Source organism: Verrucosispora sp. WMMD573 (genome assembly GCF_027497175.1).
Classification (GTDB): Bacteria; Actinomycetota; Actinomycetes; order Mycobacteriales; family Micromonosporaceae; genus Micromonospora.
This window is the reverse complement of sequence record NZ_CP114901.1, coordinates 6,150,306-6,207,976: the sequence shown is the minus strand read 5'-3', so window position 1 is coordinate 6,207,976 and position 57,671 is coordinate 6,150,306. Positions and strand designations below refer to the sequence as shown.

Genomic DNA, 57,671 nt, shown 5'->3' with positions numbered 1-57,671 from the left:
CTTCGGCATCGCGCCCGGATCTACGCCTGCGGCCCGCGTCGCGACCTGGGCCGGCGGTTCGGCCCGCCCCGCGACTCGGGCCGGGCCGCGACCGCCGCAGCGGGCATTGTCACAGCGTCGGGCGCTGCTGCCCGGCCAGCTGATTTGCGAGGATGACGACCATGGCATACGACCCGAGCACCCTGCCCGACGTTTCCGGGCTCACCATCGGCATCATCGGTGGCACCGGCGACCAGGGCCGAGGGCTCGCCTACCGGTTCGCCCGGGCGGGCCTGGCGGTGCTGATCGGTTCCCGCTCCGCGCAGCGGGCGACCGAGTCGGCCGCCGAGATCGCCGCGCTGCCCGGCGTGCCGGCCGGTGGCAGCGTCACCGGTGCCGACAACGACGAGGTGGCCCGACGCAGTGACGTGGTGATCATCGCGGTGCCCTGGGACGGGCACGCCGCCACGGTCGGCGCGCTCGCCGAACCGCTCTCCGGCAAGATCGTCGTGGACTGCGTCAACCCACTCGGCTTCGACAAGCAGGGCCCGTACGCGCTGCCGGTGCCGGAGGGCAGCGCCGTCCAGCAGGCCGCCGCGCTGTTGCCCGATTCCCGGGTGTGCGCCGCATTCAACCACGTCAGCGCTCCGCTGCTGGCCGACCCGGAGATCGACCGCATCGACCTGGACGTGCTGATCTGCACCGAGGAACGAGAGCTGGTCGGCATCGTCGGCGCGCTCGCCGCTCACATCCCGGGCATGCGGGGCATCTACGCCGGACGACTGCGCAATGCGCACCAGATCGAGGCGTTCACCGCCAACCTGATCGCCATCAACAAGCGCTACAAGGCGCATGCGGGCGTCCGCGTCACCGACCTCTGAGCGCGTTCCGGTCCACCGGGTCCTGGTCGTCCGCCCCGCAGGTCACCAGGAGCAGCCGGATCCGATCCTCAGGGCGTCCGGTGGTCAGAAGTTGACGTTGACGCCGGCCGACTTGCAGGCCGTGCTGAGGGCAGCGCCGGCCTTCTCGAAGCCCGGGTTGTCCGCGGCCGTCGCTGGGTCCGTGGCGTTGGCGGCCTTGCCGGCCTCCGCGCCGAACTGTTCCAACGCGGCAACCACGTTGCTGTCGGTGGCGCCGGTGGCGGCCACCCGGGTCACCTCGTTCTGCAACCCGGACAGGATCTTCTGAAACAGCGCCGGCGACGGCTCGCTACCGGAACTCACCGCGGCGACGAGATTCTCCTTCATCTTGTCGCTTGCCTGCTTCGCCGACTGGCAGAGCTGCTTGTCCCCCACCACGTCCGCCGCGTCAGCGGTCGGCGGCGCCGGGGTGGGCGAGGGGGCGCTGGTGGTGGCGGTGACGGACGGCACGGCGGTCGCCGGCGAAGTTCCAGCCGTCGGAGCCGCCTCCTCGCCACCGCAGGCGGCCAACGCCAGCAGTGAGGCGCAGGCCAGGACAGAGAAGGAAGCACGAACTCGATTCACGAGCGGGAACCGTAGCGGCTTTCGGGAAATCTCGCTCACCTATCCGGCGTCGAAGGCGCGGCACCCACCAGTCGCCGAGCAGTTGGCTGAGCACCAGCACCACCATGCTGCTCAGGAGTGCGGCCAGGACGCCGAGAGCAAAGCCCAGGCTGCCGTGGCTCCGCTGGCGCGGGCCGGCGGGCGGGGAGGCGGCGCGCGCCCAGGGGTGCTCCCGGGCCAACCACCACAAGAGCCCGAGCCCGAACGGTACGAGGCAGACCAGCCAGAACCAGAACCACCGCGCCCCCAGCACCGGAGCGGGTCCGGTCAGTAGTACGGCGATGATGACCACGGCGGCGGCGAGGCCAGTTCCAGCGACGAGGTTCCCGAGTGGCTGGAGCGCCGCCGGCCAGGTCGATGCCGAGCAGGCCCGCGTTGTCGCCGACCTAGCGGCCACGGTTCGAGGTGAGGCGAGGCGGCCCGCGCCCGTTCACCCGGGCAACGGCGCCACGACGCACATCCAGGCGAACGCACCCGCCCTGACCGTCCGGGCCGGGTCAGCCAGTGGACATGGCCGGTGCCGGGTCGGCCGGTGGTCGTCGCCCGGGTCGGCCTTTGACCCAGGCGGACGGTCAGAAGGTGTGTTCGGCGGCGGGGAACTGGCCGGAGCGGACCTCGTCGGCGAAGCGGCGGGTGGCCTCGTCGAGCGTGTCGGCCAGGGCGGCGTAGCGCTTCACGAAACGTGGCGCCTTGCCGGTGCGCAGGCCCGCCATGTCCTGCCAGACGAGCACCTGGGCGTCGGTGTCCGGGCCGGCGCCGATGCCCACGGTGGGGATCGGCAGCTCGGCGGTGACCCGCTTGGCCACCTCACCGGGCACCATTTCGAGCACCACCGCGAAGGCACCAGCCGCAGCGACCGCCCGCGCGTCGGCCAGTACCTCGTCGGCGGTGTCGCCGCGGCCCTGTACCCGGTATCCGCCGATGGTGTGCTCACGCTGGGGGGTGAAGCCGATGTGCGCCATCACCGGGATGCCCGCACCGACGATCGCCTCGATCTGCGCGGCGCAGCGCTGGCCGCCCTCCAGTTTCACCGCGTGACAGCCGCCCTCCTTCATGAACCGGACGGCGGTACGCAGCGCCTGGGTCGGGCCCTCCTCGTACGAGCCGAATGGCAGGTCACCGACGACGAGGGTCTGCCGGGTGGCCCGGACGACCGCCCGTACCAGCGGCAGCAGTTCCTCGGCGGTCACCGGCAGGGTCGTCTCGTAGCCGTACACGTTGTTCGCCGCCGAGTCGCCCACCAGCAGCACCGGGATTCCGGCGGCGTCGAAGATCGAGGCCGTGTACTGGTCGTACGAGGTGAGCATCGACCATCTCTCGCCGCGCTCCTTGGCGGCGAGCAGGTCGCGGGTACGGACGCGACGGGTGGCCGGGCCGCCGTAGAGGGCGGTCACCTCGGCCGGAGTGGATTCCACGATGTTCTCCTTCCTCGAGGCCGCGTACGCGGTCCCCGGGTTCTGCCGCGATCGTCCCACCGCGCGGGCGGTCGGCGGCAGGGCGCAGTGGAGGATGTCACTCCGGTCCAGCGTCACGGGGCGGCCGTGCGCACCACCGGACCGCCCGGAAGCCGGTCAGCCGTTCTCGCGCCACCGGTTGGTGATCGGTAGCCGCCGGTCCCGTCCGAACGCCTTCATGGAGATCTTCGTACCCGGTGCGGACTGGCGGCGCTTGTACTCGGCGGTATCCACCAACCGCAGCACCTTGTCCACCACGGCCGGGTCGTGACCGTCGGCGATCAGCCCCTCCCGGCCCAGGTCACCGTCGATGTAGCCGATCAGGATCGGGTCGAGCACGTCGTAGTCGGGCAGCGAGTCGCTGTCGAGCTGCCCCGGGCTCAGCTCGGCGCTCGGCGGCTTGCCGATCGAGTTCTCCGGGATAGGTGGGGTCACGCCCAGCTGGGTGGCCTCGGTGTTGCGCCACTTGGCCAGCCGCCAGACCAGGGTCTTCCACACGTCCTTGATCGGGTTGAAACCGCCGACCGAGTCGCCGTACAGGGTCGAGTAACCGACCGCCAGCTCGCTCTTGTTGCCGGTGGTCAGCACCAGGTGGCCCTCCTGGTTCGACAACGCCATCAGGATGACGCCGCGTACCCGGGCCTGGAGGTTCTCCACCGCGACCCCGGACAGCGACACGTTCGCCAGGAAGGTGTCCACCATCGGCTGGATCGGCTCCACCCGGTAGTCCAGGCCGGTCCGCTTGGCCAGGTCGGCGGCGTCGGAGCGGCTGTGCTCCGAGGAGTGCTGGCTGGGCAGAGAGACCCCGACCACCCGGTCGCCGCCGAGGGCGTCCACCGCGATGGCCGCCACCACCGCCGAGTCGATGCCCCCGGACAGCCCGAGCACCACCGAGGGAAAGCGGTTCTTCTCGACGTAGTCCCGCAGGCCGAGCACCAGCGCCTGCCACACCTCGGCCTCGTCGGCCACCGGCTCGATGATGCCGCCGGTCGCCGCCGGGCCCGTCGGCGAGGGCGGGATCCCCTCGACGGTACGCCGCACCACCCGCAGCCCGTCGGCCAGCTGCTCGCCGTCCGCGACCTCGCCGGCACCTGTGGCGGCGGGCAGGTCGACGTCGTGCACGAGCAGGTGCGTGACGAACTGCGGTGCCCGGGTCAGCACCGTCCCGTCCGCCGCGACGATCATCGAGTCGCCCTCGAAGACCAGCTCGTCCTGACCACCGATCATGTTGACGTACGCGATGGTGGCCCCGGCCTCGGCGGCCCGCCGGCGGACCAGCGGCATTCGCAGGTCGTCCTTGTTCAGCTCGTACGGCGAGCCGTTGATGTTGACCACCAGCCCCACCCCAGCCCGGCGGGCGGCAGCGAACGGGCCGCCGGCCTGCCACAGGTCCTCGCAGATGGTCAGCGCCACGTCCACCCCGCCGAGCCGGACCACGGTGAGCATGTCGCCGGGCACGAAGTAGCGGTCCTCGTCGAAGACGCCGTAGTTGGGCAGGTGGTGCTTGAAGTAGGTGGCAACCACCTCACCCCGGTGCAGCAGCGCGGCGGCGTTACGCGTCCCCCGACCCGGCTCGGCGTCCGCGCTCACCTGCGGCGGGCCGTCGGCGTCCAGGTAGCCCACCACGACCGGCAGGTCACCCAGGCCGTCGGCGTCCAGATCGGCGGCGAGCTGGCCGAGCGCCGCCTGGGAGGCGGCCACGAAGGACCGCCGGAAGACCAGATCCTCCACCGGGTAGCCGGTCAACATCATCTCGGGGAACAGGACCAGTTGGGCACCGGAGTCGGCGGCCCGGCGGGTCCAGGCGCGGACGAGACCGGCGTTGCCGGTGAGGTCACCGACACTGGGGTTGACCTGGCACAGGGCGAGACGCAGGGTGGGCATGTCCTCATCTTGCCCCAGCGGTACGGCCTCGACACGTCGGCGTGGAGCAGTCCGACCGGGGTCCGACCGCCGGTCGGGACGGGACAGGACGTAACGGCCGCGGTTCGGTTAACGTCTGCGTAATCGGGTCGGTGGAGACTGGTCGGTCAGGTCGGGCAGAGTCCGACCCAAGGCGGACATAGTGTGTCGCGGAAGGTTGGGGAAGTGGACCGTCAGCAGGAGTTCGTCCTCCGTACGCTGGAAGAGCGGGACATCCGTTTCGTCCGGCTGTGGTTCACCGACGTGCTCGGCACGCTCAAGAGCGTGTCGGTCGCCCCCGCCGAACTGGAGGCCGCCTTCGAGGAGGGCATCGGTTTCGACGGCTCCGCCATCGAGGGCTTCGCCCGGGTCTTCGAGTCGGACATGGTCGCCATGCCGGACCCGACCACCTTCCAGGTCTTCCCGTTCGAGGGCGGGGTCAGCGGCGAGAGCGCCCGGATGTTCTGCGACATCCTGCTGCCCGACGGCGGTCCGTCCTGGGCCGATCCCCGCCATGTGCTGCGTCGGGCGTTGTCCCGGGCGGCGGAGAAGGGCTTCACCTTCTACACCCACCCGGAAATCGAGTTCTTCCTGCTGGAGAACGGGCCGATGGACGGCGCCGTGCCGGTGCCGGTGGACACCGGCGGGTACTTCGAGCACACCACCCACGCCGTGGCGCGGGACTTCCGCCGCCAGGCGGTGCTGTCGCTGGAGCGGATCGGCATCTCGGTGGAGTTCAGCCACCACGAGGTCGCCCCCGGCCAGCAGGAGATCGACCTGCGCTACGCCGACGCGCTGACCACCGCCGACAACATCATGACCTTCCGGCACGTGGTCAAGGAGGTGGCGCTCTCCACCGGCGTGCAGGCCACCTTCATGCCCAAGCCGTTCACCGACCAACCGGGCAGCGGGATGCACACCCACCTGTCGCTGTTCGAGGGGGAACGCAACGCGTTCCACGACGCCAGCGACCCGATGAAGCTGTCCAAGGTGGCCCGGGCGTTCATCGCCGGGCTGCTGGCCCACGCCCGGGAGTACACCGCGGTCACCAACCAGTGGGTCAACTCGTACAAGCGGCTGTTCCCGCAGGCGTTGCCGGACCGGGTCACCGAGAGCCCCGCGTACGTCTGCTGGGGGCACCTGAACCGCTCCGCGCTGGTCCGGGTCCCGGCGTACGGCAAGCCGAACTCGGCCCGGGTTGAGATCCGCTCGCCCGACTCGGCCGCCAACCCGTACCTCGCCTTCGCGGTGCTGCTCGGCGCCGGGATGAAGGGCATCGAGGAGGGGTACGAGCTGCCGCCCGGCGCCGAGGACGACGTGTGGGCACTGACCAGCGCCGAGCGGCGGGCGATGGGGTACGAACAGCTGCCGGAGAACCTGTCCGAGGCGATCGACGTGATGGCGGGTTCGGAACTGGTCGCCGAGGTGCTCGGCGAGCACGTCTTCGACTTCTTCCTGCGCAACAAGCGGGCCGAGTGGGAGCAGTACCGCCGCGAGGTCACGCCCTACGAGCGCCAGCACTACCTGTCGCTGTAGCCGCCGCTGTGGCGGGCCTGCCCGACGTTCTAGCCGCTGCTCCGGGCAGGTCCGCCGGCACCGGCCCGCCGCCGGGCTGCCGGGCGTTGCCCGGTGCCGCTATCGTCTCGATCACCGTGCCGGCACCCGCCGGCCGGAGACTCGTCGGGAGGCAGTCGGTGCTGGAGGATCTGCTCAGCGGAGCCTGGCAGAGCGTGGTGTTCGGGGTCGTCGGTGTTGGCCTGATGGCCGCCGGCTTCGTCCTGGTCGACCTGCTCACCCCGGGCAAACTGCGGGACCTGATCTGGGTACGCCGCAACGCCAACGCCGGGCTGCTGCTCGCCGCGAATCAGCTCGGCGTCGCCGGCATCGTCTTCACCGCGATCCTGACCAGCTACAGCGACTTCGCCAAGGGGCTGGCCTCGACGGTGATCTTCGGGCTGATCGGTCTGGGCATCATGGCGCTGGCCTTCTTCGTGCTGGACCTGATCACCCCGGGCAAGCTCGGCGAGGTCATCTGCGCCGACGAGCCGCACCCGGTGGCCCGGGTCAGCGCCGCCAGCCACTTCGGCGCCGCGCTGATCGTCTGCGCCTGTATCGCCTGACCGCACCCGGTCCGCCCGCCCACGACCCGGTTCCCGGGCCCGCGCCGCCGGCGGTCGCCGGATGCGGCAAGTCGGGCCTTCCCGGGCTCCCGGATACCGCGACCTGCCGCATGTCGTGGGCCGGTCGTGGCGGTGGGTTGGGTACAGCCGCGTGGGCGGCCCCGCAGGAGTGGAGCGGGGCCGCCCACGCGGCGTGGTACGTCAGCCCGGGCCGGCGGATGAGCCGGGACCGCTCGGCACGCGGTGCGCGTGCGTGAGGCCGGCCGGGGTGTCACTTGCCGGCGGTGTCGCCCTCGCCGCCACGAGCGCCGGGGCCGCCCCAGCCGCCGAACACCCCGGCCTCGACGGCGGCGGTGATGGCGTCGGCCTGCTCCTGGGTGAGCTTGCCGTCCTCGACCGCCTGCGCGAGCCGCTCGGCCAGCGCCTCCTGGCGCTCCTCGGCCGACGGCGGCGTCCGCCGCTCGCCCTCGCCGCCGTCGCCGCCCATGCGGCCCTCGCCGCGGCCCGTGAGGCCCCGGCGGCCCTCACCGTCCGGCCGGCCCTGCGGCTGGTGCTGCTCGCGGAGCTTCTCCAGCGCCTCGGTCACCTTCTCGGTGGGCACGCCCAACTCCTCGGCCAGCGCCTCGGTGAACTGCGCGTGCCGAGCGGCCCGCTGTTCCTGCCGGTCGCCCTGCGGCTCGCTGCTCGCGCTGGCGCTCGGGGTGGCCTTGTCGTCGGCGAGCGCCACGGTGGGAGCGGCGATCCCCACGCCGAGCACGCCCGCCGCGGCCAGGCCGGCCAGCAGGTGCCTTGTCGAAATCGTGCGAGACATCGGTCCTCCAACTCGTCGGTGATGCGATGACGTCACCGACAGTGACGAACCCGGCTGGGCGGGAACCATGGCGAAGCTGTCAGCGAGCTGGCAATCCGGGCCAGCATTCCGGACGTGTCCGACAAAGAGTCACCGGACGGCGGCGACCACGCTGAGAGTGCCGGCGTCGGCGTCGAGGGTCGCCCGGGTACCGACGGGGACGGTGAGCTGCCCGGGGCCGTGACCGATCGGCAGACCACCCAGCACCGGTACGCCCAGGTCGCCGAGGCGCTCGACGAGCACGTCGGCCACCGTGGTGTCCCAGCCGTCCGCGCAGTCGGTGAACTGCCCCACCGCCACCCCGGCCAACCCGTCCAGCACGCCGGCCCGGCGGAGCTGGGTCAGCATCCGGTCGACCTTGTACGGCGGTTCCTGCACGTCCTCCAGCAACAGCACCGCGCCGGTCAGGTCGGGCATGTCCGGGGTGCCGAGCGAGGCCACGACCAGGCAGAGGTTGCCGCCCAACAGCCGGCCGGTGGCCCGCCCCCCGACGCGTACGCCGAAGGTCTCCTCGCCCTCGACGGCGCGTACGGTGACCGGCTCGGTGCTGGTCATCGCCGCGTGCAGGGACTCGGCCGAGGCCACCGGGGTGCGCTCGTCGCGCCAGGCCGCCCCGGGACCGTGCACCCCCGCCAACCGGGCGCCCCGCCAGAGCGCCAGGTGCAGCGCGGTGATGTCGGAGAATCCGGCCACCACCTTCGGGTCACGGCGTACCGCCGCCATGTCGATCGCGTCCACCACCCGCTGCGCCCCGTATCCGCCCCGGGTGCAGATCACCCCACGCACCTGCGGATCGGCGAACGCGGTGTCGAGGTCGGCCGCCCGTAGCGCGTCCGCGCCCGCCAGGTAGCCCTGCCGGGCGTAGGCGTTGGGCGCGAGCACCGGCCGCAGTCCCCAGCCGGTGAGCAGCTCCACGCCCCGGGCCACCCGTTCCGGGCGGGTCGGTCCGGACGGCGACACCAGCATCACCGTGTCGCCGGGACGCAGGGCGGGTGGGCGGACGACGTCGTCGGGCGTGCTGCGGTCGGACACAGCGGCAGAGCCTACTGTGGTGGCCAGCGAAACCTTTCGACGTTGCCGGACACCGCGCCGATCCCTCGCGCCGGCCCGGTCGGCCGGACCGGATAGCCTCGACGATGTGGCAACCGCGTTGGTGATCGAAAACGACCCGACCGACGACCCGCGCCGGCTGGGGGAGTGGCTGACCGAGGCCGGGCTGGAGCTGGCGGTGGTCCGCCCGCACGCGGGCGAGGCCGTTCCCGCCGACCTGGAGGGATACGCCGCCCTGGTGGTGCTCGGCGGTGATCAGCAGGCCTACCCGCTTGTCGACGGGGTGCCGGCGGCCGCCTGGTTCCCGGCGGTGGAGAAGCTGCTCCGTAAGGCGGTGCGGCACCGGCTGCCGACCCTGGGCGTCTGCCTCGGTGCGCAGCTGCTCGCCACCGCCCACGCCGGCACGGTCGTGCGCAGCCCGTCCGGGCCGGAGGTCGGGCCCGCAGTGGTCGGCCGGCGTGACGCGGCCGAGTCCGACCCGCTCTTCCGGTACGTGCCGCTGATCCCCGACGTGTTGCAGTGGCACGCCGACGAGATCACCGAGCTGCCCGCCGGCGCCACCCTGCTGGCCGCCTCCACCCGCTATCCGCACCAGGCGTTCCGCCTCGGCGACCGGGCCTGGGGGTTGCAGTTCCACATCGAGTGCGACACCGCGATGATCACCGAATGGGCCACCGAGTCGGCGCTGCTGGCCGAGCTGGGCTACGACCCGCAGCTGGTGATCTCCGCGTGCGATGCGGTGATGGCCGACGTCGAGGAGGTCTGGCAGCCGTTCGCGGCACGGTTCGCCGCACTCGCCCTCGGCGAGCTGGACGAGGGGTCCCGGCGCAGCCTGCCCCTGCTCGGGCACTGATGGGCCGGCCGACCAGCGCCACGGGCCGGCTCGCCCGCTACGGCTTCGGCGTCACCGACGACGACGCGGGGGCCCGCGCCGCGGATCTGCTCGGACCGGACGGTCTCGACCTGTGGCGTGCGCAGACGCAGGAACCCACCGGCGAGCAGGCCCAGGAGTTGCTCACCGCGCTGTCCCGGGCCGCCGACCCGGATCTGGCGCTGCGTCAGCTGCACCGACTGATCGAGGCGGAGCACCGAGCGACGGCTGGCCCGAACGGCGCCGTCGGCCCGGGCGCGGCGGTGCGGCAGCGGGGTGCCGGGCCCGGCCGCGTCACGGCGACCGCCACCGCCCAGGGCGGCTCCACCGGGAGCGGGGGTGCCGGTGGCGCCGGGAGCGAGGGTACGGCCGGGAGCGAGGGGGCCGCCGGCAACGGCGGCAGCACCGGACGTGACCGTGCCGCCGGGAGTCAGGGCACCACTGCGGCCGGCGGCGGCATCGGAGCGGGCTCGGCCCTGCTCGCCGCGCTGCACGACGATCCGGGGCTGCGTCGTCGGCTGTTCGCCGTGCTGGGCGCCTCCTCGGCGCTCGGGGACCACCTGGTGGCCAACCCCGACCAGTGGCTGGTGCTGCGTACCGAACCGGACGGCCTCGCCCCGACCGCCGACGGCCGGCTCGACAGGTCCGGCGAGGGCAACCCCGTAGCGGTGCTGCGGCGGGCGTACCGGCTGGCGTTGCTGCGGGTCGCGGCGGCCGATCTGACCGGCGGGCGCGGCCTGGAACAGACCATGGCCGCGCTCTCGGCGCTTGCCGACGCCACGCTGTCGGCCGCGTACCAGATCGCCGTGGCGGAGCTGCCCGAGGGCACCCGGGAACCGCGACTGAGCGTGGTCGCGATGGGCAAGTGCGGCGGCGGCGAGCTGAACTACGTCTCCGACGTCGATGTGATCTTCGTGGCGGCCGAGGACGACGATCTGACCGCCGCCACCACCGTGGCCACTCGGCTGATCCACATCTGCGGGCTGGTCGCCTGGCCGGTCGACGCGGCCCTGCGCCCCGAGGGCAACCGGGGACCGTTGGTGCGGACCCTCGCGAGCCATCTGGCCTACTACCGACGCTGGGCCCGAACCTGGGAGTTCCAGGCGCTGCTCAAGGCCCGTCCGGCCGCCGGTGACCTGGCGCTCGGCCAGGAGTGGATCGACGCGTTGGCACCGCTGCTCTGGCAGGCGGCCGAACGCCCTGAGGCGGTCGAGGACGTCCGGGCGATGCGGCGCAAGATCATTGATCACATTCCGCCGAAGGAACTGGAACGCGAGATCAAACGTGGCCCCGGCGGGCTGCGCGACATCGAGTTCGCCGTGCAGTTGTTGCAACTGGTGCACGGCCGAGGCGACGAGACGTTGCGGGCACCCGGCACCATCCCCGCCCTGCGCGCGCTGGTCACCGGCGGCTACGTCGGCCGCGCCGACGGCGAGGCGCTGCTGCGCGGCTACCGGTTCCTGCGCAGCGTCGAGCACCGGCTGCAACTCCAGGGCCTGCGGCGTACCCACACGGTGCCGACCGAACCCGGCGCGTTGCGTTGGCTCGCCACCGCGCTCGGCTACACCGCCGGACCCGGGCGCAGCGCCGTCGAGGAGTTCCGCGCCGAGTGGGTCACCCACGCCTCGGAGGTACGCCGACTGCACGCCAAACTGCTCTACCGGCCGTTGCTGGAGTCGGTGGCCCGGGTACCGGCCGACGGGCTGCGACTGACCCCGCAGGCGGCCCGCAACCGCCTGGAGATCCTCGGCTTCGCCGACCCGGCCGGGGCGCTGCGTCACCTCCAGGCCCTCACCGGCGGAGTGAGCCGTACCGCCGCCATCCAACGCACCCTGCTGCCGGTGCTGCTCAGCGAGTTCGCCGACGCCCCCGAGCCGGACCGGGGCCTGCTCAACTACCGCCAGGTCTCCGACTCCCTCGGCAGCACCCCCTGGTACCTGCGGCTGCTGCGCGACTCCGGGCCGGTGGCCCGCCGGCTGGCCCGGGTGCTCTCCTCCTCCCGGTACGTCGCGGACCTGCTGACCCGCGAGCCGGAGGCGCTGCGCCTGCTGGCCGAGGAGAGCGAGCTGAGTCCGCGCCCGCGCGAGGTCCTCTTCGACGGTTTCACCGCCGCCGCGGCCCGGCACTCCGACCCGGTCGAGGCGACCCGGGCGGTACGCGCGCTGCGCCGCCGCGAACTGCTCCGCCTCGCCTGCGCCGACGTGCTCAGCCGGGCCGGTTCGCTGGCCCCGGCCCGTCCCGACGGCGGCCGGACCACGCCCGCCCTGTCCGACATCACCGCGGTCGGCACCGCGCTCTCCGACGTCACCGATGCGACCCTCGCCGCCGCGCTACGGACCGCCCGGGCCGCCCAGCCGGCCATGCCGGGACTCACCTTCGCGGTGATCGGGATGGGTCGGCTCGGCGGGTACGAGTCGAACTATCTCTCCGACGCCGACGTGCTCTTCGTCTACGACCCGCCGGAAGGGGTAAGCGAGAGCGCTGCAAGTGCCGCCGCGCACGCCATCGCCGAGGAGCTACGGCGGCTGCTCGGCATGCCCGCACCCGACCCACCGCTCGGCGTCGACGCCGACCTGCGTCCCGAGGGCCGGCAGGGGCCGCTGGTCCGCAGTCTCGCCGCCTACCAGCAGTACTACGCCCGCTGGTCGCGGGTGTGGGAGGCGCAGGCGCTGCTGCGCGCCCGCTGCGTCTGCGGCGACGCCGAACTGGGCACCCGGTTCGAGCAGATGGTCGACCCGATCCGGTACCCGGCCGAGGGGCTGACCCGGGAGCAGGTCATCGAGATCCGCCGGATCAAGGTGCGGGTGGAGACCGAGCGGCTGCCCCGGGGCGCCGACCCGGCCACCCACACCAAACTGGGCCGGGGCGGCCTGGCCGACGTGGAGTGGGCGGTGCAGCTGCTCCAACTGCGCCACGCCGGCGCGTACCCGCAGCTGCGCGGCACGCGTACCCTCGACGCGCTCGCCGCCGCCCGGGAAGCCGGCCTGGTCGATCCGGCGGACGCCGAGGCGATGGCGGCTGGCTGGACGCTCGCCGCGCTGGTCCGCAACGCGCTGATGCTGGTCCGGGGCCGCGCCGGCGACCAACTGCCCCGGCACGGCGTGGAACTGGCCGGCGTGGTCCGGCTGCTCGGCCGCGACGACCCGGGCGAGTTCCTCGACGAGTACCTGCGCACCGGCCGCCGTTCCCGCTCGGCCACCGAACGCGTCCTGGAGATGTGACGCCGACGTCCCGGTGACCCGCCACCCGGGCCGGTCACTGATCGTGGTACGACTGCTCGGTGCCGACATCGACCCACGCTTCCCTCCCGGAAGGGGAGGCCGCCGAAGCTGCGTCGGGTGCCGGTGCACCCGGGCCGGCGTACCCCGTTCTGGGTTCGCTGCTGGTGTCGCTGCTGCTGGCGGTCGCGTTCCTGCTGGCCCGGCCCATGGGGACCGACCTCTCCGCGCAGGTGGCCCGCGCGGGTTTCGCCGGGCGCAACGGTCTCGCCCCGCTCGACTTCTCCTGGTACGGCGGGGTCAACCAGTTCGGCTACAGCCTCTACACCCAGATGCTCGGTGCGCTTGTCGGGGTGCGTCCGGTCGGTGCGGTCGCGGCGGTCGTCTCCGCCGTGGCACTGGCCTGGCTGCTGGTGCTGACCGGCGCTCGCCGTCCGCTGCTCGGCGGCCTGCTGGGTGCGATCGTCCTGGTGGGGAACCTGGCCAGTGGTCGGATCACCTTCGCCGTCGGCCTGATGTGGGCGCTGCTCGCGCTCTGCCTGGTGGCGTGGCCCCGGGGGACGCGTTGGTGGCGGCTGGCGGCGGCCGGTGCGGCGGCGGTGCTCGCGACGGCTGCCAGCCCGGTGGCCGGCCTCTTCCTCGGCCTCGCCGGCGGTGCCCTGTTGGTCCTCGACGTCTGGCGGGACCGGCGACCCGGAACCGCCGCGCTGGTTCTGTGCCTCGCGCCGCTGGTGACGGTGGCGCCGATGGCGGCGCTCTTCGGTAACGGGGGGCGGCAACCGTTCAGCGCCGAATCACTGCGGATCAACCTCGCCCTTGCCGTGGTGGTGCTCGCGCTCGTACCGGTCCGGGCACTGCGGGTCGGTGCCGCGCTCACCGCGCTGCTCCTGGTCGCGGCCTACCACCTGCCCAGCCCGATCGGTTCGAACGCGTTGCGCCTGCCGATGCTCTTCGCCCTGCCGATCGTCGCGGCGTACGTCGGACTGGGCCGGCGCTGGCTGGCCGCGCTGCTCGTCGCGTTGTTCTGGTGGCAGTCCCCGGTGATGACCAACGACATCGCCCGGCGTGGGGCGGCGCCGGCGTACGCCGCCTTCCACGAACCTCTGCTGAACGACCTGGAGCGGCGGGGACCGGTGGGCCGGATCGAGGTGGTGCCGCTGCGGGACCACTGGGAGAGCGCCTTCGTGGCCGCCGCCGTACCACTGGCCCGGGGCTGGGAGCGGCAGGTCGACGTGGGACGTAACCCGCTCTTCTACGACGGCAGCCTCGATGCCGGCCGGTACGGCGAATGGCTGCGCCGCAACGCCGTCAGCTACGTCGCCATCGCGCCGGACGCGGCCCTCGACCGGTACGGCCAGGACGAGGCGACGCTCGTGCTGGCCGGTCAGCCGTACCTGCGGGAGGTCGGCCGCCCCGGGCAGTGGCGCCTGTACCAGGTGCTCGATCCGGCACCACTCGTCTCCCCTCCGGCTCAACTCGTCACCTCCGACGACGCGGGGGTGCGATTCACCGTCGACGCCCCCGCCGATGTGCTCGTCCGGGTCCGGTGGTCCCGTTGGCTGTCGTTGTCCGCGGGAGACGGGTGCCTGAGCGCCACCCCGGACGAATGGGTCACGGTACGGGCCCGAACCGCGGGAACCTTCGAGGTCACGAGCAGCCTGCGGCCCGCCGGCCACTGCCCGCCCGGCTGACGGCGGGCGCTCCACGGCCGGCGGTGAGCGCTCCACCTTGCCGGTTGCCTCGCCGAGGTGGACTCGGCGGGGCAGCGTCCGGCCGGCGGCGGGTTCCACGGCCGGCGGTGAGCGGCCGCCGGCGCGTGGTTGCCGCGTGATGCCCACCTCGGTAGCGCGCCGTACGGTACTGGCAGCATGTCCGACGTGCCCCATCACCTCGTGCGCTGGACCGGACTGGCCGGATCGATCATGCTCGCCGTGGCGGCGTTCCTCGGCGGCGCCCTGCCCGACGGCGATCTGCGACCCAACCCGGTCAAGATCTGGCTGGGGCCGAACGGGCCGCTGATCATCGGGCTGTGGCTGGTCGGCACCGCGGCCATGGCGGTGGCCTGGTGGACGCTGCGGGACCGGGTGCCGTCGGCCCGGTGGGCGTTGGTCACCGCCGGGCTGTGGGCGCTGCCGTTCCTGCTCACCCCGCCGCTGGGCAGCCGGGACGCCTACGCGTACGCCTGCCAGGGGGCAAGCTACGCGGGCGGCATCAGCCCGTACGAGTACGGCGTCTCGACGCTGCCCTGCCCGTGGCTGGACACCATGTCGTACATCTGGCGGGACACCCCGGCGCCGTACGGGCCGCTGTTCGTGGTGCTCTCCGGTGCGGTGGTCGCGGCGACGGGTTCTCTGATCGGCAGCATCGCGCTGTTCCGGGTGCTCGCGGTGGCCGGCGTGGTGCTGACGGCGGCCTGCCTGCCGGTGCTGGCCCGCCGCTGTGGCGTGCCGGTCGGCCGGACCCTCTGGCTCGCCCTGGCCAGCCCGCTGGTCGGGGTGCACCTGATCTCCGGCGTACACAACGACGCACTGATGGTCGGGCTGTTGGTGGCCGGTCTGGCCGTGGTGGTCAGTCGCCCCGGACGGCCCTGGCCGCTGCTGGCCGGCGGCGTCGTCCTCGGCCTGGCCGCCGGCATCAAGGTCACCGCGCTGGTGGTGGTGCCGTTCGCGGCGCTCGCCGCGATCACCGGCGGCTACTCGCTGCGCGCGCTGCTGCGCCACGGTACGCCGGTGGTCGGCGGTACCGTGGCCACGCTGTTCGGGACGACCCTCGCCGCCGGGCTCGACCTCGGCTGGATCACCGGGCTGTCGCACGGCAACGAGGTGGTCGCCTGGACATCGCCGCCGACCGCCGTCGGGCAGACCGTCGGCTACCTGGTGCTGCCGTTCGGCCTGCACATCGACACGCTGCCGGTGACCCGGGGCATCGCGGTGCTGGTGCTGGCGGCGTTGCTGGTGTGGCTGTGGTTCCGGGCCCGGCACCGGGAACCGCTCTGGCACGCCGCGCTGGCGTTGACCGCGACGGTCGCGCTCGCCCCGCTGTTCCACCCCTGGTACTGGTTCTGGCCGCTGGCGCTGCTCGCCGCCACCGCGCGGCGCACCTGGTGGTTCAGCGCGGTGACCGTCTACGCCGCGTTTCTGGTGCTGGCCGACGGCACCGGCCTGCCCCGCTACACCAAGACGGTTGGTGCGCCGCTGATGACGCTGTTCGTGATCGTGGTGGCGCTCCGGTTGGTACGGTCGGCGAAGGAGGCCCGGGCGGCGGCCCGTCAACCGGTGCCTGCCGATTAGGCCGTGTCTCCCGGAGGCACCCCCTGGACCAGTTCCGGCGAGGCGTCCCTGGACCCCGCACCTGAGGAGAGGTACCGCCGGTGTCCGATCCCGGCGCCCGTCCCCATCCCGAGCCCCGCTCCGCGTCCGGCGACGGCAGTGATCCGGGTCTCCGGCCCGATCCGGGCCCCGCGTGCGACCGGGAACTCGGGCGGGATCGGGGACTCGGGCGGGATCGGGGACTCGGGCGGGATCCCGATGCCCGGGCGGTGGGCACGCGGGACCGGGTCGCCCGGTACGTCGGGCTGGTGGGGGCGCTGCTGCTGGCGGTCGTCGGGTACCTCGGCGGCGCGTTGCCCGATGCCACCACCGCCCCCGACGGCGGTCCGCTGACCGTCGCGTTGTGGCTGCTCGGCACGATCGCCATGGTGGGCGCCTGGTGGGCACTGCGCGACGGTGCCCCGTCGACCAGGTGGGCGTACGTCACCGCTGGGTGGTGGACGTTGCCGTTGCTGGTCACCGCCCCGCTGGGCAGCCGGGACGTCTACTCGTACGCCTGCCAGGGCTGGATCTACGCCGGCGGTGGTGATCCGTACGCCACCGGGGTGGCCGCGGCCGGCTGCCCCTGGGTCGAGGCGGTCGCGCCGGTCTGGCGGGACACCCCGGCCCCGTACGGGCCGGTCTTCGTGTTGCTAGCCGCGCTGGCCGTGGTGCTCGGCGGTGGGCTGCTCGGTGGTGGGCTGCTCGGCACGGTGCTGCTGCTGCGGCTGCTGGCGCTCGCGGGCGTACTGGCGGCGGCGGCCTGCCTGCCCGGCCTGGCCCGGGCAGCCGGCGTGCCGCCTCGGCGGGCGACCTGGCTGCTGCTGGCCTGCCCGCTGGTCGGCGTGCACCTGGTGGCCGGGGCGCACAACGACGCGGTGATGCTCGGCCTGCTCCTGCCGGCCCTGCTGCTGCTGTTCGCCCGTCCGGGCCGGCTCGGATCGTTGCGTTCGGTCGGTGTGCTGCTGGTGGCCGGGGTGCTGATCGGACTGGCGGTGTCGGTGAAGGCGACCGCCGTGGTGGTGCTGCCGTTCGCGGCGTTGGCCGCCGTGCGGGGCCGGCCCGTCGTGCGCACGCTGCTGCGCGACGGTGGCCTGCTGACCATCGGTGCCGTCGGCGGGCTGCTGGTCCCCTCGCTGCTGACCGGTCTCGGGCTCGGCTGGCTCGGTGGGCTGGGCCGCAGCGGCGACACCGTGCAGTGGACCTCGCCGCCGACCGCCATCGGCATGCTCGTCGACTACGTCGGCGAACTTTTCGGCCACCACCCCGACGCCGTCCCGCTGACCCGCGTAGCCGCCCTGCTCCTCCTGGCAGCCCTGCTCCCCCTCCTCTGGCTCCGCACCCTCTCCACCCTCCACCCCCCACCTCCACCCGGCTCCGATGGGTTGATCATGAAGTTGTTGCCCTTGGTAAGCGCTTACCGGGGCAATAACCTCATGATCAGCCCGGCTGGGGGTTGGGTGGGGGGTTGGGCGGGGGGTTGGGGTGGGGGTTGGGGTGGGGTGGGGTTGGGGGGTGCGGGGGTGGGGTTGGTGGCCACTGTGGTGCTCGCACCGGTGTTTCATCCCTGGTACGCGACCTGGCCGCTGGCGGTGCTCGCGGTGGTGGCGACCCGGACCGCCTGGTTCGTGGCGCCGTGTGCGTTGGCGTCGTTCCTCGCCCTGCCGGACGGCACCAACGTGGCCCGGCTGACCAAGGCCCCGGGTGCGATTGTGATGACGACACTGGTCCTAGCCGCGCTCCTCTGGTCCCTCTCCCGCCGCCGACCCCGGCGATCGACCCCACCCTGACCGGCGGCACTGCCCATTAACTCCTCAGACGAGTCGTAACTGATCCGCCCATCTGCCCTCTCCTGGGGCGCGCGGTTGCGCGGCCGTAGCGTGGCAGTGAAGCCGCTCGACACGCCGGTGCGAAGACTGCTGCACTGCCACAGTCGCTCGGCCTGCCGAGCGGGTCCTCAGTGCGGGCTCTTCGCGTCGGGGTGGCGGGGCCGGGTCGGCGGTGGCGGGGCCGGGTCGGCGGTGGTGGGGCCGGGTCGGCGGTGGTGGGGCCGGGTCGGCGGTGGCGGGGCCGGTCAGCGGCGGGTGCCGCAGGTGGGGCAGGGCTCGCCGGGGTTGCTGCGGCCGATGCGACGGCGCAGGGCGACGGCGGCTGGCAGCAGGGCCGGCCCGAGCAACCCGACGGTGAGAGCGGCACCGACAAGCGTCGGGTAGGTCGGGCGCGGGGCGCCGCCGAGGCCGTCCACCGCCCCGGCCAGGATGTGCACGCTGAGCAGCCCGACCGGGGTGAGCAGGGCGACCACCGCCCAGCCACCCCGCCAGTCCCGCCGCATGGCCAACCCGACGGCGAGCAGCACCGCAACCCCCAGCAACACCGCCCCGGTCGCCGGTAGCAACTGTTCGGCGCTCCACCGGTACGCGTCCCAGTAGAAGCCATGCCCGAACACGTAGCCACCCGCTGCTGCCACGATCGGCAGAGCCCGAGCCGGCAACGGCAGGTGACCGTCGACCGCGAGCGCCAGCACACCGAGGGCGGCCTGTGGCACCAGCACCAGCAGCGGAGGTCTGGGCAGGCCCGCGAGCGGGCTCGCCAGGAGAACCGCCACGGTCGCCACCACCGCCACCGCGATGGCGACCCAAGTCGGTCGGCCCGGTGCCACGAGCACGAGGACCGCCGCCACCAGCCACGCCAGCCACGCGACGATGCCGGTCGACACGAACGGGTCGAGCACCGGCACGCCCGCCTCGGCAGGCGGTGGGCTCTGCTCGACGATCGTCCAGAAGCCGGCAAGGAAGGCGGCGGTGGTCAGCGCGAGCAGCGCCGCGAGGCGTACCCCGGGAATCAGGTCGGTGGCGCCGGCGGCCCGCAGCCGCTGGCGGAGGCCACCCCGCACGAGGTCGGCGGCGTCCGCGAGGGAGGGCCAGCGCCGTCGCGGTTCCGCCAGGTCGAGGTACGTCCCGACGATCTCGTCGCCCCGGTCGTGGCGGTAGTCCGGCGGGTACGCCCGCAGCAGATGCCGGTATCGGCGCTCCAGCTTGCTCATGCCATACCTCCGGCGGTACGCGGTGCGAGCGGGCGCACCGCACGGGCGCGCAGCCTGGCGGTGGCCGCCTCGACGTTGCGCCGTAGCCGTTCGGTCTCGACGGCCAGCGTGGCGTCACCGGTGGGGGAGAGGCGGTAGTAGCGGCGTAACCGCCCGTCGACGGTCTCCTCCCGGTCCAGTTCGACCAGGCCGGCATCGGTGAGCCGGTCCAGCGCGCCGTAGAGGGTGCCGGGGCGTAGCGAGAGCCGCCCGTCGGAGAGGGCCGCGACCTCGCCGATGATCGCGTAGCCGTGCATCGGCTCGCGGGCGAGCGCGGTCAGGATGAGGAAGGTGGGTTCGCGTAGCGGAGTGTCCACGCCCTCAATATATCGGACGCGAAGGTATCGGTTTGCCGAAACGCCGCGGGCCGGCTCCGCGTGGTGCGGAGCCGGCCCGGACGGCGCTGAGTGAGATCAGCAGTCGAAGTACATCGCGAACTCGTGCGGGGTCGGGCGCAGACGCACCGGGTCGACCTCGTTGGCCCGCTTCCAGTCGATCCAGGTGGAGATCAGGTCTGGGGTGAAGACGCCACCGTCGAGCAGGTAGTCGTGGTCGGCCTCCAGCGAGTCGAGCACGGCCGGCAGGGAGCCCGGCACCTGCTTGACGTCGCCCCACTCCTCCGGCGGGAGGTCGTAGAGGTCCTTGTCGATCGGCGCTGGCGGCTCGATCTTGCTCTTGATGCCGTCCAGGCCGGCCATCAGCATCGCCGAGAAGGCGAGGTAGACGTTGGCCGACGGGTCCGGCACCCGGAACTCGACCCGCTTGGCCTTCGGGTTGCTGCCGGTGACCGGGATGCGGGTACAGGCGGAGCGGTTGCGCTGCGAGTAGACCAGGTTGACCGGCGCCTCGAAGCCCGGGACCAGGCGACGGTACGAGTTGACCGTCGGGTTGGTGAAGGCCAGCAGCGACGGCGCGTGGTGCAGCAGACCGCCGATGTACCAGCGGGCGGTGTCGGACAGGCCGGCGTAGCCGGTCTCGTCGTAGAAGAGCGGCTCGCCGCCCAGCCAGAGGCTCTGGTGGGTGTGCATGCCGGAGCCGTTGTCGCCGAAGAGCGGCTTGGGCATGAAGGTGGCGGTCTTGCCGGCTGCCCAGGCGGTGTTCTTCACGATGTACTTGAAGAGCTGGAGCTGGTCACCGGCGTGCAGCAGGGTGGAGAACTTGTAGTTGATCTCCGCCTGGCCGGCGGTGCCGACCTCGTGGTGCGAGCGCTCCACGGTGAATCCGGTGTCGATCAGTCGGCGGACGATCTGGTCACGCAGGTCGGCGTAGTGGTCGACCGGCGGCACCGGGAAGTAACCACCCTTGTACGCGGTCTTGTAGCCGCGGTTGCCGCCCTCCTCCTCACGGCCGGTGTTCCAGGCGCCCTCGATCGAGTCGATGTAGTAGTAGGCCTGGTTCGCGGAGGTCTCGTGGCGGATGGAGTCGAAGATGTAGAACTCCGCCTCCGGGCCGAAGTAGGCGGTGTCGGCGATGCCGCTGGCGGCCAGGAAGGCCTCGGCCTTCTTCGCCACGTTACGCGGGTCACGCGAGTACGCCTCGCGGGTGAACGGGTCGTGGATGAAGAAGTTCAGCGCGAGGGTCTTCTGCGCGCGGAACGGGTCGATGAAGGCGGTGGCGACGTCCGGGAGCAGGAGCATGTCCGACTCGTGGATCGCCTGGAAGCCGCGGATCGACGACCCGTCGAAAGCGAGACCGTTGGTGAAGAAGTCGTCGTCGACGGACTCCACCGGCAGGTTGAAGTGCTGCATGACGCCGGGCAGGTCACAGAAACGAACGTCGACGAACTTCACGTCCTCGTTCTTGAGGTAACGCAGGAGTTCCTCGGGATTGGCGAACACTCGTCCTCCTGGCACGTCCACGGATAGCTAGGCTCCTGGCGACGCTATGGCCGTGCGGTTGCCCGGCCATGTCTCCAGTGTTTCTGCCGTGTTACGTCCCTCGCGTTGGGTCACCCCGGGCGCCTGACCCGGACACCTCAACCCGAGGAACGGGTCCGGCTGTGCCAGTGTAGTGAAGCTTGATGAGATTGGTCCTTTTTGGCGCTCCGCGTCGGCGCGCCCGGCGCCGGTCCGGTTGCCGCCAGACCCCGGGCCTGCACCGCGCCGGCTGCCGCGCTGACTAGGCTCGTGCGGGTGACCACCCAGCCGAGCCCCTTGCCACCCCCCGCCGCGGATCCCGCCTTCGTCCCGGCCGACCTGGGCCGCCGGTTCGGGGCGCTGGTCATCGACTGGATTCTCTGCCTGCTCGCGTCGGGCCTGTTCGCCAGCCCCACGAGGGACGCCTGGGCGCCCGTGCTGGTGCTGATCCTGCTGTACGGCGTCTTCCTGGGCCTGTTCGCCCAGACCCCCGGCATGTACCTGACCCGGATCCGGTGCGTCGACTGGACCGACGGCGGCCGGATCGGTCTGCTCCGGGCGCTGCTGCGGGGTGTGCTGCTGGCCCTGGTCGTGCCGGCCCTGCTGATGGACCAGCACCGGCGTGGCCTGCACGACCGCCTCACCGGCTCGGTCGTCACCCCCGCACCGCGCTGATCCGCCCTCCCGCGCGAGCCCGCGCCTGCACACTGACTCGGCGGCGCGCCGAACGAATGCCCAGATGGCGGACGACACCGAGCCATTCGGAGGGCCGGCCCCGCCCGGGCGCCCTGCCGCGGGCCCTCGTGCACCGGACCGGCCGCTCGCGGGTTCGCTGGGCTCAGCGGCCGCGCATCTGGCGGGACGCGCCGCGCGGCGGGCGGAGGTTCTTGGGGATGGCGCCCTTGGGCATCTGGGGCCGGGAGGTGAGCGCCTTGAGGCGCTTGTCCAGCGAGTTGACGTCCTTGCCGCTGAGGTTGCGGGGCAGCCGCATCAGCGTCATCCGCAGCTTGCGGATCGGCAGCTCGCCTTCCTCCTGCCCGATGACGTAGTCGTAGAGCGGGGCGTTGCCGATCACCTTGGCCAGCCGACGCTTCTCCTGGCCGAGCAGGCCGCGCACCCGCTGCGGGTTGCCCTCCGCCAGCAGGATCACGCCGGGCCGCCCGATGACCAGGTGCACCATGTCCATCTGGGTGGTCGAGCTGACCGCCGGGGAGACCCGCCAGTCACCGCGCATGTTCTCCATGATCTGCGCGGCGGCGCCCGGCTGCCCCTCGGCCGCGTTCATCATCGCCCGGTTCGACCGGAGGTTGAGCACGATCAGCAGGCAGAGCAGGGCGAGCAGAATGCCCAGCGGCAACCACAGCCAGCCCCAGAGCGCGACCGCGACCACGGTCAGCGCAAGCGGGATCAGCACCGCACCGGTGGCCAAGGGGGCGAACCACTTGTCCTGCTTGGCGGTGAACCGGAACACCAACCCGATCTGCTTCAGCCGCTGGCCGAACGAGACCTTCTCCTGGGGCTTTGCCATGCCGTCGAGTCTAGTGGTCGCCTGCCGCACCGTTGATCTGCGGCCGGCTGAGTACCTTACGAGCCCGCTATGCCGCCGGCGACCCGGCGTAAGGAGGGCGAGTGGGCACAGATCAGGCGCGGTGCCCATGCCCCGGCGGCACCTTCGCGAGCAGAGTCGAAGTCACCAGTTGACGACGATTCGCAGGGAGCGCGCCATGTTCGGTCACGACGCCAACCTCATGCTCACCCTCTACCGTACGCACGCCGCGGAGCTGCGGGCCGAGGCCGCCCAGGACCGGCTGGCCCGGTCGCTGCCGCACCGCCCGGCACGCGGCTGGCTGAACCGCCGGCACCATCGGGCGCGTACCGACGAGGCACGCCACTGAGCGCCGACCCGGGAGCAGACGACCGGGGAGCCGGAGGCCGGGAGGACAGCGGGCGGCGGGCGGGCGACAGCGGGCGTGGCATGCTCGGTGCCGTGACCGTCCGCCCCACCAGCACCGTCCTCGTCGGCCGCCAGCGTGAGATGGCGCGACTACGTGCGGCGGCCGGCCGCGCCCGCGCCGGGGAGCCGGTCACCGTCCTGGTCGGTGGCGAGGCCGGGGTCGGCAAGACCCGCCTGCTGGAGGAGTTCGGCCGCGCCGTCGGCGACGACGCCCGCCTGCTGGTCGGGCAGTGCCTGGAACTCGGCGAGGCCGGCCTGCCGTTCGCCCCGTTCGCCGCGGTGCTGCGGGCGGTGCTGCGCCGCGACGGCACCGGCGTCCTCGACGGGTACGACGCCGAGTTCGCCCGCCTGCTGCCGGAGCTGGCCCGGCCGGCCGGTGCCACCGCGCCCGCCGCCGGACCGCCCTCGGACGCCCCCCGGGGCTACCTGTTCGAACTGGTCGCCCAGCTGTTCGGCCGGCTCGCCGCCGCGCAGCCGCTGATCCTGGTGATCGAGGATCTGCACTGGGCGGACCGGTCCACCCGCGACCTCATCGGCTTCCTGGTGCGGGCGGCCCGCACCGGGCGGCTGCTGCTGGTCTGCACCTACCGCACCGACGAACTGCACCGGGGGCATCCGTTGCGGCCCTTCCTGGCGGAGCTGGACCGGGCCCGGGGCGTCGAGCGGATCGAGCTGTCCCGGTTGGAGCGCGACGGCACCGGGGCGGTCCTCGCTGGGCTGCTCGGTGCCGAGCCGGCCTCCCGCGCGGTCGATGACATCCACGACCGTACGCAGGGCAATCCCCTGTTCATCGAGGAGCTCGCCGCCGCCGGCAGCCCGATCGGCTGCGCCGCGCTGCCGGAGACGCTGCGCGATCTGCTGCTGGCCCGGGTGGACCGGCTACCCGAGACGGCCCAGCGGGTGCTGCGGATCGCCGCCGCCGGCGGCAATCGCCTGGCACACCAACTGCTCGCCGAGGTCGCCGGCCTGCCCGAAGGGGAACTGGACGACGCCCTGCGAGCCGCCGTCGCCGCGCAGCTGCTGGTCGCCGACCCGGACGGCGACTACGAGTTTCGTCACGCGTTGGTCCGTGAGGCGGTCCACGACGAGTTGCTGCCCGGCGAACACGCCCGGCTGCACGCCCGGTTCGCCGCCGCCATCGAGGCGCAGCCGCACCTGGTCGCCGCCGGCCGGGCGCCGGCCGAGATCGCCCACCACTGGTACGCCGCCCACGACCATCCCCGGGCCCTGGTGACCGCCCGGGTGGCCGCCTGCGCCGCCGCCGACCGGTACGCCTACGCGGAGCAGACCCGGCTGCTGGAACGGGTGCTGGAGCTGTGGGAACTGGTGCCCGACGCCGCCGACCGGCTCGGCATGGACCACCTCGCGTTGTTGGAGGAGACGCTCAGCGCGGCAACCACCGCCGGTGACTACCAGCGTGCGTTGACCCTGACCCGGGCCGCGCTGGCCGAGGTGGACACCGGTGAGCAGCCGCTGCGCGCGGCGCGGCTGCTGGACCGGCGCGGCCGGATGCTGGCCATGCTCGGCAAGAGCGACGGCGCGGCCGAGCTGCGGGAGGCGTACCGGCTGGTGTCCGGGGTGTCGGACGGCCCGGACCGACTGCGGCTGCTCGCCGACCTCGCCGATCACCTGGCCCGCATCGATCATGCCGACGCGGCCCGGATCGCCGCCGAGGTGGTGACCGCGGCGCAGGCAGCCGACACCGAAGGGGCCCTGCTGCTGGTGCAGCTGGCGGTGCTGAGACGCCGGGAGGGAGCGGGGGATCTCGGGCTGGCCGAGCTGCGCCGGTGCGAGGCGTTGGCGCGTACCGCCGGGGAGGCGCCGGCGCTGGTCAGCGCCCTGGTGCACATCTCCGACGTGCTGTTCGAGCTGGGCCGGTACGACGAGTCGGCGCAGGCTGCGGCCGACGGGGTGAGCGAGGCGCGTCGGGTCGGCATCAGCCGCTCCACCGGGGCGTACCTGCTCTCGAACCGGGCGGAGGCGCTGCTGGCGCTGGGCCGTTGGGCGGAGGCCGACCAGGTATGCGCCGAGGCGGCCCGGCTCGACCCGCCGGGCGTCTCCGGCCTGCACTGGCTGCAACTGCGGGCCGTGTTGCGACTGGCGCAGGGGCATCCCCGTGCCGACGAGACCGTCGCTCGGGCGCTGAGCTTCCTCACCAAGCCGTACCTGCATCCGCACAACCGGCTTCCGCTGCACCTGCTGCGGCTGGAGACGGCGCTGGCGACCGACGACCGGGTCGAGGCGCTGCGGGCGGCACAGGCGTGCCTGACCGATGCGGCGATCGTCGACTATCCCCGGTACAGCTGGCCGGTGCTGGCCGCGGCGGCCCGGGTCGCCCGGCACGTCGGCGACGAGGCGCTGGCCGTCGAGGTCGCCGCGCTGGCCGGCGGCGTCGCGGCCCGGTTTCCCGCCGAGCGGGCGTACGCCGCCGAGGTGGTCGCCTGCGGAGCCTCCGGTGCCGAGACGCTCGCCGCCTGGCGGACGGCGGTCGCGGCCTGGCGGACCGCCGGTCAGCCCGGAGAGCTGGCGCGGGTGCTGCTGGGCTACGCCGAGGCGGCGGCGGGAGCGGGGGAGCGCGACGAGGTCGGCGCGGCGGTGAGTGAGGCGGCGAGGCTGGCCGATGGGCTCGGCGCGGTACGGCTCGCCGAACGGGCCGCCACCCTGGCCCGCCGCGTGGGCCTACGTGGTGCCGGCAACGGTCGACCCGGCGCGGATCTGCTGACCGAGCGGGAGCGTGAGGTGTTACGTCTGGTCGCCGCGGGACACAGCAACAGCCGCATCGCCGAGCAGCTGTTCATCTCGCCCAAGACGGCGAGCGTGCACGTCTCCCGGATCATCGCGAAGCTCGACGTGACCAACCGCGTCGAGGCCGCCGCCCTCGCCCACCGCCTCAACCTGCTCACCGACCCCTGACGCCCCGAATTGCGCCGATCATGCAGTCGTGGTCGTGGACATATGCCCTTCATGCCGCAGAACAACGACCACAACTGCATGATCGCCGGGGGCGGGGGCGGGGGCGGGGGCGGGGGCGGGGGCGGGGGCGGTGGGTTAGTGGGTGGCCAGGGTTGCGGGTTCGCGGGCGGCGAGGGCCTGCTGGTAGAGGCGGCCGGCGCGGTAGGAGGAGCGGACCAGGGGGCCGCTCATCACGCCGGCGAAGCCGATCTCCTCGGCCTCCTCACGCAGCTCGACGAACTCCTCCGGCTTGACCCAGCGTTCCACCGGGTGGTGCCGGGGAGAGGGACGCAGGTACTGGGTGATGGTGATCAGCTCACAGCCGGCGGCGTGCAGGTCGCGTAGGGCCTGGGAGATCTCCGAGCGCTCCTCGCCCATGCCCAGGATCAGGTTGCTCTTGGTGACCAGACCGTCGGCGCGTGCCTGCGAGATGACGTCCAGGGACCGCTCGTAGCGGAAGGCCGGCCGGATCCGCTTGAAGATCCGGGGGACCGTCTCCACGTTGTGCGCGAGCACCTCCGGCCTGGCACCGAAGACCTCGGCGAGTTGCTCGGGTACCGCGTTGAAGTCGGGGATCAGCAGCTCGACACCGCAACCGGGCTGCAGGGCGTGGATCTGCCGCACCGTCTCGGCGTACAGCCAGGCGCCGCCGTCGGGCAGGTCGTCGCGGGCCACGCCGGTGATGGTGGCGTACCGCAGCCCCATCGACACCACCGACTCGGCAACCCGGCGTGGCTCGTCGGCGTCGAACTCGGCCGGCTTGCCGGTGTCGATCTGGCAGAAGTCGCAGCGGCGGGTGCACTGGTCACCGCCGATGAGGAAGGTGGCCTCGCGGTCCTCCCAACATTCGTAGATGTTGGGGCAGCCGGCCTCCTGGCACACGGTGTGCAGCCCTTCGCGGGCGACCAGCCCACGCAGCTGGGTGTACTCGGGGCCCATCTTGGCCTTGACCTTGATCCACGGAGGTTTGCGCTCGATCGGCGTCTCGGCGTTGCGTGCCTCGATCCGCAGCAGTCGCCGCCCCTCGGGGGCGGGCGTCGCGGTACTCGCGGCCTGGCCGGTCGTCGGCGCGGAGTGCTCGATCGTCACAAAACGAGCCTACGCCGGACGGCGGCGGTCGATGAACAGCGGGCGACGGCCGTCACCCCGGAAATCCTGTGACGCCGGACACCGAAGCCGCAAGAAACACGTAACAGGACGACGCGATCGGATGTTAGCGTGCCCGGCACGAAGCGACGACGGAGCCGAGTAGGGCACCGATCCGCCAGTTGAAGAGAGCCGCCGGTTGCTGCGAGGCGGTCTGGCGCCGGGGCCGCGAAGACCCTCCCGAGCTGCGGGAAGAACAGCGTGCGGTGACGGCCCTGGTGCAGCGGGGGCGAGCCGGCATCCGCGCCCAGTAGACCCCGCCCGGCTGGCCCCGGTCAAAAGGCGACGAACGAGGCTCCCGTCTCGACGGGAGCGAAGGTGTGGTGGCACCGCGAGGTTCCCGCTCGCCCACACCTCCCGGGGATCGCGTTGCGACTGATCGAGGAGGTAGCCATGCAACGCATCCTGTCCGACCAGCTCACGCCGTACACCGGGCGTACCGTCCGGATCGCCGGCTGGGTCCACCGCCGCCGCCTGCTCAAGTCGGTGGCCTTCCTGATCGTCCGGGACGCCGCCGGCCTCGCCCAGGTGGTCGTCACCGACCCCGCGGTGCGTGCCGAGGTGGCGGCGCTACCCGAGGAGACCGTCGTCGAGGTGGTGGCCACCGTGGTCACCAACGCGGCGGCGCCCGGTGGGTTGGAGCTGACCAACCCGACGGTACGACCGCTCGGCCCGCCCGCTGTGCCGCCCCCGTTCGACCTCTACCGACCCGAGCTGGCCGCCACCCTGCCGACCCAGCTGGACCACGCCCCGGTCGCCCTGCGTCACCCGACCCGATCGGCCGCGTTGCGGATCTCGGCGGCGGCGGTGGCCGGTTTCCGGGCCGCGCTGGACGCCCGCCGATTCGTGGAGATCCACACACCGAAGGTGGTCGCGTCCGCCACGGAGAGCGGGGCGAACGTCTTCGCCCTGGACTGGTTCGGTCGGCCCGCGTACCTGGCCCAGTCGCCACAGTTCTACAAGCAGCTCATGGTCGGCGTTTTCGAGCGCGTCTACGAGGTCGGGCCGGTGTTCCGGGCCGAGCCACACGACACCGTGCGGCACCTGGCGCAGTACACCTCGCTCGATGTCGAGCTGGGCTTCGTCACCGACCATCGGGACATGATGACGGTACTGCGGGACACCCTCGCCGGGATGCTCGACTCGGTCGGTGACCGGGCCGCCGTCGCGTTGGCCACCCTCGGTGTCACGCCACCACCGGTGCCCGCGCAGATCCCGGCGGTGCACTTCACCGACGCGCTGCGGATCGCCAACGCCCCTGCCGACGAACCGGACCTCGCCCCGGCGCACGAACGGGCGCTGGGGGAGTGGGCCCGGCGCGAGCACGGGTCGGAATTCCTCTTCGTCACCGGATACCCGATGGCGAAGCGGCCGTTCTACACCCATCCGGACCCGGCGCGGCCGGGCTACTCCAACGGCTTCGACCTGCTGTTCCGGGGGCTCGAACTGGTCACCGGTGGCCAGCGACTGCACCGGCACGTCGACTATCTGGCCGCGCTGGCCGACCGGGGGGAGCCGGTGGAACCGTACGCCGGCTACGTCGACGCGTTCCGTCACGGCATGCCACCGCACGGCGGCTTCGCCATCGGCCTGGAACGCCTGGTCGCCCGCCTCACCGGCGCTTCCAACATCCGCGAGGTGACCCCCTTCCCCCGCGACCTCCACCGCCTAGCCCCCTAAACCCAACCCCCGCCCCCACACCCTCCGCCCAAGTTGACCAAGAAGTTTGCGTCGGGATCCGCGCCGGCGAAGTCGACGCAAACTTCTTGATCAACGCGGGGCTGGAGCGTGGGCTGGACGTGTGGGAGGGGGTTTAGGGGGTGGGGAGGAGGGTGGGGAGGTGGCGTTCGACTGCGGGGAGGACGTCGGCGACGGTGATGGGGCGGCCGAGCTCGGCGGTGAGCGAGGTGACGCCGGCGTCGCGGATGCCGCACGGCACGATCCGGTCGAAGTGCGCCAGGTCGCAGTCGCAGTTGATGGAGAAGCCGTGCAGGGTGACGCCTCGGGCTACCCGGATGCCGATCGCCGCGACCTTGCGCTCGGGGCCCCGCTCGTCGGCCGGAACCCACACCCCGCTGCGTCCCTCGACCCGGCCTGCGGCCAGGTCGAACTCGGCGCACACGTCGATCAGCAGTTGCTCGACCCGCCGGACGTACGCGACCACGTCGACCGGGTCGGGCAGACGCACGATCGGGTAGCCCACCAACTGGCCCGGGCCGTGCCAGGTGATTTTGCCGCCGCGGTCCACGTCGATCACCGGGGTGCCGTCGACCGGGCGGTCCCACGGTTCGGTGCGCTTGCCGGCGGTGTACACGCTCGGGTGCTCCAGCAGCAGCACGGTGTCACCCTGTCCGCCGCTGACCACCGCCTCGTGCAGGCGACGCTGCTCGTCCCAGGCGGCGGCATAGTCGAGGACACCGGCGCGTACGGCCGTCAGGCCGGAGGTCGTCACGGTCACGTGTCCAGCCTAGACCCGTACCCGCTGGTCACCGGCGGTGAGCCGGCTCACCGCCGGACCTGCCATACCCAGGCGTCCTCGACCCGCTCCGGTTCGCCGAAGAGCAGGACCAGGGTGCGACGGATGGCCTCCTCGTCGACCGGCCATTTGGCGCCGTGCACCTGGTCGGCGAGCACCACCGTCTCGATCCGCCAGTGCTCCAGGTCGGCCCGGACCTCCTCGCGGGTGCCCTCGGTGACGATCGGCGGTAGACCGCTGCGGGCGGCCTGGTCCAGCAGCGCGCCGAACGGGCGCGGCACCGGGCCGATGCGCCCCCGGTCGTCGGGGCCGCCGGGGCCGAGGAAGAAACCGGACGGGATGGCGAACTCGCCCTGCCGGTGCGCCAGCGCGTACGCCTGCCAGCGCTGGCCGTCGGGGTAGACGTCAAGGGTGAGCGGTGCCGGAGTCAGCACCCCGCCCGGGGAGACGTAGTCCCGCCAGGCGCCGGAGGTGATGAAGCGGGGGATCGGCTCACGTTCGCTGGTCAGCAGGGGAGTGGGGAGCAGCGGCACCAGGGCCACCGCGAAGCCGACCGTCCAGGCCACTGCCGCCGGGCGCGACGGCGGGCGTCGGCGTAGCTGGTCCACCGCGTACGCCAGCAGCAGGCCGATCACCGGCGTCACCACCAGCGCGAACCGGGCGGGCAGCGCGGCGTTCACCACCGGCAGGTGCCCGAGCAGGTCGAAGGGCATCGGCAGGTCGGTGCGCTGGCCGTCGACCTTGGCGACCGGCCCGAAGGAGAGCGCGGTGAACACCACCGCGACGATCCCGAGGGCCCACAGGGTGGCCCGTCGACGTGTGTCACCGCCGCGCCACAGCAGCACGAAACAGCCGACGGCGAGCACCAGCAGTGGCAGCCCGAAGAAGGAGTTCTCCTCGGTGGGGTTCGGCGCCAGCGAGGTGCCGAACCCGGCCTCGCCGCCCAGTGAGCGGCGTGGATACGCGGCGTACGCGGCGATGTCCTCGGAGTGGATCACTGCGTCGAAGCCGGTGCCGTGGAATCGTTGCGGCCCGGCGAAGTGCAGCCACAGCGGGTAGGACAGCAGCACCCCGGCGACCACCGCGGTCACCGCGAGCCCGCGCAGGAACGAGGGCAGGACGGCGCGTGCCTCGGCCCGGTTGGCCGGATGCAGGGCCCAGACGGCGACGAAGAGACCGAGCGCCAGCGCGGTGAAGAAGAGTCCTTCGGCGGCGATCGAGAAGGCGACCGCGACGAGTACGCCGAGGATGACGCCGTCGCGCAGCCAGTGACCCGGCCGGCGCAGCGCGAACAGCCGCCACACCAGCAGTGGCACCAGCCAGCCGGCGGTCCAGTTCAGGTGGGCGTTCGCGTGCGAGACCATCCCGGGGGAGAAGCCGATGAACAGTCCGCCGACGGCGGCGGCGAGCGGGCTGCGGACCAGGTGCCGGGAGAGCAGCCAGTACCAGGCGACCGCGGTGGCGGCCAGGTTGAGGGTGAGGATCACCAGGAAGGTGGCCGACGGGCCGATCAGGTACGTCAGCGGGGCAAAGACCGCCGCGTACACCGTGATCGAGGTGTTGACCGCGAGGTTGACCCCGTCCGGGACGTTGATCAGATAGGTGAAGAGCGGGTTGTCGCCATGGGTCAGCGCGTGCCCGCCGAAGGCCAGCAACCATTCGAACAGCGCCTGGTCGCTGGAGTTGACGGTGATCGCCCGCCCGTTCGGGTCGATCCACAGCCCGCTGGTCACCCAGACGGCGAGTGCCAACGCGACAAGCGCCACGGTCAGGTCGGCGCGGCGGTCGCTAGTGATCCGTGACGGCGACGGTGAGGCGGGCGCGGACGCCACGGACGGGGAGGTGGGCACCTAGCGGACGTTACCAACCGCACCGGGACACGCCGGTCAGACCCGGCAGGTAGGCGTCGGCCCGCTCCGCCACACCCGGACATCGACGAATGTGTGCACGGCCACCATGTCATCGGTGTGACACGACTGCGTAACGTCGCGGCAATCATTGGTGATCCAGCTCACAACCATGGAGGCTCTCGTGCGCCGCACCCGTACCCGGCTCGCCGGTGCGCTGGCCGGGCTGGCCCTGGCCGCCACCGCCCTGGTGGCCGTCGCCGCGCCCGCCCAGGCCGCGTCCCTCACCCAGGTCACCGGCTTCGGCTCCAACCCCGGCAACCTCGCCATGTACGCGTACCGGCCGGACAACCTGCCCTCCGGCGCCCCGGCCGTGGTGCTGCTGCACGGCTGCGCCCAGAACGCCAGCGGCTACTTCGCCAACTCCGGCTGGAGGAAGTACGCCGACCAGTGGCGGTTCGCGCTGATCGTGCCCGAGCAACGTTCGGCCAACAACTCCAGCTCCTGCTTCAACTGGTTCGAGACCGGCGACACGGCGCGGGGGCAGGGCGAGGCGCTCTCCATCAAGCAGATGGTCGACCACGCCAAGTCGGCGTACGGCACGGCCGCCAACCGGGTGTACGTCAGCGGGCTGTCGGGCGGCGGAGCGATGAGCGCCGCGATGCTCGCCACCTACCCGGACGTCTTCGCCGGTGGCTCGATCATCGCCGGGCTGCCGCACCGCTGCGCCACCAGCATGATCAACGCGTTCTCCTGCATGAGCCCGGGTGTGGACAAGACCCCCGCGCAGTGGGGCGACCTCGTCCGCAACGCCTACCCCGGCTACTCCGGCGCCCGCCCGAAGGTGGCCATCTGGCACGGCACCAGCGACTACACGGTGGCGACGGCCAACGCCACCGAGTCCCGCGACCAGTGGACCAACGTGCTCGGTGTCTCGCAGACGCCCACCAGTACCCGGCAACTGCCGGCCGGCACCAGCGTCGAGGTCTACGGCAACGATGTGGTCCGGGTGCACCGGGTCTCCGGCATGGGGCACGGCACCCCCGTCGACCCGGGCTCGGGCGCGGACCAGTGCGGTACCGCCGCCGCGTACTTCCTGGACACCATCTGCTCGACGTACCACGACGCGCTCTTCTTCGGCCTGAACGGCGGCGCGACCCCGACCCCGACCCCGACCGCGAGCCCCACGACCAGCCCGACCCCGACCGCGTCACCCACCCCGACCGCGAGCCCGACCCCGACCCCGACCAGCACCCCGACCTGCGTCACCGCCAGCAACTACGCCCACGTCGCCGCCGGCCGCGCCTACCACTCCGGCGGCTACGCCTACGCCAACGGCTCCAACCAGCGGATGGGCCTCTACAACACCTTCTACACCACCACCCTGCGCCAGACCGCCCCCAACCACTGGACCATCGGCTGCTGACCCACCCACCAGGCCCCCGACCCCGCCACACCCGCGTTGATCATGAGGTTGGCGGCAGTTTTAGAGATCAACTCTGCCGTCAACCTCATGATCGACAGGCTAGGGGGCGGGGTGGAGGGCGGCGTGGAGGGCGGTGGGGAGGTCGGGGTGGCGGAAAGTGAACTGGGCGCGGTTGAGGACGCCGGGGAGGACGCGGGTGCTGGTCAACGCCTCCTGGGCGAAGCCGCCGAGGGCCACCTTCAGGGCCAGCGCGGGGATCGGGATGACCGCGGGGCGGTTCAGCTGGCGGGCCAGTTCCCGGGTGAACTCGGCGTTGGTGACCGAGGCCGGGCCGACCACGTTCACCGGCCCGGCGAGATCGGCCCGGGCCAGCAGGAACGTGGTGGCGTTGAGCCAGTCGGTCATCGAGATCCACGGAATCCACTGCCGGCCGCTGCCGAGCCGGCCGGCGATGCCCAGCTTGAACGGCAGCAGCTGCGGCTTCAGCAGCCCACCGTCGCGGTGCAGCGGCAGCCCGGTACGCAGCCGCACCACCCGTACCCCGGCATCCTCGGCCGGCCGGGTGGCCGCCTCCCACACCCGGGCCACGTCGGCGAGGAAACCCTCGCCGGCCGGCGCGTCCTCCTCGACCACCCGGTCGCCGGTGTTGCCGTACCAGCCGATCGCCGAGGCGTTCAGCAGCACCTCCGGCCGGTCGGCCACCGGTAGCCCGGCGATCGTGGTGGCCAGGGTGGTGGTGGTGTCCACCCGGCTGGACCGGATCAGCTGCCGGTACCTGTCGTTCCAGCGCCGGTCGCCGACACCGGCGCCCGCCAGGTTGATCACCGCGTCGGCCTCGGCGACCACCGCCGGGTCCAACTGCGCCGCCGACGGCGACCATCGTCGCTCGTCGGCGGCGCGCGGCGGTCGTCGTACCAGCCGGGTCACCTGGTGCCCGTCGGCGACGAGCAGGTCGACCAGCCGGGTGCCGAGGAAGCCGGAAGCGCCGGCCATGAGGATCCGCATGCCCTCCATCTTCGGGTACGCGCGGCGACCCGGCCGCGTCGAGTCGGTCACGCCCGTGTGGCGGCCTCGTCCCTACGCAGCTCCGACAGGTGCCGCTCGACCTCGTCGTAGGCGTCGGCGGGCAGCGGCCCGAGGGTGAGCACCCGGGTGTTCTCCTCGACCTGGGCCACCGTGCGGAACCCGGGAATCGGCACCGTACGCGGGCTGCGGGCCAGCAGCCAGCCGAGCGCGCCCTGAGCGAGGGTACGGCCGTCGGCGGTGAGCGCCGCGCGTACCTGAGCCACCCGCTGCGCCCACTGCGGTGCCGGCTTGCCGTCGGTGAACCAGCGCAACCACTCCGGTGCCCGTCCCCGCACGTCGTCGTCGCCCAGCGACCGGGTGGCGGCGGTGAGCAGCCCCATCGCCAGCGGCCCCCGGTTGATACTGGCCAGGTCGTACGTGTCGCAGACCGCCAGCATCTCGGCGTTGTCCCGCAGCACGGACTGGTCGTGCTGGATCGCCGTGCAGTGCGGGGCGGCCGGGGCGAAGGCGGCGGCCGAGTCGGGGTGGTCGGTGCTCCACCCGTACGCCCGGATCTTGCCCTGGGTGACCATGCTCTCCAGCGTGTCGACCAGGTCGAGCGCGAGCGCCGGCGCCAGGTCGTTCAGGTGCAGTTGCAACAGGTCGACGTGATCGGTGCCGAGCCGGCGCAGCGACGCCTCCAGACTCGCCGCCGCGTACTCGGGACGGTGGTCCTCGCCGGTGGCCCGGCGGGTCGCCTCCTCGGAGGTGAAGCCGAACTTGGTGGCGATCACCACCCGGTCGCGACGGCCGGTCAGCGCCCGACCGAGCACCCGCTCGCTGTGCCCGGCCCCGTAGTTGCTGGCCGTGTCGAAGAAGGTCACCCCGTGCTCCAGCGCCGCGTGCACGGCCCGTACCGACTCCTCGTCGTCCACCTCGCCCCAGCCCAGCGGCTGCCGGTCGTCGCCCCACAGCGGCCCGCCGATCGCCCAGCACCCCATGCCGATCGCGCTGACCTCGATCCCGCTGCGACCCAGTTTCCGTGTCGTCGTCATGCCGCCAAGCGTCGCGGTTGGAGCACACTCGAAGTCAAGCGCGCTGACTGCACCTGGCCGATGGCCGAGCCTGTTCACGAGGATGCCGCATTTCGCGCCTTCCATCGCCGGGAACCGGCCATGATGCCGCAAGTCGTGCCGATCAGTCGCCTCGACTGGCCGTCTCGGGCGGTCAGGTTGTGCCGGGGGGTTGGCCGTGCCAGCGAGCGCGGTAGGCGGCCTCGTTGGTCTCGTGGGCGGTGCGTTCCTCGAATACCACCGCGCGCAGCGTGTGCCGGGCCTCGGACATGAAGACGACCTCGGCGAAGACCAGGCCGACGCAGATCGCGGTGAGCAGCCCGAGCGCGACCAGCCCGGGCATCGGCATGGCGACCGGGATGGCGGCGAGCAGTACGACCAGGGTGGCGACCCGGGTCCAGCTCAGTGTGTGCAGGGTACGGAGCTGAAAGGCCATGTTGCCGAGCAGGTAGAGGAATACCCCGCCGAACAGCATCGGCACTTTCGCCCCGTGGGCCGGCTCGGCGACCGGTACGCCGGGTTCGGCGATGTCGTGCACGATGCCCTCGGCGCCGAGGGCGAACAGGATGATCCCGGCGATCATCGGCAGGTAGAGGTAGGCGTAGGCGTCGCGGGCCATCAGCACCCGGGTGCGGCCGAGGGTGGCGTGCAGGGCGATCCGGGCGGCCGGGCCGATCAGGTCGTAGTGCACCCACCAGAGGGCGGCGGTGAAGACGATCCCGAGCACGGCGGCGGTCACCCCGGGCCAGGTCGGCGCCTGACCGAGCAGGTTGCTGCCGACACCGACGGAGATCACCGACTCGCCGAGCGCGATGATCAGGATCAGGTCGTACCGTTCGGTCCAGTGCTCAGCCGAGGTCACCTGCCAGCCCCAGGTGCGGGCCAGCAGGCCGGTGCCGTACTGGAGCAGCACCACGGCGACCCAGAGCGCGTCCCGGACGAGCTCGGCCATCCCAGGGTCGGGGATGTGTCCGGGCAGCAGCGCGGCGACCAGCAGCAGCATGGTGCTCAGCGTCAGCTCGGGGGCGTAGCGGAGCAGTTGCCGGCGCTCTGCCGGATTGTCGCGGACGATGTGCAGAAACAGTGCGAGATGCACCGCGCGGATGACCACATAGCTGACCGCGACGACGATCGGCCCGGCCTCGCTGGTCTGCGGGTCCATGAACGCCTGCGGCAGGGCGATGGCGAAGCAGAACAGCGCGGCCATCCCGACGACCATCAGCACCGGCACGAAACCTTCGCCGATACGGATCCGGGTGGCCACCACCGTGTGCACCACCCAGCACCACCAGAGCACCGCCAGCACCAGCGCGGCGTGCAGCAGTTGGCGGCCGCTGATGTTGGCGGCGGTGGCCCGGGTGATGATGAAGAACGAGAAGACGAAGACCAGGTCGAAGAAGATCTCGAACTTGTCGACCCGGGCGCCGGGTGCGATGCCGACGGCCGGCCCGAGCCGCCCCCGCCAGCCCACGTCGCCCACGGGCTGAGTCTGGCAGCGGCGACCTGGGCGTACGCCCGTTTCCGATCAGTCAGGCCGGCGGTATCGCAGACCGTCCATCAGCAGGTCGAGCAGGCGTCGGGCCTGGTCGCGCTGTTCCCGGCCACCGGCGGCGAGCGACACCCCGCTGAGCCCGGCGAGGACGTCGCCGGGCTCCACGTCCGAGCGCATCGTGCCGGCCGCCGCGCCCGCCGCCAGCAGTCTGGTCACGGCTGCGAGCAGCCGGTCCCGGCTCTGCGCGAACGGGTTGGTGCCGGCGGCGATCACCAGGCGCAGCGCGTCGGCCATCTCACGCTTGGTGGCGAGGTAGTCGATGAAGTGGTCCATCCAGGCCCGGGTCGCCGCCTCGGGTGGCAGTTGTCCGAGTAGTTCGGCGGCGGAGTCGCAGAGGCGCTCCAACTCGTTGCGGTAGGCGGCTTCGACCAACGCCTCCCGGGTGGGGAAGTGCCGGTAGAGGGTGCCGATGCCCACCGCCGCGTCGCGGGCGATCTGCTCCAGGGTTACTTCCGTGCCGGCCTGGGAAAACGCCCGGACGGCCGCCTCCAGCAACCGTTGGCGGTTGCGCAGCGCGTCGGCGCGCAACGGTCGGGATGGCTGCTCCGGCACGTACTCCTCCTGACAGTCGGCCTCCGTCCGGTTGGCAAACGGAGGGTCCTCCGGTTAGCCTGGCAGTAACGGAGGAGCCTCCGTTTCTCATCGTAGCGGCGGACCGACCCGCCGCACATCTGAGACAAGGATGGATCATGACCATCGGCACACCTGTCAGCACCCCGTTCACCGCGCAGTCCACCGCGATGGAGGTCGTCGCGGGTATCGACCTCACCGGGCGTCGGGTCGTCGTGACCGGCGGCGGGTCGGGCATCGGCGTGGAGACCGCCCGGGCGCTCGCGTCCGCCGGTGCCGACGTCACCCTCGCGGTTCGCAAGCCCGAGCAGGGCGACCGGGCGGCGGCGGAGATCATCGGTACGACCGGCAACGACCGGGTCACCGTGGCCCCGCTCGACCTGGCCGATCCGGCCTCGGTGGCCGCCTTCGTGGCGAACTGGGACGGGCCGCTGCACATCCTGGTCAACAACGCCGGCATGATGGCCTCGCCGGAGCTGCGTACCCCGCAGGGCTGGGAGATGCAGTTCGCCACCAACCACCTGGGGCATTTCGCGCTCGCCACCGGACTGTACCCGGCCCTCGCCGCCGCGCAGGGCGCCCGGATCGTCTCGGTCAGCTCGGCCGCGCACCTGCGCTCGCCTGTCGTCTTCGACGACATCCACTTCGAGCGCCGGGACTACGAGCCGTGGGCCGCGTACGGGCAGTCCAAGACCGCCAACATCCTCTTCGCGGTCGAGGCGAGCCGGCGCTGGGCCGACGACGGCATCCTGGCCAACGCGCTACACCCCGGCGGGATCCGCACCAACCTCCAGCGCTACGTGACCGAGGAGGAGCTGGCTCGGATGCGCGCCCAGAGCGGCCCGGCCGCGCCGTCCTGGAAGACCCCGGAGCAGGGTGCCGCCACCTCGGTGCTGGTCGCCACCTCGCCGCTGCTCGACGGCGTCGGCGGCCGCTACTTCGAGGACTGCCAGCAGGCCGCCCCCCACCAACCCAACACCCGCACCGGCGTAGCCGACTACGCCCAAGACCCCGAATCCGCCCAGCGCCTCTGGCAGCTCAGCACCCAAACCCCCACCCCCTGATCCCCTGATCCCCGGATCTCGCCGTTGATCATGAAGTTGTTGTCGCGCCACGCCGAACCCGGCGACAACAACTTCATGATCAACCCTCCGGGGGAGGGGGAGGAGGGGGAGGAGGGGGAGGAGGGGGAGGGGGGAGGGAGGGAGGGGAGGGGGCGCCCCGGTCTGGGGGCCGGGGCGCCCTTTGTGCGCTGGGGTTACAAGCCCAGTTCGGCTTCGAAGTTGCCGGCTTCCAGGCGCTCCTTGACCGCCGTCAGGAAGCGGGCGGCGTCGGCGCCGTCGATCAGCCGGTGGTCGTACGACAGGGCCAGGTAGACCATCTGGCGTACGGCGATGACCTCGCCCAGATCCGGGTCGTTCACCACGACCGGGCGCTTCACCACGGCACCCGTACCCAGCATCGCCGACTGCGGCGACGGCACGATCGGGGTGTCGAAGAGGGCACCCCGGCTGCCGGTGTTGGTAAGCGTGAAGGTCGCCCCGGCGATCTCGTCCGGGCTGATCTTGTTGGTCCGGGTCCGCTCGGCCAGGTCGGCGACCCGCTTGGCGATACCGCCGAGGTTCAGGTCACCGGCGTTGTGGATGACCGGCACCAGCAGGCCCCGCTCGGTGTCCACCGCGATGCCGAGGTTCTCGGCGTCCGGGTAGGTGATCGTCCCACCGTCCAGGTCCATGCTGGCGTTGACGATCGGGTACGCCTGAAGCGCCTCGATGGCCGCGAGGGCGAAGAACGGCAGGAACGACAACTTGACGCCGTGCCGCTGCTGGAACGACTCCTTGGCCTGCGCCCGCAGCTTGGCGACCTTGGTGACGTCCACCTCGACCACCGTGGTCAGCTGCGCCATCTCGTGCAGCGACGACAGCATCCGCTTGGCGATCGCCGCACGGATGCGCGGCAGCTTCTCGGTGGTGCCGCGCTTGGCGCTCGGCTGCGGCCTGGCGGCCGGCTTGGCCGGTGCACCGGCCGCCGGCTGGGCTGCCGCCGGGGCGGGAGCGGCCTTGGCGGCGCGCGCCTTCTCCGCCGCGTCCAGCACGTCCTGCTTGCGGATCCGACCGCCGACCCCGGTGCCGTTGACCGAGGCGAGGTCCACGTTGTGCTCGCTGGCCAGCTTGCGTACCAGCGGCGTCACGTAACCGGCCGCCTGCTCGCCGCCGTTGGACGCTGCCGCGCGCTGCGGGGCGGGAGCCGCTGGCTGCGCGGCCTGCTCGGCCTTGACCGGCTCCTGAGCGGTCTCGGCCTCGGCGGCCGGCTCGTTGTACGACATGCCGGGCGTCGGCTCGGACACCTTCGGCTCGGGCTTGGCCTCGGGCTCGGGCTTCGTCTCTGCCTCGGGCTTGGCCGCTGCCTCGGGCTTGGCCTCGGGTTCCGGCTTCGCCTCGGGCTCCGGCTTCGCCTCGGCCGGCGCGCCACCGGCGGCGCCGACCACGGCCAGGGTCGCGCCGACCTCGGCGGTCTCGTCCTCGGCGACCTTGATCTCCAGCACGGTACCGGCGACCGGCGAGGGGATCTCCGTGTCGACCTTGTCGGTGGAAACCTCCAGCAGCGGCTCGTCGACCTCGACGGTCTCGCCGACCTGCTTGAGCCAACGGGTGACCGTACCTTCGGTGACGCTCTCGCCCAGGGCCGGCATCTGCACCGGGGTGCCCTCACCCGACGCCGTCGGGGCCGCCTGCTCGGCCGGCTCCTCGACGGCGGGCTGCTCCGCCTCGGCCTCGGGCTCCGCCGCGGCCTCGGCGGCCTGCTCGGCGGGGGCCTCCTGCTGCTGCGGGGCGGCTCCGCCGCCGGCCGACTCGCCCTCGCCGGAGATCACCGCCAGCTCGCTGCCGACCTCGGCCGTCTCGTCCTCGCCCACCACGATCCGGGTCAGCACCCCGGCCGCCGGGGACGGGATCTCGGTGTCGACCTTGTCGGTGGAAACCTCGAGCAGCGGCTCGTCGACCTCGACGGTGTCGCCCTCCTGCTTGAGCCAGCGCGTGACGGTGCCCTCGGTGACGCTCTCGCCGAGCCGGGGCATGGTGACCGATACCGGCATGTTCTCCAGACTCCTTCATTTCCCTGGTGGGGGGAGCGTCGCCCGTCGCCGGACGCCGCGGGTACGTCGTGGTCAGGCGTGCGCGTGCAGCGGCTTGCCGGCGAGCGCCAGGTGCGCCTCGCCCAGGGCCTCGTTCTGCGTCGGGTGGGCGTGCACGAGCTGCGCCACCTCGCCCGGGTACGCCTCCCAGTTGTAGATCAGCTGCGCCTCGCCGACCAGCTCGCCGACCCGCGCGCCGACCATGTGCACGCCGACCACCGGACCGTCCTCGACCCGCACCAGCTTCACGAAACCGGCCGTCTTGAGGATCTGGCTCTTGCCGTTGCCGCCGAGGTTGTAGTTGTAGGTCTTGATTTTGTCGTTGCCGTACTGCTCCTTGGCCTTCGCCTCGGTGAGGCCGACCGACGCCAGCTCCGGGTCGCTGTAGGTGACCCGGGGGATGCCCGCCTCGTCGATCACCGCCGGGTTCTGGCCGGCGATCTCCTCGGCGACGAAGATGCCCTGCTGGAAACCGCGGTGGGCGAGCTGGAGACCGGGCACGATGTCGCCCACGGCGTAGACGTTCGGCACGTTGGTGCGCAGCCGCTCGTCGGTCAGCACGTAGCCCCGGTCGACCTTGACGCCCTGCTCCTCGTAGCCGAGGTCGGCGGTGTTCGGGCCCCGGCCGACCGCGACCAGCAGCAGCTCGGCCTCGACGGTGTCGCCGCCGGCGATGGTCACCCTCACGCCGTTGTCGGTCTTCTCGACCTTCTCGAACGGCTTGCCGACCTTGAAGTTGATCTTCCGCTTGCGGAAGGCGCGCTCCAGCGCCTTCGACGACTCCTCGTCCTCCGCGGCGACCAGCCGGGGCAGCGCCTCGACGATCGTCACGTCCACCCCGAAGGACTTCCACACGCTGGCGAACTCGACGCCGATCACGCCGCCGCCGAGCACGATCGCCGAGGCGGGGACCCGGTCCAGGGTCAGGGCGTGGTCGCTGGTGATGACCCGCTCGCCGTCGATCTCCAGGCCCGGCAGGCTCTTGGCGTACGACCCGGAGGCCAGCACCACGTTGCGGCCGGTGTACCGCTTGCCGTCCACCTCGACCGCGTTCGGGGCGACCAACCGGCCATGCCCCTCGACGAAGGTGATCGACTTGTTGCCGTTGACCAGCCCCTGCAGGCCCTTGTAGAGCCGCGAGATCACGCCGTCCTTGTACGAGTTGACCCCCGCCATGTCGATGCCGACCAGCTCGGCCTTGACACCGAACTGCTCCGACTCGCGGGTCTGGTCGGCGATCTCGGCCGCGTGCAGCAGCGCCTTGGTCGGGATGCAACCGTTGTGCAGGCAGGTGCCCCCGAGCTTGCCCTTCTCCACCAACGCCACGGAAAGGCCCAGCTGGGCGGCGCGCAGGGCGGTCGCGTAACCGCCGCTACCACCTCCGAGGATGACGATGTCGAAGGTTGTGTCGTTCGGCTCGCTCACGTCCAACTCCCAGGTCGCTTCGCTGCATCGGGGGTCACGGCGGGGTAACACGGACACACCCCACCTCGGCCATCTTGTCACCACCGCGTCGCACCCGCGTACCGAGGTGCCCAACGACACGTTGCCGCCACGTACCCTTGGCTCTGCCTTCGATACGCCACGACTGGGGAGACGGCTCGGTGGGACTGTTCCGGCGAAGCAAGCGATCACGTGCGGCTGACCCTGACCGTACGGCCAATCGTGCCGATCTGGAGCACCTTGAGAACTTCGTCCGTACCCGAAAGGGCGTCGAGGCGTACATCGAACCGCGTACCACAGTCACCGAGACCACTGTGATCTTGATCGCCGACGACGGCGAGTGGACCCGACGCCGGATCGACGGGCCGGACGGCGCGCGGCGGTTCGCGTACCGGCTGAGCATCCCGATCTACGACGTGGCGCTGATGGGCTACCCGCAACGCATGCGCGACTACAACGAGCGCCGCAAACGCCGCCCCGAGCAGTACTGACCCGCTCCCACGCCGGGGACACCCGCTCCCACGCCGCGCCCTGCGTGCCGCGCCCTGCGCGCCGGGGGCCAGCAGTTTCGGGGAAGTTGCTGCCTCCCGGCGCGTCGAGACAGCAACTTCCCCGAAACTGATCGAATCTTGCGCAGTCCGCGCAGTCCGCGCAGTCCGCGCAGTCCGCGCAGTCCGCGCAGTCCGCGCAGGGCTCAGCCGTTGGCGGCCACGTCGTCGATCAGGTGCAGCAGGGTGCGGACCGGGACGCCGGTGCCGCCCTTGGTCCAGTAGCCGGTCGCCTCGCCCGCGTGGTACGAGGGGCCGGCGATGTCGATGTGCGCCCAGGCGACGTCGTCGGTGACGAACTCACGCAGGAAGACACCGCCCTGGAGCATGTGGCCGGCCCGGTCCATGCCCGCGTTCACCTGAGAGATGTCGGCGACGTCCGAGTCCATGCCCTTGCGCACGTCGTCCGGCAACGGCATCGGCCAGGCGGGCTCGCCGACCGCGTCACCGGCGCCGCGGACCCGCTCGCACAGCTCGGCGGTACCCATCACGCCGGAGATCCGCTTGCCCAGCGAGACGACCTGACCGCCGGTCAGGGTGGAGGTCTCGAACAGGTAGTCGCAGCCGTCGGCGCAGGCCCGGGCCATCGCGTCACCGAGGATCATCCGGCCCTCGGCGTCGGTGTTGAGCACCTCCACCTTCTTGCCGTTGAACATGGTGATCACGTCACCCGGCCGGTACGAGGTCCCCGACGGCATGTTCTCCGCCATCGGCACGTACCCGGTCACCGCCACCGACGGCTTCAGCTCGGCCACCGCCAGCATGGTGGCCGCCACCGCCGCCGCCCCGGCCATGTCCGACTTCATCTCCCACATGCCCTGCGCCGGTTTGATCGAGATGCCACCGGTGTCGAAGGTGATGCCCTTGCCGACCAGGGCGACCCGCTTACCGGTGCCGCCACCGTCCGGGGTGTAGGTCAGCTTGACCAGTCGCGGCGGGGCCTCCGAGCCCTGACCGACGGCGACGATGCCGCCGTAGCCGCCCTCGCGCAGGGCGACCTCGTCGAGCACCTCGACCTCGAGACCAGCAGCCCGACCCGCCTCGGCGACCGCGTCGGCGAAGGCCGGCGGGCGCAGCTCGTTCGGGGCGATGTTCACCCAGTCGCGGGTGCGCCGGACCGCGCCGGCCACCGTCCGGGCCCGGGTCACCTCGCGCTGCGCTGCGGCGTCTGCGGCGTCCGGCACGGCGACGAGCACCTCGGCGACCGGCTCGCGGCGGGCCGGCTGCGGACGGGTCTTGTACCCGGCGAAGCGGTAACCGCCCAGCAGCGCGCCCTCAGCGACCGCGCGCAGCGCGGCGTCGGCGTCGGCGTCGTCCGGCAGTGGCAGCGTCATCGCCACCCGGGCCGCGCCGGCCAGGGCACGCACGGCGGCGCCCGCCGCCCGGCGCAGCGTCTCCGGGGCGGGTGCCGCGCCACTGGGCTCCGGGCCGAGACCGACGGCGGCCAGCACCGGCGCGGTGACCGTGCCCAGCGTCGCCAACTTGATCACCTCGCCCGGGCCGCCGGTCGCGCCGAGCAATGCCAGCGTCTCGGTCAGCTTGCCGTCGAAGGCGGCGGCGATGCTCTCGGCGCCGCTGGCGAGCAGCAGGGTGCCGGCGAGGCCGCTGGTGGCGTCCTGCTCGCCGGTCGTACTGTGCACGCCGATCACGATCGCGTCGACGGCGAGCTCGGCGGGGTCGGTGTCGACCAGGCTCAGGGTGGTGCTGGGCGATGTCACGGAGGCTGCTCCCGGGCGGGCCGGGCCGGTCGCGTGGTGGCGTACCGGCGATGGAGTTCCCCGGCGGATGATTACCCGCCGGACGTCATTGCTGCCCCGCCGGGTCATCCGGCGGTCCCGCCGATGCTAACCAGCCCGGTGCGTCCCGGTAAGTTGCCACCCATGACCGAGGTGACCACCGACGCCGCCGCGACCCGGCTGCGTCGTTCTCCGCTGGGCGGCCGGCACACCGCGCTCGGCGCCAAGTTCGCTCCGTTCGGCGGCTGGGAGATGCCCCTTGAGTACGCCGGTGGCGGGGTGCTGCGCGAGCACACCGCGGTGCGTACCGGCGTCGGGGTGTTCGACGTGTCACACCTGGGCAAGGTGCGGGTGACCGGCACGGGGGCGGCGGAGTTCGTCAACGCCTGCCTCAGCAACGACCTGGACCGCATCGGGCCGGGTCGGGCGCAGTACACCCTGTGCTGCGACGAGGCGACCGGTGGGGTGGTGGACGACATCATCGCCTACCTGCACGCCGACGACCACGTCTTCCTCATCCCGAACGCGGCGAACAGCGCCGAGGTGGCACGCCGGCTGCGCGCCGCCGCGCCGCCGCAGGTCACCATCACCGACGAGCACGAGGGGTACGCCGTACTTGCGGTGCAGGGGCCCCGGTCTGCGGAACTGCTGAGCGGGCTCGGTCTGCCCACCGAGCACGGGTACATGAGTTTCACCCGGGCGGCGCTCGGCCCGGTCGAGCTGACCGTGTGCCGTACCGGCTACACCGGCGAACTGGGCTACGAGCTGGTGGTCCCGGCCGGGGACGCGGTCGCGGTGTGGGACGCGTTGTTCGCCGCCGAGCCGACGCCGCAGGCGTGCGGGCTGGCCGCCCGGGACACGCTGCGCACCGAGATGGGGTATCCGCTGCACGGGCAGGACCTCTCGCTGGAGATCACACCGGTGCAGGCCCGCTCCGGTTGGGCGGTCGGCTGGGACAAGCCGACCTTCTGGGGCCGCGACGCGCTGGTCGCGGAGAAGGCCGCCGGTCCGGCGCGTACGCTGCGCGGCCTGGTCGCCGTCGAACGTGCCATTCCCCGCCCCGGCATGGCGGTCTATGCCGGCGATACCCGCGTCGGCACCGTGACCAGCGGCACCTTCAGCCCGACCCGGAAGCAGGGCATCGCCCTCGCGCTGATCGACACCGCCCCCGCCCTCCCCGACGGCGCCGAGCTACACATCGACATCCGCAACCGCCGCACCCCCGCCCACCTATCCCGCCCCCCTTTCATCCACCCCTCCGTCAAATAACCCCACCCACCCACCCACCCACCCCTGTTCGCGTTGATCATGAGGTTGGCGGCAGTTTGAAGATCGAAAAGTGCCGCTAACCTCATGATCAACGAGGTGATGCGGGGTGGGGGTGGGGGTTAGGGGGTGGGGGGTTGGCCGGCGTCCAGGACGGCCTGGGTCCAGCCGCCCTCGATGACGCCGCTGGTGTTGAGGACTGCCCAGTCGACGATGTCGGCGACCTCCACGACGACGGGGGAGCCGATCCGTACGGTGGGGTCGGTGTTGGCGTCGCTGGCGCTGGCACCGACGATCCGGTCCGGGGAATCCCACTCCGTCACGCCGGCCCAGACGTACTCCGGCCCGTCGTCGCCCGGCAGCCCGTACTTCACGACCAGCTGCGTCTCCGGGGGCAGCTGACCGTCGCGGAACCGGGCCCGGATGTCCGCCAGGCCGGCGCGGGCGGTGGCGATCGCCCGGCTCATCGCGTCCCCGGAGCGGGCGTACCGCACGTCGGGCTGGATCCCGGAGAAGAGCGTGGCGCAGGCGTTGGCGAAGTAGCGTCCGGCCGGGCCGGGATGCCCGGCCGGCGGGCGCAGGCTGAGGAAGGAGTCGGCGTCCGGGTCGGTGGCCGGGTCCAGCTCCAGGCGCAGCAGCACCGGCGCGGTCGCCCCGTGCTGCTCCGGATTGCCGTACGCCACCGCGATGTCGTGCCCGGTCACCGTGGCCAGCACCGGTAGCTGCACGAAGGCCGGCACCTCCTCGCCAGCCAGCCCGTCGGTCCAGTCCCGCAGCAGGCGTCGGGCGGCACCGGTCATCACCGCGCCCCAGGCCCGGGTGAGATGGTCGGGCACCCCCTGGGTCTGCAACTCCAGCAGGCCGAAGCGGCGCAGCCCCTTGGTGGTGAACCAGAGCCCCTCGGCGTCCGACGAGTAGGGCACCAGCACCCAGTCGACCAGCCGGACCCGGCCCTGCGCGTCGGGCAGCGAGCGCAGCGCCGCGGCCGGGTCCAGGAACTGCAGGCCGAAGACGTCCACCACATCGCCATCCACTGCCTCGGCGACCGCCGCGGCCACCGCCCGGGCGGCCCACTCGTGGGCGGGCGGCCAGCCCGGCCGGTACTCTGCCTGCACCACCACCAGGTGGGTCGCCGCGGCCAGCCGGTCCAGCTGCGCCTCGCTGGCCCCGAACGCGGTGAGCAGGTCCGGCGGCAGCTCGGGAAACTCGCCGACCGGCCGGATGTCGACGCTCATCAGCGGACTGTCCAGCATCTGCCGGGCCAGCCCGTACACCGGTTCGGCGAGCCGGCCGGCCAGCTTTCCGACGGCCGTCCGGGCCGTCACCGACGGCAGCCCCACCGTCGGCACCAGATAGGTCGCACTGAGCGACTCCGGGACCGGAACGGGCAGGAAGTCGTCGGTGATGAGCATGTCGTCCCCCGGGTGGCCGCGCCGGTGCAGTCGTCGCAGGTACGCTACCCGGCGCCGGGCCACCGACTCAGGCGGACAGCACCAGTCCCAGGTAGACGAGCGTGGTGACCAGCTCGACGGTCGCGCCGAGCACGTCTCCGGTGATCCCGCCGAGCCGGCGTACCACATGCCGCAGCAGCCCGGCCGCGACGGCGAGCGCCGCCAGGACGACCAGCGGGCCCTGCCACGGCCGGTGCGGCACCGCCGCGACCGACAGCAGCACGACGACGGCGGTGGCGACGGCCAGCGCGACCGGCCCGACGCTGCCGGCGACCAGCGCACCCAGTCCCTCCGGACGCGCCGCCGGCACCCCCCGGCGGCAGGCCAGCGTCACCCCGAGCCGCCCCGCCGCGGTGGCCGTCAGCACCGCCGCGAACACCGCCGGGCGGGACCGACCGGCCAGCTCGGCCAGCGTCGCGGCCTGCACCAGCAGGACGAGGACCAGGGCGACCACGCCGAAGGGCCCCACGTCGGGCTTCTTCATGATCTCCAGAGCGGCCGGTCCGCGCCGGTACGACCCGAGCGCGTCCACGGTGTCGGCCAGCCCGTCCAGGTGCAGCCCCCGGGTGAGCAGGGCGGCCACCGCGACGGTCACCCCGGCGGCGACCAGCGGCGCGGTGCCGGCCTCCAGCAACAGCAGTACGCCGGCCAGCGGCAGACCGAGCAGCACGCCGACCGCCGGGGCGAGCGTCATCGCCGTACCGGCGGTGGCCCGGTCGATCCGGCCGACGCGCAGCGGCAGGATGGTGAGGGTGGTCAGCGCCAGCCGCGCTCCGTCGCCGAGCCGGGGCTCAGCCGGCACGTGCGGCGGAGGTCTCCGCCGGCTCGGCGGCCGGCCCGGTGGTGGTCGGGCCGGGCCCCTCGGGCTCCGGCTCGTGGAAGTCGGGCTCCGCCTCCTCGACCGGGCCCGGCCCGTCACCCTCGCTGTCGTCGCCCTCAGGGCGGGACGGCAGCGCGGCGGACAGAGCCAGCGCCGAGCGCAGCAGCGGCAGGACGGTGAGCGCGTTCGCCCCCTCGCCGAGGTCGAGCCGCAGCTGGGTCAACGGATCCAGGCCGAGCACCTCGGCGGCCAGCCGGACGGCCGGATGACCGCCGTCGTCGGCCAACAGGCACCAGTGCCGGGCCTGCCCGGCCAGGTCCCGGCTGATCAGCGCGGCGGCCACCCCGACCGGCCCGTCCAGCAGCACCGGCAGCCGGCGGGCGGTCGCGCCCAGCAGGATGCCGGTGGCGACGGCGATGTCCCCGCCGCCCAACTCGGCGAGCACGTTCACGGCGTCCCGGGAGGCGCGACGGGTGCGGTGCAGGGCGTCGCGGACCGCGGCGCAGCGCGCCATCCAGGCCACGTCGTCGATCTCGCCGCCCGCGGTGACCACCCGGGCGAGCACCGCGGGCGGTTCGGCGCCGGCGGTCGCGGCCAGCACCGCCGCGGCGGTGGCCGCCGTGCCGGCGCCGCAGGCGGCCAGCACCAGCAGCTGTACGCCCGCATCCGCCGCCTCCTCGGCCAGCCGCCAGCCGTAGCGCAGGGCCGAGTCCACCTGCTCGGCGTCCAGCGCCGGGCCGTGCTCGATCGGCGCGGCGGCGGGTGCGTCCACCACCTGGAGGCTCGCGCCGCTCTCGGCCGCCAGCCGGGCGAGCACGCCCCGCCCGGCTCGGGCCTGCCCGGCCCGCCGGTCCGACTCACCGCCCACCGTGCCGGCGGCCACCCCGCCGGTGTGGTCGCCGTGCACCAGCAGCACCCGCACCGACCGCCACGGCGTCGGGGTGGGAGTGCCCTGGGTGGCGGCGGCGAACGAGATCACCTGTTCCAGCGCGCCGAGCCCGGTGCCCGGCACGTCCAGGCCCGCCAGCCGCTCGACGGCCTGCGGTCCGGCGTCCTCGTCGGGCATGGGCAGTTCCATGCCGGGCTGGATGACCAGGCCGGTCGCGACCACCGGGAGAGCCATGGTGGGCGCCGTCCAACCGGTGCCGCCAGCTTCGGTGCCCGGCTCGGCGGGCACCTGCGGGGTGGTCACCGGCGGTGAGCCGGGCAGCGGTGGCGCATCGGGGGCGACCGGTGACTGACCGGTCGGGCCGGCCTGTGCGGGCACCGGGGCGGCGGCCGGGCCGGCCTGCGCAGGCACCGGGGCCGAAGCCGGGGCGGGAGCGGCCGGTGCCGCGTCGGTGGTGGCGGCCTGGACGGCGGCGGGCTTCAACCGGCACGGCTGACCGGCCACCACCAGAACCACCGTGTCGCAGGCGTCCGCGACGGCGCGGTTGACCGCGCCGAGGGCGTCGGTGAACGCCCGGCCCAGCGGTGTGGTGGGCACCAGGGAGAGCCCGACCTCGGGGCTGACCAGCACCAGCCGGGCGGCGCAGGACCGCACGGCGGCGGCCAGTTCCGCCACGGTGGCGGTGTCGTCGGCCGGCTGGTGAGCCGGGTCGAGCAGGACGGTCACCCAGCCGCCGAGGTCGTCGACGAGCAGTGTCTCCTCGGGCCGGGCGGTGGAGATCACGTCCGCGAGACGACGCGGGTCGGTCGCGGTCTCCTCCGTACTCCAGGCCCCGGGCCGGCGGGCGCGGTGCGCGGCGAGTCGCGCGGCCCACTCGGGGTCGTCGCCCGGGTCGGCGGCGGTGGCCAGGTAGCGGACCGTGGGCGCGTCGGCGACCAGGGACTCGGCGAACTCCGACTTGCCGGACCGGATGCCACCGAGGACCAGAAGCGTGTTCCACCCGTCATGGGACATGCTGCGTACCTTACGTCCAGCGGGGCGGCCGGGGCACCGCAGGTGCGACCACCGCACCGCTGCCCCGCGTCGGGATCAGTGCCGCTCGGGGGCCTGGTACCGGAAGTCGTTGGGGTTGACGTTCGCCGGCTTCGGATCCTCCTGCCAGGCACCCTCGCCGGGTCGGGCCTGGAGGGCGTCGATCAGGTCCTCCCGGTTCATGTCCCGGGCCCCCTCGATTCCGCCGCGTACCGCGATGTCGCGCAGCTCCGCCGTGTCCATCTGTGGGATCGGTGTCGTCATCGTCGCCTCCTGTGCGTCGGGTTGCTGAAGGACATACCCCGCCCCGGCGGGGTCAGTCGCGGCCGGGCGACACCGCCGGTGCCGGCCGGAGAGCACGCCGCCCGGCTCGGTGCCGGCCGCCGATCGACGCCCGTGGCCCGGCCGTCGGCCCTGCGGTACGACTACGCTGGCGGAGGTCCGTCCCAAGGGGGCAGCAGCGGCGAGGGGAGACGCGCACATGGCGTGGAGCTGGCGGTACGAGGGCGCGAACGGCGAGTCGGTCGACGGGCCGGCCGAGTCGTTCGGCAGCCAGGCGGATGCCGAGTCCTGGATCGGTCAGACCTGGCGGGAACTCGCGGCGTCCGGCGTCACCTCGGTCGCGCTCCTGGAAGACGATCGGGTGGAGTACCGGATGAGCCTGCAGCCCGTGGCCGAGTGATGACGCCCCGGGACTCCGAGCCGCTGGTGCTCGGGGTGCCCCGGGCGGCCTTCCGGCCCAGCCCGGTCTTCCTGGCGCTGGTCGCCCTGCTGGCGACCAGCGCCGTGTTGACCTGGCACGGAATCGGCAACGTCCGGCTCACCGTGTTCGGCTTCGTCGTCTCCGGCTGGCTGGTCTCGCTGTGCCTGCACGAGTACGCCCACGCCGTGGTGGCGTACCGCAGTGGCGACCGGGGGGTGGCCCACCGCGGTTACCTGACGCTGAACCCGTTGAAGTACAGCCACCCGCTGCTGTCCATCGCGCTGCCGGTGGTGGTGGTGCTGCTCGGCGGGATCGGCCTGCCCGGTGGCGCGGTCTGGGTGGACCGGCACGTCATCCCGGGGCGGTTACGGCACACCCTGGTCAGCCTCGCCGGACCCGCCACCAACGTGCTGTTCGCGCTCGTGCTGGTGGTGGTGCTGCGGCTCGGCGCGAGCGGCGGTGGGCCGGTGGAGTTCTGGGCGGCGGTGGCCCTGCTGGCCTTCCTCCAGATCACCGCGAGCCTGCTCAACCTGCTGCCGGTGCCCGGGTTGGACGGCGGCAACATGATCCAGCCGTGGCTGAGCCCGCCGTACCGGCGGATGTACGACCTCTTCGCGCCGTACGGGTTCATCCTGCTCTTCGCCCTGTTGTGGAACCCGACGATCGGCGGTTGGTTCTTCACCGCCGTCTTCGCCGTCGGCGATGCGCTCGGCCTGCCGCCGTGGCTGTACGCGACAGGTCTGGACCTCGTCCGCTTCTGGCAGGGCTGAGCACGGTCGAGACGCCCGTCCGCCCGGCCGACGTGCGGTACGCCGACCGGGCGGAGTCGGGTCAGGGCCGTTCGGCCGGCGACTCGGTCCGGGCGGCATCCCGCTCGGTGACCGGGTCGACGATCTCGTCGATCGCCTTGAGCAGACCGGCGTCGAGCTTCACGCCGGCCGCCTTGACGTTGTCGTGCACCTGCTCGGGGCGGGATGCCCCGATGATGGCCGACGACACGTTGGGGTTCTGCAGCACCCAGGCGATGGCCAACTGGGCCATGGTCAGCCCAGCCTGGTCGGCCAGCGGCTTGAGCTGCTGCACCCGGGTCAGCACGTCGTCGGTCAGCCACTTGGCGATGAAGCCCGCACCGGACTTCTCGTCGGTGGCCCGGGAACCGGACGGTGGCGGCTGGCCGGGCAGGTACTTGCCGGAGAGTACGCCCTGGGCCATCGGCGACCAGACGATCTGCCCGAGGCCGAGCTCCTCGCTGGTGGGGATGACCTCGCTCTCGATGACCCGCCAGAGCATCGAATACTGCGGCTGGCTGGAGACCAGCGGGATGCGCAGCTCCCGGGCGAGGCCGTGCGCCTCGCGGATCTGCGATGCCTTCCACTCGGAGACGCCGATGTAGTGCGCCTTGCCGGAGTGCACGACGTCGGCGAACGCCTCCATCGTCTCTTCCAGCGGGGTGCTGTAGTCGTACCGGTGGGCCTGGTAGAGGTCCACGTAGTCGGTGCGCAGCCGGCGCAGCGATCCGTTGATCGACTCCATGATGTGCTTCCGGGACAGACCCCGGTCGTTGCGACCCGGCCCGGTGGGCCAGTACACCTTGGTGAAGATCTCCAGACCCTCGCGTCGCTCCTGCTGAAGCGCCCGGCCGAGAACATCCTCGGCGCGGGTGCCGGCGTACACGTCGGCGGTGTCGAAGGTGGTGATGCCGGCGTCGAGGGCGGCTCGCACGCAGGCGAACGCCGCTTCCTCCTCGACCTGCGAACCGTGGGTGATCCAGTTGCCGTACGAGATCTCACTGACCATGAGGCCGGAGCGGCCCAGGTGTCGGAATTCCATGCTCTGACCCTAGCCCGCCGGGGTGCACCCGGCAGGGGACGGTGATCAGTCGGGGTGCGACAACAGCGCGTGGCGCAGGCTGCGGCCGAGCCAGTGCCGGAAAACCTCCTCGGGCCAGCCACGCGCCAACACCAGCGCGCCGTAGTGCGCCGGGTCGTTGTAGAACCACACCTCGTCGATGGCGGCCTCGATGTCGGCGCCCTGGCGCAGCGGCCCGCCCAGGGCGCACACCCGCTCGACCACCATCGTGGCGCCGAGCCGACGGTTGCGGAGCAGCGTCTGCCAGACCTCGGCCACCTCGGGGCCGCTGTCGGCGGCGCGTCGCACGGTCTCGAACACCCGGGCGGTCCGTCCGCCGATCATGGTGCACACCCCGGCGTAGGCGTCGAGTACCTCGCCCCCGGTGGTCGCCTCCCAGACCGGCCGGTACCAAGGGCGTTGCGCCACCGGCACCGGCTCGTCGTCGCCGGCGAGCGCCTCGTCGAGCACCTGACGCAGCAGCGCCGCCTTGGAGCCGAACGCGGCGAACACGGTGGGCCTGGCCACTCCCGCTGCGGCGGCCACGTCGGCCAGCGAGGTGGCCGTGTAACCCCGCGCGACGAAGAGGTCGGTCGCCGCCGCGACCACGGCCTGCCGGGTGCGGCGGGCGTTCTCCTCACGGATCCGGGACCGGTACGGCCGGGTCGGTTTTCCGTCCTTGACTTCATCCATGGCGTCGTCATACTAGCAATGTATTCACTAGACACCCAGCTATCGAATAGCTGACAACTATCCAATAGCTGGTGGTCCGCTTGAGTCTGTCGTCCCTGGGAGGCGTCATGTCCGTCCATCCGTTCGTACGTCGGTCCGACGAGGGGGAGGCGTACTGGTTCCTGGGCAATCTGGTCACCGTCAAGGCGACAGGTGCGCAGACCGGTGGGCGGCTCACCGCTGTGGAGTTCGTCAACCCGCCCGGCTTCGCTCCGCCACTGCACCGGCACCAGGTCGAGGACGAGATGTTCTACCTGCTGTCCGGCACCGCCACGTTCCACTGCGGCGAAGCGGTGCTGACCGCCGTACCTGGTGACTTCGTGCTGCTGCCGGCGGGTCTGCCGCACACCTTCGTGGTCGGTCCCGACGAACCGCTGCGGGTGCTGCAACTGACCACCCCCGCCGGCTTCGAGGAGTACGTCGCCGACGTCGGGGTGCCGGCGCTCGAACGCCGGCTGCCGGACCCGGCGCCGATCGATCCGGCCGCGCTCGGACACGCCTCCGCGCGGCACGGGATCGAGCTGCTGGGACCGCCGCCCGGTCAACAGCCGACCGGCCACGCCGGCCAACCGACCCACCGGCCAGTGCCGTGAGCGCCGTCGGCACCCGCTGGGACGAGTCGCGGGGACCCAAGACCGGTCAGGCCCGGCCCCACCACGCCCGGACGCGGTCGAAGACGTCGGCCTGATCCTGGCCGACGCCCGTGCTGTCGCGACAGCCCGGCCGGTCGTCGTCCGAGCCGGCGCAGTAGGGCTTGGCCTCCGCGAAGGACCCTCTCAGAGCACCGGATTGGCGTCGGCGAGCAACCCGTCGATCTCGGCCACGACCGCGCTCGGGTGCTGGAACATCGGGTCGATCAACGACTCGCCTCGCCGGTCCAAGGCACCCCAGTTCCCGGCGCTGTTGGTGGCGAGGAAGGCGACCGGGTGAATCAACAACGCCGGATGCGCCGGTGCGACGATCACCTGCCCGCCACGGTCCACCACACCCTTGCGGCCAGCCAGATCCACCACGGCCAGCCCCTCCTCGGTGAAGCCGTCGACATAGTGACCGTCGGCCAACGTGGTGTGGAAGCCGTGGTAGCGGGTGGGGACCACGATCCGGCCGGTGCGGTCGACGGCACCCCAACCCTCTCGGCGTACCACGGCCACGCCCTTGTGGAAGGGCCGCACGTCGGCGAAACCCGGCGGTACCGCCACCGCACCGGTGGGGTCGACGGCGTGCCAGCCGCTCTCGTCCCGCACCACCCACGCCAGGCCGTCGGAGAACGGCCGGGCCGCCAGGTAGGTCGGCCCGAGCACCGTCTCGCCGGCCAGGTTGATCAACGACCATCGGTCGCTCTGCGGACCGCGTACCCAGGCCAGGCCATCCCGGAACGGCTGTGCCTCCGCGTACCGGGCGGGCACCACCATGTCGCCGTCGGCGTCCGCGTAGCCCCACAGGCCCTGGTCGCCGTCGCGTGCCGGCACCGGCGCCCGGTCACGCTCCAACACCTCGTCCCAACTGCGCGGGTACGGCCCGAATCCGCGCTCCTCGGCGCGGGCGGCCACCGCGTCGAGGCCGGCACGGACCCGAGCCAGCAACTCGGCATCCTGCTCGCCACGCAGGTCGAGAGCCCGCTCGAAGTGATGGCACGCCTCCATCAGCCGGCCCTGGTCGTAGCAGCAGCGGGCCGAGTGCTCGTGCAGCGCGGCGCGGAGTCGGTCGGGTAGCTCGACCGAGTTGGCCTCCGCGAACAGCCGATCGGCCTCGGCGAACTCGCCCCGCCAGCGCAGCACGTGGGCCAACCGGGCCTGGGCGAGCGCGGCCCGCCGCAACTCCCCGGTCGCCTCGGCGTAGGTGAGCGCCATCCGGCCGTCGTCCAGCGCGTCGTCCAGGTGGTCGAGGACCCGTGAGGCCACCGCGCGCAGACTCAGCAGCCGGGCCCGGGATCGGTTGTCCAGCGCCGAGGCGAGCTTCTCGGTGAGCCGCTCCCGTACCTCCCGCAGCTCCTCCGGGTCGTCCACGATCTCACGCAGGGTCACCGGGTCGAGGCGCCAGCGGAAGTTCGCCAACACCTGTTCGGGATCGGTCGGCGGCTCGGGTACGGGCTCGCTGTCCGCCGCGTCCTCGGTGCCCCGCTCGCCGTCGGCGGGTGGGCCGGATTCCGCGGGGGTGGCGAGCGTCGCGTCGAGCGGGCCAGGGTCATCACCCGGTGGTGTCCCGCCACCGATGTCACCGGGCGAGGTGTCGGCCGGAGGCTCGGCGGCGTCACCGGATTCCTCGGTGCCAATCCCTTCGCCGGTGCCGGGCTCCATGCGCTGCCCGACCTGAGCCTGGTCATCCGACGGGCCGGGGTCGCCTGGTGGCCGGGAGACCGGCGGTGCCGACACCGGCGCGGCCGAGACCGGCACGCCGGGGCCGGGCTCGGCGGGCGGCGCGGCGACGGGTGCCGCGTGACCGGCCGGTGTGTGGCCGGGGGGTGTGTGGCCGGGGGGTGCGGAGGTGGGTGCCGCTTGACCGGACGGTGCGTGACCGGGTGGTGCGGAGACGGGAGATGTCGGGACGGGAGGCGACGGAATCGGCGACGCCGATGCCGGTGGAGTGACGGCTGGCCGATCGGCTGGCGGCGGTGCGGAGACGGGTGATGCCGAGATCGGCCGCTCGGGGGCGTCGACGTCGAGCGGCGCGAGATTCGGTGCGGCGGGGCGGTTCGGCGCGGGGAGGGTGGACGATGCCGGCGCGGGATCGGCGAGCGGAGCGGTGCCGGGTGCTGCGGGCTGCGCCGCAGACGGTGTGGCGGCGGGCGTCGCAGCAGCCGGCTCGGCGGCGGGCCCGAACCAGCTCTGCGGTCCCTCAGCGGCGGGGCGGGTGGGCGCGGGCGGCTCGGGTGCTGGCGGAACGTACCGGCTGGGCTGGCGGGCCGCCGGTGTGTCCGGCAGCCCGGGATCGCGGCCGGTTCGGTCGGGGTGTCCCATCGGCGCTGGTCCGACCGGCACCGGGCCGGTGCCGCCCCAGGACTTCCGCCCCGAGGGCGCAGGCACGTTCGACTCGGGTGGTGCGGAGACGGCGGCAGACGTCGGATCCGGGTCAACGGGCGAATGGTGGATCGGCGGTGCGGAGACCGGCGGTGGAGCTGGCGGCGCGGAGACCGGCCGGTGGGTGGGCGGTGCGGAGACCGGCCGGTGGGTGGGCGGTGCGGAGACCGGCCGGTGGGTGGGCGGTGCGGAGACCGGCCGGTGGGGTAGTGGTGCGGGGGTCGGTGGGGCGGAGACGGGGCGGGCCGGCGGTGGGGTGGCGGATGGTGTGGCGGCCACCGAGGGTGCCGGGGCCGGTGGTGGCGAGGCGACGACCGGCTGGTCGTGCAGGGGTGCCGGCCGGACCTGGTGCTCGTGCAACGGCGCGGGACGCACCTCGTGCTGGTGCAGGGGTGCCGGCCGGACCGCGTCCCCTACCGGGGCCCGGTCGGCACCGGAGGCGACGGCGGGCCGGTCCCGGTTCTGGCCGGGAAGGTCGGACCGGCTCCGCTCGGGACGCCCGGTGGGGCCACGGTCCTGGCCCGGCAGGTAGCTGTCGCTCCGGTCCCCGGCAGCGGCGGGGCGGCTCCGTTGCGGGCGGTCGATCTCCGGCTGGGGGTGGTGCGGAGCCGGGGAGACGGGCCGGGCACGGCCGGCTGCCGGAGACACCGGACGATCCCGTTCCGGAGCAGGGGAGACGGGGTGGTCCGACACCACCGACAGGTGACGGCGGCGTGGATCCTGGTCGGGTGCCGCGGAGACCGGCCGCTCGGGGTCGGGCAGCGTGGCGGCGGGCCGTTCGACGAACCGTTCCGGGCCGGGACCGTCCGGTGCGCCGCTCGGTCGCCGGTCGGCGTCCTGCTCCTGCGGTGCAGGCCGCTGGTACTCGCGGTGGTCCCGCCCGCTGCTCGGACGCAGCGGTCCGGGCGCGGGCCACGGCAGGTCGCCACGCGGCGCGGCACCATACGCCTGCTGATCCGGTGTCGGCTGCTCGGGGCGTCTCCGACGGGGCGCCCGATCCGGGCGGACCCATTCGTCGGACGCGGCCGGAATCGGCTCATGGTCGACAAAGCCGTCCGGGTACGGCGCGGCGTCCGGATCGTCGCCACCGACAAAGTCGGTGCGGTAGCCGTCCACCAGCGGGCCGTCGGTGCGGTTCGGTTGCCCCGGGTGGTGGCTCCACTGGTAGCGAGGGCGCGGGGCGTCCTCGGGTGCCCGACGGTCGGCACCCTCCACCGGGCGGTCTGCGGCGGCGGGCCGCCGCGTCTCCTCGTCCACCTCGGCAGCCCAGCCGGGTTCTGGACGGGGAGCCGGGGACACCGGTGCCCCGCGTCGGTAGTCGTCGCGGCCAGCCGGCTCGGCGCGACGGCGCTGCCGGTCCGGGTACGGCGCGGGTTCGCGCTGGCCCCGTCGCTCTGGCTCGGGGCGCGGGTATCGGTTGTCGTGGCGGTCCGGGTCACGCCGTTCGGGCTCCTGCCGGGCGTGCCGTTCGGGGGCGCGTCGCGCGTACCGGTCCGGGTCACGCTGGTCACGGCGGCGGTCCGGGTCGCGTCGGTCGGGAAAGCGGTCGGGTTCGTGCTGGTCGCGTCGGTCGACGTACCGATCCGGTTCGCGCTGGTCGCGGCGCGGCGGTGCGCCGGCACCCTGCGGACCGACGTCCGACCAGACGATCCCGTCGCGACCCCGGGCGGGCTCACCGTACGGCGAGCGTCGTCTGTCGGGCCGGCTCCGTTCGGACCGGGAGTCGGGCGGCAACGACCGGTCGTACGGTGGCGAACCGTCGTGGCCGTCGGTGGCCCGCCGGCCGGGTACCTCGTGCCGGCCCGGCCAGCCATCCGGCTCGTCGTCCCAGGACCGGCC

General features: G+C 72.8%; 45 protein-coding genes (1 of these 45 only partly in view). 19 read left to right on the top strand and 26 right to left on the bottom strand.

The annotated features are described in order from the left end of the window. Positions 1–161 precede the first annotated feature (161 nt). Positions 162–860 (top strand): NADPH-dependent F420 reductase, encoded by a 699-nt coding sequence (npdG, locus tag O7601_RS28030; RefSeq protein ID WP_281564042.1) that lies wholly within the window; start codon positions 162–164, stop codon positions 858–860. 84 nt (positions 861–944) lie between these two features. On the opposite strand, the gene O7601_RS28025 is transcribed toward npdG, so the two are convergent. The 3 genes from O7601_RS28025 to O7601_RS28015 all read right to left on the bottom strand — a co-directional run bounded on the left by O7601_RS28025 (position 945) and on the right by O7601_RS28015 (position 4,840). Further along, positions 945–1,463, bottom strand: coding sequence for a hypothetical protein (locus O7601_RS28025; RefSeq protein WP_281564041.1), 519 nt, complete (start codon positions 1,461–1,463; stop codon positions 945–947). 611 nt (positions 1,464–2,074) lie between these two features. Beyond that, positions 2,075–2,920, bottom strand: a complete 846-nt coding sequence (gene panB, locus O7601_RS28020; protein WP_281567073.1) for a 3-methyl-2-oxobutanoate hydroxymethyltransferase — start codon at positions 2,918–2,920, stop codon at positions 2,075–2,077. 153 nt (positions 2,921–3,073) lie between these two features. After that, the gene (locus O7601_RS28015) at positions 3,074–4,840 is read right to left on the bottom strand and encodes an NAD+ synthase (RefSeq protein WP_281564040.1); all 1,767 of its coding nucleotides are present in this window, start codon (positions 4,838–4,840) and stop codon (positions 3,074–3,076) included. A gap of 204 nt (positions 4,841–5,044) precedes the next feature. Here O7601_RS28015 and glnA (O7601_RS28010) point away from each other — a divergent pair, with 204 nt between their 5' ends. Then, entirely contained in the window at positions 5,045–6,394 is a 1,350-nt protein-coding gene (glnA, locus tag O7601_RS28010; RefSeq protein WP_281564039.1) for a type I glutamate--ammonia ligase, read from the top strand. Positions 6,395–6,552: 158 nt separating this feature from the next. Further along, positions 6,553–6,978 (top strand): DUF350 domain-containing protein, encoded by a 426-nt coding sequence (locus tag O7601_RS28005; protein WP_099850791.1) that lies wholly within the window; start codon positions 6,553–6,555, stop codon positions 6,976–6,978. Positions 6,979–7,249: 271 nt separating this feature from the next. Here the strand turns inward: O7601_RS28005 and O7601_RS28000 are convergent, their stop codons facing one another. Beyond that, positions 7,250–7,789 (bottom strand): hypothetical protein, encoded by a 540-nt coding sequence (locus O7601_RS28000; RefSeq protein ID WP_281564038.1) that lies wholly within the window; start codon positions 7,787–7,789, stop codon positions 7,250–7,252. Positions 7,790–7,918: 129 nt separating this feature from the next. After that, the gene (locus O7601_RS27995) at positions 7,919–8,794 is read right to left on the bottom strand and encodes an LD-carboxypeptidase (RefSeq protein ID WP_281567072.1); all 876 of its coding nucleotides are present in this window, start codon (positions 8,792–8,794) and stop codon (positions 7,919–7,921) included. 172 nt (positions 8,795–8,966) lie between these two features. Between O7601_RS27995 and O7601_RS27990 the strand changes: the two genes are divergently transcribed. The 5 genes from O7601_RS27990 to mptB (O7601_RS27970) all read left to right on the top strand — a co-directional run bounded on the left by O7601_RS27990 (position 8,967) and on the right by mptB (O7601_RS27970) (position 18,065). Further along, positions 8,967–9,731 (top strand): type 1 glutamine amidotransferase, encoded by a 765-nt coding sequence (locus tag O7601_RS27990; RefSeq protein WP_281564037.1) that lies wholly within the window; start codon positions 8,967–8,969, stop codon positions 9,729–9,731. Next, positions 9,731–12,970, top strand: coding sequence for a bifunctional [glutamine synthetase] adenylyltransferase/[glutamine synthetase]-adenylyl-L-tyrosine phosphorylase (locus O7601_RS27985; protein WP_281564036.1), 3,240 nt, complete (start codon positions 9,731–9,733; stop codon positions 12,968–12,970). The genes O7601_RS27990 and O7601_RS27985 overlap by 1 nt, the downstream gene beginning before the upstream one ends. Positions 12,971–13,029: 59 nt before the next feature. Further along, positions 13,030–14,658, top strand: coding sequence for a hypothetical protein (locus tag O7601_RS27980; RefSeq protein WP_281564035.1), 1,629 nt, complete (start codon positions 13,030–13,032; stop codon positions 14,656–14,658). A 186-nt stretch (positions 14,659–14,844) separates the two neighbouring features. Further along, complete coding sequence (gene mptB / locus O7601_RS27975) at positions 14,845–16,257, top strand: polyprenol phosphomannose-dependent alpha 1,6 mannosyltransferase MptB (protein ID WP_281567071.1); 1,413 nt, start codon at positions 14,845–14,847, stop codon at positions 16,255–16,257. 248 nt (positions 16,258–16,505) lie between these two features. Further along, positions 16,506–18,065, top strand: coding sequence for a polyprenol phosphomannose-dependent alpha 1,6 mannosyltransferase MptB (gene mptB / locus O7601_RS27970; protein WP_281564034.1), 1,560 nt, complete (start codon positions 16,506–16,508; stop codon positions 18,063–18,065). Positions 18,066–18,349: 284 nt separating this feature from the next. Here the strand turns inward: mptB (O7601_RS27970) and O7601_RS27965 are convergent, their stop codons facing one another. The 3 genes from O7601_RS27965 to glnA (O7601_RS27955) all read right to left on the bottom strand — a co-directional run bounded on the left by O7601_RS27965 (position 18,350) and on the right by glnA (O7601_RS27955) (position 21,195). Beyond that, positions 18,350–19,318, bottom strand: a complete 969-nt coding sequence (locus O7601_RS27965) for a hypothetical protein (protein WP_281564033.1) — start codon at positions 19,316–19,318, stop codon at positions 18,350–18,352. Next, complete coding sequence (locus O7601_RS27960; RefSeq protein WP_281564032.1) at positions 19,315–19,674, bottom strand: PadR family transcriptional regulator; 360 nt, start codon at positions 19,672–19,674, stop codon at positions 19,315–19,317. The genes O7601_RS27965 and O7601_RS27960 overlap by 4 nt, the downstream gene beginning before the upstream one ends. Before the next feature lie 96 nt (positions 19,675–19,770). Beyond that, positions 19,771–21,195, bottom strand: a complete 1,425-nt coding sequence (gene glnA, locus O7601_RS27955) for a type I glutamate--ammonia ligase (protein ID WP_281564031.1) — start codon at positions 21,193–21,195, stop codon at positions 19,771–19,773. A 315-nt stretch (positions 21,196–21,510) separates the two neighbouring features. Between glnA (O7601_RS27955) and O7601_RS27950 the strand changes: the two genes are divergently transcribed. Next, a complete protein-coding gene (locus O7601_RS27950; RefSeq protein ID WP_281567070.1) occupies positions 21,511–21,888 on the top strand; it encodes an RDD family protein in 378 nt (125 codons plus the stop codon). Positions 21,889–22,051: 163 nt separating this feature from the next. Here the strand turns inward: O7601_RS27950 and O7601_RS27945 are convergent, their stop codons facing one another. Next, positions 22,052–22,741 (bottom strand): DUF4191 domain-containing protein, encoded by a 690-nt coding sequence (locus O7601_RS27945; protein WP_281564030.1) that lies wholly within the window; start codon positions 22,739–22,741, stop codon positions 22,052–22,054. Positions 22,742–22,937: 196 nt separating this feature from the next. Between O7601_RS27945 and O7601_RS27940 the strand changes: the two genes are divergently transcribed. Together O7601_RS27940 and O7601_RS27935 are read left to right on the top strand one after the other, a co-directional pair. Beyond that, positions 22,938–23,108 (top strand): hypothetical protein, encoded by a 171-nt coding sequence (locus O7601_RS27940; RefSeq protein ID WP_281564029.1) that lies wholly within the window; start codon positions 22,938–22,940, stop codon positions 23,106–23,108. A 92-nt stretch (positions 23,109–23,200) separates the two neighbouring features. Further along, a complete protein-coding gene (locus O7601_RS27935) occupies positions 23,201–26,080 on the top strand; it encodes a helix-turn-helix transcriptional regulator (protein WP_281564028.1) in 2,880 nt (959 codons plus the stop codon). Positions 26,081–26,215: 135 nt separating this feature from the next. Here the strand turns inward: O7601_RS27935 and lipA are convergent, their stop codons facing one another. After that, the gene (lipA, locus tag O7601_RS27930; protein WP_281564027.1) at positions 26,216–27,208 is read right to left on the bottom strand and encodes a lipoyl synthase; all 993 of its coding nucleotides are present in this window, start codon (positions 27,206–27,208) and stop codon (positions 26,216–26,218) included. A 450-nt stretch (positions 27,209–27,658) separates the two neighbouring features. Between lipA and aspS the strand changes: the two genes are divergently transcribed. Next, positions 27,659–28,945 carry an aspartate--tRNA(Asn) ligase gene (gene aspS / locus O7601_RS27925; RefSeq protein ID WP_281564026.1) on the top strand — a complete coding sequence of 429 codons (1,287 nt, stop codon included), beginning with the start codon at positions 27,659–27,661 and terminating at the stop codon, positions 28,943–28,945. Between the two features lie 133 nt (positions 28,946–29,078). Here aspS and lipB read toward each other — a convergent pair whose 3' ends face one another. Next, entirely contained in the window at positions 29,079–29,723 is a 645-nt protein-coding gene (lipB, locus tag O7601_RS27920) for a lipoyl(octanoyl) transferase LipB (protein ID WP_281564025.1), read from the bottom strand. Between the two features lie 47 nt (positions 29,724–29,770). After that, complete coding sequence (locus O7601_RS27915; protein WP_281564024.1) at positions 29,771–31,591, bottom strand: DUF2079 domain-containing protein; 1,821 nt, start codon at positions 31,589–31,591, stop codon at positions 29,771–29,773. A 181-nt stretch (positions 31,592–31,772) separates the two neighbouring features. Here O7601_RS27915 and O7601_RS27910 point away from each other — a divergent pair, with 181 nt between their 5' ends. Further along, positions 31,773–33,014, top strand: coding sequence for a PHB depolymerase family esterase (locus tag O7601_RS27910; protein ID WP_281564023.1), 1,242 nt, complete (start codon positions 31,773–31,775; stop codon positions 33,012–33,014). Between the two features lie 99 nt (positions 33,015–33,113). Here the strand turns inward: O7601_RS27910 and O7601_RS27905 are convergent, their stop codons facing one another. The 4 genes from O7601_RS27905 to O7601_RS27890 form a co-directional block, all read right to left on the bottom strand. Further along, positions 33,114–34,019 (bottom strand): TIGR01777 family oxidoreductase, encoded by a 906-nt coding sequence (locus O7601_RS27905; RefSeq protein WP_281567069.1) that lies wholly within the window; start codon positions 34,017–34,019, stop codon positions 33,114–33,116. Between the two features lie 47 nt (positions 34,020–34,066). Continuing rightward, complete coding sequence (locus tag O7601_RS27900) at positions 34,067–35,074, bottom strand: aldo/keto reductase (RefSeq protein WP_281564022.1); 1,008 nt, start codon at positions 35,072–35,074, stop codon at positions 34,067–34,069. A 172-nt stretch (positions 35,075–35,246) separates the two neighbouring features. Next, on the bottom strand, positions 35,247–36,572 hold the full coding sequence (locus tag O7601_RS27895) for a low temperature requirement protein A (protein WP_281564021.1): 1,326 nt from the start codon (positions 36,570–36,572) through the stop codon (positions 35,247–35,249). A gap of 45 nt (positions 36,573–36,617) precedes the next feature. Next, the gene (locus O7601_RS27890) at positions 36,618–37,196 is read right to left on the bottom strand and encodes a TetR/AcrR family transcriptional regulator (RefSeq protein ID WP_281564020.1); all 579 of its coding nucleotides are present in this window, start codon (positions 37,194–37,196) and stop codon (positions 36,618–36,620) included. A 137-nt stretch (positions 37,197–37,333) separates the two neighbouring features. On the opposite strand from O7601_RS27890, the gene O7601_RS27885 reads away from it, so the two are divergent. Next, positions 37,334–38,278, top strand: a complete 945-nt coding sequence (locus O7601_RS27885; protein WP_281564019.1) for an SDR family NAD(P)-dependent oxidoreductase — start codon at positions 37,334–37,336, stop codon at positions 38,276–38,278. A gap of 194 nt (positions 38,279–38,472) precedes the next feature. On the opposite strand, the gene sucB is transcribed toward O7601_RS27885, so the two are convergent. Both sucB and lpdA read right to left on the bottom strand, forming a co-directional pair. Next, positions 38,473–40,308 (bottom strand): 2-oxoglutarate dehydrogenase, E2 component, dihydrolipoamide succinyltransferase, encoded by a 1,836-nt coding sequence (gene sucB, locus O7601_RS27880; RefSeq protein WP_281564018.1) that lies wholly within the window; start codon positions 40,306–40,308, stop codon positions 38,473–38,475. Positions 40,309–40,380: 72 nt separating this feature from the next. After that, positions 40,381–41,772: a dihydrolipoyl dehydrogenase gene (gene lpdA / locus O7601_RS27875; protein WP_281564017.1), complete on the bottom strand. Its 1,392-nt coding sequence runs from the start codon at positions 41,770–41,772 to the stop codon at positions 40,381–40,383. A gap of 179 nt (positions 41,773–41,951) precedes the next feature. On the opposite strand from lpdA, the gene O7601_RS27870 reads away from it, so the two are divergent. Continuing rightward, on the top strand, positions 41,952–42,281 hold the full coding sequence (locus O7601_RS27870; protein ID WP_281564016.1) for a hypothetical protein: 330 nt from the start codon (positions 41,952–41,954) through the stop codon (positions 42,279–42,281). A gap of 203 nt (positions 42,282–42,484) precedes the next feature. On the opposite strand, the gene O7601_RS27865 is transcribed toward O7601_RS27870, so the two are convergent. Next, positions 42,485–44,056, bottom strand: a complete 1,572-nt coding sequence (locus O7601_RS27865) for a leucyl aminopeptidase (protein WP_281564015.1) — start codon at positions 44,054–44,056, stop codon at positions 42,485–42,487. Positions 44,057–44,218: 162 nt separating this feature from the next. Between O7601_RS27865 and gcvT the strand changes: the two genes are divergently transcribed. Beyond that, a complete protein-coding gene (gene gcvT / locus O7601_RS27860) occupies positions 44,219–45,343 on the top strand; it encodes a glycine cleavage system aminomethyltransferase GcvT (protein ID WP_281564014.1) in 1,125 nt (374 codons plus the stop codon). A 119-nt stretch (positions 45,344–45,462) separates the two neighbouring features. Here the strand turns inward: gcvT and O7601_RS27855 are convergent, their stop codons facing one another. The 4 genes from O7601_RS27855 to O7601_RS27840 form a co-directional block, all read right to left on the bottom strand. Further along, positions 45,463–46,752: a DUF2314 domain-containing protein gene (locus O7601_RS27855; protein ID WP_281564013.1), complete on the bottom strand. Its 1,290-nt coding sequence runs from the start codon at positions 46,750–46,752 to the stop codon at positions 45,463–45,465. 67 nt (positions 46,753–46,819) lie between these two features. Next, positions 46,820–47,593: an adenosylcobinamide-GDP ribazoletransferase gene (locus O7601_RS27850; protein ID WP_281564012.1), complete on the bottom strand. Its 774-nt coding sequence runs from the start codon at positions 47,591–47,593 to the stop codon at positions 46,820–46,822. After that, positions 47,583–49,514 carry a bifunctional adenosylcobinamide kinase/adenosylcobinamide-phosphate guanylyltransferase gene (locus tag O7601_RS27845; RefSeq protein WP_281564011.1) on the bottom strand — a complete coding sequence of 644 codons (1,932 nt, stop codon included), beginning with the start codon at positions 49,512–49,514 and terminating at the stop codon, positions 47,583–47,585. Before O7601_RS27845 ends, O7601_RS27850 begins: the two co-directional genes overlap by 11 nt. Before the next feature lie 75 nt (positions 49,515–49,589). Beyond that, positions 49,590–49,796, bottom strand: a complete 207-nt coding sequence (locus O7601_RS27840; protein WP_281564010.1) for a hypothetical protein — start codon at positions 49,794–49,796, stop codon at positions 49,590–49,592. Between the two features lie 217 nt (positions 49,797–50,013). Between O7601_RS27840 and O7601_RS27835 the strand changes: the two genes are divergently transcribed. Next, on the top strand, positions 50,014–50,214 hold the full coding sequence (locus O7601_RS27835; RefSeq protein ID WP_093401231.1) for a hypothetical protein: 201 nt from the start codon (positions 50,014–50,016) through the stop codon (positions 50,212–50,214). After that, positions 50,214–51,005 carry a site-2 protease family protein gene (locus O7601_RS27830; RefSeq protein WP_281564009.1) on the top strand — a complete coding sequence of 264 codons (792 nt, stop codon included), beginning with the start codon at positions 50,214–50,216 and terminating at the stop codon, positions 51,003–51,005. Before O7601_RS27835 ends, O7601_RS27830 begins: the two co-directional genes overlap by 1 nt. A 61-nt stretch (positions 51,006–51,066) precedes the next feature. On the opposite strand, the gene O7601_RS27825 is transcribed toward O7601_RS27830, so the two are convergent. Together O7601_RS27825 and O7601_RS27820 are read right to left on the bottom strand one after the other, a co-directional pair. Then, on the bottom strand, positions 51,067–52,065 hold the full coding sequence (locus O7601_RS27825) for an aldo/keto reductase family protein (protein WP_281564008.1): 999 nt from the start codon (positions 52,063–52,065) through the stop codon (positions 51,067–51,069). 45 nt (positions 52,066–52,110) lie between these two features. Then, positions 52,111–52,776 carry a TetR/AcrR family transcriptional regulator gene (locus O7601_RS27820; RefSeq protein WP_281564007.1) on the bottom strand — a complete coding sequence of 222 codons (666 nt, stop codon included), beginning with the start codon at positions 52,774–52,776 and terminating at the stop codon, positions 52,111–52,113. A 107-nt stretch (positions 52,777–52,883) separates the two neighbouring features. On the opposite strand from O7601_RS27820, the gene O7601_RS27815 reads away from it, so the two are divergent. Further along, positions 52,884–53,408 carry a quercetin 2,3-dioxygenase gene (locus tag O7601_RS27815; protein ID WP_281564006.1) on the top strand — a complete coding sequence of 175 codons (525 nt, stop codon included), beginning with the start codon at positions 52,884–52,886 and terminating at the stop codon, positions 53,406–53,408. Positions 53,409–53,591: 183 nt separating this feature from the next. Here O7601_RS27815 and O7601_RS27810 read toward each other — a convergent pair whose 3' ends face one another. Further along, a protein-coding gene (locus tag O7601_RS27810) for a WG repeat-containing protein (protein ID WP_281564005.1) crosses the window boundary here: on the bottom strand, positions 53,592–57,671 show its 3' portion. The gene runs 216 nt beyond the window's last position; only the last 4,080 of its 4,296 coding nucleotides appear in the window; its start codon lies beyond the right edge, outside the window; it ends in the stop codon at positions 53,592–53,594.

Coding starts and splice junctions, on each gene's coding strand:
- O7601_RS28000 (WP_281564038.1), bottom strand. CDS start 7,789: ATGTCTCGCACGATTTCGACAAGGCACCTGCTGGCCGGCCTGGCCGCG.
- gcvT (WP_281564014.1), top strand. CDS start 44,219: ATGACCGAGGTGACCACCGACGCCGCCGCGACCCGGCTGCGTCGTTCT.
- sucB (WP_281564018.1), bottom strand. CDS start 40,308: ATGCCGGTATCGGTCACCATGCCCCGGCTCGGCGAGAGCGTCACCGAG.
- O7601_RS27820 (WP_281564007.1), bottom strand. CDS start 52,776: ATGGATGAAGTCAAGGACGGAAAACCGACCCGGCCGTACCGGTCCCGG.
- O7601_RS27945 (WP_281564030.1), bottom strand. CDS start 22,741: ATGGCAAAGCCCCAGGAGAAGGTCTCGTTCGGCCAGCGGCTGAAGCAG.
- O7601_RS27905 (WP_281567069.1), bottom strand. CDS start 34,019: ATGCGGATCCTCATGGCCGGCGCTTCCGGCTTCCTCGGCACCCGGCTG.
- O7601_RS27940 (WP_281564029.1), top strand. CDS start 22,938: ATGTTCGGTCACGACGCCAACCTCATGCTCACCCTCTACCGTACGCAC.
- O7601_RS27835 (WP_093401231.1), top strand. CDS start 50,014: ATGGCGTGGAGCTGGCGGTACGAGGGCGCGAACGGCGAGTCGGTCGAC.
- O7601_RS27830 (WP_281564009.1), top strand. CDS start 50,214: ATGACGCCCCGGGACTCCGAGCCGCTGGTGCTCGGGGTGCCCCGGGCG.
- O7601_RS28015 (WP_281564040.1), bottom strand. CDS start 4,840: ATGCCCACCCTGCGTCTCGCCCTGTGCCAGGTCAACCCCAGTGTCGGT.
- O7601_RS27840 (WP_281564010.1), bottom strand. CDS start 49,796: ATGACGACACCGATCCCACAGATGGACACGGCGGAGCTGCGCGACATC.
- O7601_RS27855 (WP_281564013.1), bottom strand. CDS start 46,752: ATGCTCATCACCGACGACTTCCTGCCCGTTCCGGTCCCGGAGTCGCTC.
- O7601_RS27845 (WP_281564011.1), bottom strand. CDS start 49,514: ATGTCCCATGACGGGTGGAACACGCTTCTGGTCCTCGGTGGCATCCGG.
- O7601_RS27900 (WP_281564022.1), bottom strand. CDS start 35,074: ATGACGACGACACGGAAACTGGGTCGCAGCGGGATCGAGGTCAGCGCG.
- O7601_RS27995 (WP_281567072.1), bottom strand. CDS start 8,794: ATGCTGGTGTCGCCGTCCGGACCGACCCGCCCGGAACGGGTGGCCCGG.
- aspS (WP_281564026.1), top strand. CDS start 27,659: ATGCAACGCATCCTGTCCGACCAGCTCACGCCGTACACCGGGCGTACC.
- O7601_RS27825 (WP_281564008.1), bottom strand. CDS start 52,065: ATGGAATTCCGACACCTGGGCCGCTCCGGCCTCATGGTCAGTGAGATC.
- O7601_RS27815 (WP_281564006.1), top strand. CDS start 52,884: ATGTCCGTCCATCCGTTCGTACGTCGGTCCGACGAGGGGGAGGCGTAC.
- O7601_RS27885 (WP_281564019.1), top strand. CDS start 37,334: ATGACCATCGGCACACCTGTCAGCACCCCGTTCACCGCGCAGTCCACC.
- npdG (WP_281564042.1), top strand. CDS start 162: ATGGCATACGACCCGAGCACCCTGCCCGACGTTTCCGGGCTCACCATC.
- O7601_RS27965 (WP_281564033.1), bottom strand. CDS start 19,318: ATGAGCAAGCTGGAGCGCCGATACCGGCATCTGCTGCGGGCGTACCCG.
- O7601_RS27985 (WP_281564036.1), top strand. CDS start 9,731: ATGGGCCGGCCGACCAGCGCCACGGGCCGGCTCGCCCGCTACGGCTTC.